Origin of the sequence: Bacillus sp. BK450, from assembly GCF_004364885.1 — a bacterium.
GTDB classification, from domain to species: domain Bacteria; phylum Bacillota; class Bacilli; order Bacillales; family Bacillaceae; genus Bacillus; species Bacillus safensis.
In genome coordinates, this window is sequence record NZ_SOBQ01000006.1 from 1 (window position 1) to 57,671 (window position 57,671).

A 57,671-nucleotide genomic window follows, 5' to 3' on the forward strand; every position below is an offset into this window, starting at 1 on the left:
CCTTGTGTCCATGGCACTGGTTAGTGCTTTTGCATCAAGTATCTTGCCCAGAAGAAGTCACTCCCTCCATTATTGATCATAAAGTCTATTTTACCGTGACCATTAAAACGGAAAAATAGGCTAAATGACATAAAAAATGGAATAGACTCTCTATTCAACGATCAAATAAAATAAGCTAGACAATGCACTTTGTTTTGTCCAGCCATACATTCATTTTATTTATAATCATTGATCGGTCCTTTATCCATCAAAACATCAATTTCATTAGATGACTTCATTTTTAATTTAGGTCTGCGCTCGGAATTTGGTTTGCTGTAAAGCTCTAGCGGACGGATGATCACACCATCATTTGTATTTTGAAGCATACCCGGCACACAAGAATAAATCCGATCATTATCATTCGCATGTTTGGAATGAATCGTCACAGAAGTTCCTTGATGATTGTCGATGCTCATAGATACTCTATATCTATAAAAAGAACCTGTCCCGTTTGATTGAGCAGAATAAACAACTGGAACGACAGCAAGGATATCGTCATTTAACCGTAATTTAATGACTTCTGTTTTCATAGATTCACAGTCTCTACCGACATCTCCCATATGCTCTACAGCTCCGTTTCCGAAACTTTTAAGAGCAGGAACACCTTTTGCACCAAACATGGCCACATCTATTTGTTTTCCTGACTTCGTATAGACCAATGCATAAATATCATAATCGGTTCCAGACTCCCAGGATACTGTAGCTGTTATCTCAGGCGTTTTTTCAATGATGATCGGTTTATGACCTTTGTCTAGACTAATTTTACCTTGAACTTTCTCTAAGCTGATAGGTGCAGCCACTTTCTCTTTAGCGGCTGTCTTTATTGGAGCAGGCTCATCAATTTGTTTTTCAGAAGCCATTTGAGGAGGTGAAGAAACATCTTGTTCATCAGGTTCAACCTCCACCCCATAAAGCTTGCATAGCCCTTCCAATCCAGAATTGAAGCCACGCCAGATGGATCGTGCTTTCGTTTCACTATTTCTGATATATAGCTCTACTACGACAATCCCTTTTTCATTTGTAAAGTTTACTGGTGTTAGGTATAGCACCTCATCACCTGTTCGAATTTCTGCTTGCAGATTCTTCACTTGAGAAAAACCAATTCCTTGATCCTCTGTTAGTGTAATCGCCACCTTTGTGATTCCTGCAGGCACTTTGCTCATATCAAAATTCAATTGATGCCTTTTCAACTGACCTGATATCTCTGCTGGTAAAAGTGTCGCGACACCCGTGGCACTCTCCGGCTGATTGTAAAAAATAATGCCATTATCTCCTTGAACTAGATCTGAATCTGTTAAGAGAAACGCTGTTAAAGAAATATCAATTGCATATGATACTTCATAACTGATGGATACTTGTCCCTTTGGAGAGTTTAGTACGGTATTGGCACCCATTTGCAGAGTTTGATTCATTTCAACACTCCTATTCTTCATCTACCATTTATCGCTTTTATAGATCAATTATACCAAATTATATAATAGAACCTATGAATATCTTTATCTCATTTCAATCTCTGCAATGATATGAGACAATGCCAATTAAAAACAAACTACTCTCGAAAGGAGAATTATTATGTATAAAAAAATCATTCCTGCTGTTATGGTGATATTCGGCTTTTGGATTCTTCTTCAAATATCCTTGAACATTAAGATATTCCACAATCCAATGAACTATTTTGTCGCTATTACTCTCTTTTTTCTTTGTATTCAGGCATTAATAAAACTTAAACAATGAAAAACCCGAACGCTCGTCCGGGCTTCTATTTTCCTTTATTACACTTCTTCACCATTCGTTGCGATGACGTTTTGATACCAAGTAAACGAATCTTTTTTAAGGCGCTTCATTGAGCCGTTTCCTTCGTTGTCGCGGTCAACGTAGATCATGCCGTAGCGTTTTTTCATTTCGCCTGTTGTGAATGACACGATATCAATGATACCCCAAGGTGTGTAGCCAATAAGGTCGACACCGTCGTATTCAATTGCTTTTTTTAGTGCTTCGATATGAGAAGCGAGATATTGAATTCTTTCTGGATCGTGAATAGAACCGTCTTCTTCCACTTGATCTATTGCACCAAATCCATTCTCTACGATGAATAACGGGATTTGATAGCGATCGTAAAAACGATTCAATGTATATCTTAAGCCTGTCGGGTCAATGGACCAGCCCCAGTCACTTGATTTGATATAAGGGTTATCTACACCATGCGGCAGGGCTCCGTTGACAATGTCTCCGTTGTGATCAGACACCGTATCACTTTTAACCGTTGTCGACATGTAGTAGCTAAAGCCTAGATAATCCACTTTCCCTTTTCTTAAGCTTTCTTCATCGCCTTTTTCAAATGGAATGTGATAGCCTTCGCGTTCGAATTCTTTTAATGCATAGCTCGGATAGTAGCCGCGCACCTGTACATCTGGGAAGAAATAGCGCTGTCTCATATATTCCTCTGCGAGCATGACATCCTCTGGATTTGAGGAATACGGATAGATTGGCACGTGAGAAACCATCGCTCCAATTTGGAAAGCAGGATTGATCTCTTTTCCTTTGGCTACTGCCCATGCACTTGCAAGTAATTCATGGTGTCCTGCTTGATACATGACTTCTTTGGCATTTTCGCCTTCTTTGACTGATACCCCTGAATTTGTCCAAAGGAATAGTGGGTTGTTGACATCCATTTTGTTATTGATTTCATTAAACGTCATCCAGTATGTGACCTTGTCTTTGTATCGATTGAAGCATACTTCTGCGAATTTCGCGAAATACTCAGCGACTTTTCGGCTGCGGAACCCGCCGTACTCTCTTGCTAAATGGAGCGGCATCTCAAAGTGAGACAGCGTAATTACAGGCTCGATGCCATGCTTGAGCAGTTCATCAAAAACATCATCATAGAACTGTAAACCTGCTTCATTCGGTTCCGCTTCATCTCCCTTAGGGAAAATCCGGCTCCAGCCGATCGATGTACGTAAGCATTTTAAACCCATTTCGGCAAACATCGCGATATCTTCCTTATAACGATGATAGAAATCGATCGCTTCATGATTCGGATAAAATTTATCTTCTTCTATCGTTTCAGTTATTTGTCTCGGTACTCCATGAGCACCTGCTGTCATCACATCTACAACACTTGGACCTTTTCCTGCTTCATTCCATCCACCTTCAAATTGATGCGCAGCTAATGCGCCGCCCCATAGAAAATCTTTTGGTAAAGTCATTATTTTTTTCCTCCTATTTTACAATAGTGATCATGACATCCGTTGGCTGACATGTCGATTGTTCTTCTACAATCACATCTTCGTACGCTTGTGTATTGGTGATGATGACGGGTGTGATTGTTTTTAATCCTTTGCTTTCAATGGCTTCTTGATCAAATGTCATCAACAAGTCACCCTTCTTCACCTTGCTGCCTTCTTCGATATGCAGAGTAAATGCTGAGCCATCTAGGGAAACCGTATCAATTCCTACATGAACTAGTAACTCCACCCCGAATTCTGAACGCAGTCCAATCGCATGCTTTGTCGGCGCAAGCATGACGACACTGCCGTCAAACGGTGCATACAGCTTGTTGTCTGTCGGTTCAATCGCAAACCCTTTACCCATCGCCCCCGAGCTAAATACAGCATCCGGCACATCAGATAACGAGATCACTTTCCCTGCAAGCGGTGCAGGAATAATTTCTTCATTGTTCATCGAAGCATTCATTTTTTCTCCAACTTGATCTTTATCAGACGTTCCACCGACTGTCTGTTCCACTGTATCTTCCCCATAACCAAACATTTGAATGAGCACAACTGGTAAGATCAGCGCAATTGCGACACCAATCAATATGCCGATGATCGATGTTGGATAATCTGAACTAATTCCGTTTACAATCGTCAGTGGACCAGGCAAACCTGCATACGCAAAGTAATAAGGCGTAAAGAAGCTGGCAGCAATGGCCCCGATCGCTCCAGATATACATCCGAAAATAAATGGTTTTTTGAAACGCAGGGTAACCCCATAAATCGCAGGCTCAGTAATTCCAAAGAGACCCGTGATTCCCGCTGAAACCCCGACTTTTCGTGTTTCGCGGTTTCTTGCTTTTAAAATAACCCCTAACACTGCGCCGACTTGAGCGATAACAGCGATGGTTTGATATGCCTGGAAGGAGTCACGTCCATATTGTTCAAAGTTGGCGAGCACCATTGGTGTGATGCCCCAGTGAACACCGAAAATGACAAGCACTTGCCAGAAACCTCCGATAATGGCGCCTGCTAAAGCTGGGACATGTTCTGCTAAGAAATTGTATCCGTTTGCAATCCCATTTGCACCGGCTGTCGAAAGTGGACCAATTAATAGAATCGTTAACGGAACCATGACAACCATACAGATAAATGGGACAAATAACGGTTTGACTACCTCGTGAATGCGTTTGTTTAAAAATCTCTCAACATATGAAAGAATCCATACCAAGAATAGCGGCGGCAAAACAGAGGACGTATAAACCGTTTCAGATAACGCTATGCCTAAAAAAGTAACGCCTTCCCCTGATGCCACCCGTCCAGCAATCTCCGTCCAAGTTGGACTGACAAGCGCTGCTGTACACGCTACGGCGATATACATATTCGTTTTAAAATGCTTGGCTGCTGTGATGGCGATAAAGATAGGCAAGAACGTAAACGGCGCCCATGAAATAAAGCTAAAGACTTCATACGTTCCCGTTTTCGAGAAGCTTGGAAATAATAAATTAATGAGGATAAGTGCACCTTGTAAAATACCTGCTGCTGCCAAAATATACACAAATGGCGCAAACACGGCAGACATGGTCGCGATGACACGGTTCAGCACCGTTCCCTTGTTTTCATTTGGCTGATCGTCATCAGACGGCTGCAGCTGAACAAGGCTGGAAAAATGCTCATATACCTCACCAACATGCTGACCGATGACGACCTGAAATTGACCGCCGTTTTCCACCACGGTAATGACGCCAGGCATTGCATTAACTGCTTCCTTTGCCTTTGGATTCGAACGTTTCAGAACCAAACGCAGCCGCGTGGCGCATCTTGCAGCACTCACCACATTTTCTTCTCCGCCAACTGCCTCTAAGATGTCTTCTGCAAGCTTTTGATAATCCCTCACTTTTGACATATAAACCCCCCCTTTATCACTGCTAGTATATGTACATTATAATTATACCGGTACAATTTATCAATACATATATAATTTCAATTTGCATATCAAAGGAAATTTGGTATGTGCTATAATACAAGAACAATAAATCGTGAAAACAAAGAGGAATGGCCATGTTAAAGTATCAACAAATTGCGAGCGATATTGAAAAATATATTGTCACCCATGAGCTTCAGCAAGGGGATAAGCTCCCTGTACTCGAAACACTCATGAGCCAATTTGCTGTGAGCAAAAGTACCATTATCAAATCGTTAGAATTACTCGAAAAAAAAGGAATTATCTATCAAGTGAGGGGCAGCGGCATCTTTGTTCGAAGACACCGCCGTAAGGGCTACATCAGCCTTTTATCCAACCAAGGGTTTAAAAAAGATTTAGAGGAATTTCAACTGACATCAGAGGTTTTAATGCTAGACACCATCAAGCCGTCCGAAGAAGCTGCACTTAATTTGAACATTGAACAAGATGAAGATGTTTTTTATCTAAAACGAATTCGTTACATCAATGGACAAACCTTATGTTTAGAAGAATCCTATTACCGAAAAACGATCATTCCTTATCTCAACACAGAAATTGCTGCCGACTCTGTTTTTAAATTCGTCAGTGAAGGTTTGGGGCTCAAAGTCGGTTTTTCCGATATGTACTTACAAGTAGGCAAATTGAATGAAACCGAAGCGACGCACCTCGGCCTCAAACAAGACGATCCCGCCCTCCGCGTCGAGACGGTCTTTCATCTCACAAACGGCCAGCCCTTCGACTTTTCGAAAATCACATATAACTACATGCAATCCCAATTTTTTATTCAAGCGAATAATTATTATGGGTGATGGATGGAAAAAGCCCCTCATAAGCTGAGGGGCTTTTGAAAATATCCTATCACTTGTAATAGTTATAATCATTGAACGTTGCGATCATATCTTCTTGTGTGCCGTTCTTCCCGCGATTTGTATTAAAATATAACGTTCCGTCATCGAAATCAACAGCTTCTATTTCAAAAAGAGTAAATGCACTGCTCGTAATTCGGAATGAAAGGTCTTTTCTAGTAAACAACTCTTTTGAAAAATCTTTTGCAGGTGTGTCCTTTTGCTCTTTCAGCATTTGATTGATATTTAACGGGTATGTGAGAATGACACTCACATTAGAAGCTCCGCCATTGGAGTCTGGCTTAGATAATGGTACATATAATGTTCCTTGGTAGAAAGAAATACCTTGAAGAATGTACTTAGAAACATCCACCACTGATTGATTTACAATCGCTTTCGTATAATTTAATGTAAACGTTGCCTCATATTCAAATTGTCCTTTTTGGTCATTAAAATTCCCAATAAAAAAGCGATTGCCAGACCTTACAATAAACTTGTCCGCTCCAACAGAATATGTGATACCGCTAATTGATAAATTCGCCCCTTGGTATGGAAGGACATAGGATTTAGCCACTTTGCACGTATTTTTCTTCGTGTTCACACTTAACTTCACTATCTTTTTTACATACTTTACACCATCGGTCATAGGAGCTACATATAAGCTAACTTGATCATCACCTTTTTGAGCTTTCACAGCTAAGTCATTGGCATGTCCTAAGTCATTGCTAGTACTGTTGGTGTCAGAGTTTTTAAGGAGCTTCACAGTTCTATTGCTTGACGAGCCGTTCATTTTAATGGCGTACAATTGCGTCAAGTGATTTGACGTATTTATTTTTGCAGCATAAATCATATTATTATTACGATCTACAGCCATCCCTTGCATAGAAGTATAGAACCCAGAACCTGACATTGTAGAATACGTTGTATACGTGTTGAAATATCCGGATTGTGCCTGAACAGTCGCGGACCACATACTGCTGCAAAGGATGACAGCCATTAGGATAAAACACTGTACTTTTTTCAATATAAACACTCTCCAATCATTGAAATTTAAATCGTTTGGCTATTAAAAATAAAATCGTCATCCTAGAAATGAATGACGATTTTCCTTAAAATTGTAAGATTGAACTCTACTTTTCAGCTTTAAACGCCTTTACCGTTTTACTGCTTTCCGACATGCCTTTCCCAGTGACGGTGAAGTATAGTTTTCCTCCCTTAGCGCCTAGTTGTTTGAAAGTGACTTTTACAACTTTGCCTTTAGTAGCTGTTGACTTCCCAATGAGCTTTCCTGAAGAATGATAGATTTTAACAACATCTTGATTTGTTAGTTTACTGACCGTGACCACGTCTTTTTTCTTTTTATTGTTCACGATGTTGATTTGGTTGCTTTTTAACGAAGCAGACGGCTCACCTTTAAAAGAAATAGCTTGCTTTCCGCTTTCCAGCATCTTATCGCTATTGCGTGTGACATACACTTTACCGCTCTTAGTTCCAACTTGTTTAACGTACAATTTGATGGACGAGCTGGTAGCAGGTTTTGATGTGGTTAGTAATTTCCCGCCTGCTGAGTAGACTTTAATCACATCTTTTTTCTTCAATTTACTCACTGTAATGATGTCATTTTTATTTTTAAGATTATTGATTTTGACTTGGCTGGCTTTTAAAACGTCTGACTTTTCACCCTGATAACGAATTGGTACTCGATTTCCTTCTTTTAAACCAGGCTCTTTCATACTGATATAAAGCGTTCCACTTGTTTGGCCCAATTGTTTGATGGAAATTGCCATGTTCGAACTTGAAGCAGTCTGCTGGGCAATCGCTTTACCGCCAGAGGCTTGTTTAAATATTTTGATGACTGATTGCTTTTTGATTCCTTTTATCGTCACTGTATCATTTTTCCCTTTGTTGTTCGTCACCTTCACTTGGGATGCTGCAAGTGGAGATGTGACGACTTTTTTGACGGTGAAAGCTGGGAGGGAAACCTTTCTCTTTCCACTTTGCAACGTGATTGTTACTTTAGACCCTTGTTGTAATTTCCCCGTTTTCAATTTAAAATCTTTGCCCGGCGTAATGTTAAATGGTCCAAATTTCTTTTTCGTTGTGCTCGTGCTGAGTTTCGACATTGCTTTTATTGTGTTATTCGCTGAATCTGATTGCACCTCTACAATAGCTTGATCGCCAAACGTACTCATGCCATTAATGGTATCACTTGAATCATCGATTTCTTCCACAAAAACTTTCTGTACATCTTCCTGAGATTGATCCGTTTCACTCGGATTATCAGCCATGAACGACTTGACTGTTACTAAGTCACCACCGATTAACTTTGAAACAGGAACATTATAGACGCCATTAGAGTCTGTCTGACCTTCCCCAATGACTCTTCCCTCTCCATCTAAAATATTGATCATACTTTTAGGAGTTGCAGTTCCGCCCACTGAAGTTGAAAGCTGAGTAAATGGATCAATAGTTGGAGCGGTTGATCTCAGTTGGAAAGTGGTCTCATACAAAGCATTATCATAAGAAGGTTCCAACACTTGAAATTTACTTTGATTTAATGATTTTATTGTGTCTTTGTCTAAACTCAATTCAAAGTTGCCATCACCATCTGCAGTCATCGATTGAATGATGTCACTTGATTTTTGATTTTTAAAGACGATCTTTGCATAAGGAATTCCTGTTTGGCCTTTCACTGATTTAGACCATTTTGTCGTAGGAATAAGTGAGATTTTCTTAGGATTCACAATTTTTTTGTAAACGTCGATATTGCTGCCAGTCGTCATTTTCACTGTTAGAAATGTACCTGCATTTAGGGGAGGCAGCTTTAAATGAATGGCATCATTGAATGTGCCTGAGGCAATTACTTTGCCATCTTTCATGATCTCTACTTTTGTGTTCTTCACAGTTTTCCCAGTTAACTCCTGAGAAGTATCATATATCGGATCTAATGAGCTAAAAGATTCCTTGAAAACATACACTTTGTTTGAAGAAAGCATTGTTCCATTTTGGTCATATGTATCTAACTCAAACGTTTGGCCTGAACTAAAGTTCCAAGAAAACAACTTAAAGTTTCCGTCACTATCTGCTTTTGCGTAGTGCATATATTTAGATTTCCAGTTACTCGGAACACCCCAATCTGCGAATGCAACGATTGCGTTTGGCGCTGTTTTACCTGTCAGATAATTATCACCATATTGATAACGATCAACCGTTGTTTTCGTTCCACCCTCTGTGGCACTCACACTTTCTTGTATATGAAAACTCAACATCATCACACATAGAATAGAAGCTACTAATTTCAGGACCATTTTCATAAATATATCCTCACTTTTCCTATTAATGTTTTTATATACAAATATTATACATTTCATCTAGTATAGATACAAGAGTTAATAACATGACTAAAGACTTATCAAAATACCAATTTAATAGGTACAGTGAACCCTCCTTTCTTACGTGAACACTTCCGATTTAAACTATCAAAAAGATTCATTTTACGAATGCATCAAACAAACTTATGATTAACGTAACAAGAGTGTATAGGAGGGTTCGTCAGATGAGAGATATTAGAGTGTATCATGTCGATGCGTTTACAACTGAGAAATTTGGAGGAAATGCCGCTGGGGTGGTGTTGGATGGTGAATTTTTAACAGAAGATGACATGCAGAGCATCGCCAAGGAGTTGAATTTACCGGAATCGGTCTTCTTGCTGCCTGCCCATGATCAGGAAGCCGATTATCGTGTCAAATACTTCACCCCGACGGAAGAGGTCAATTTCTGCGGGCATGCGACTGTTGGATTGACTTGGCTTCTGGCTACGGAGCTAGGACTGGCTAAAGAGAGATCAGGGGTTGTATTAGAAACAAAGATCGGCAATGTTCCTGTTGTATGGAATGAAGAAAACGGCAAAGTCGTTAATGTGGAAATGACGCAGGTGACACCGAAGACGCGGGATTTTGTCATCGATTTAGAAGAGCTTAGTGACATGCTTGGTGTGAGCAGTGACCGCCTTGATCCTTCCTATCCTATCAAATTAGCAAACACCGGTAACTGGCATCTTCTTGTTCCGATGAAGGACCAACAGGACATTGATCAAGCGGCACCAAACTTAGCGGCTTTAGCTAGAATGAATAAAGATCATGGCATCTCGACAACCCACCTTTATACGTTTCACCCCTCAAAAGAATGCGATCTTTATACGAGGGATTTTGCACCTGGGATTGGTATACCCGAAGATCCTGTGACAGGGGCAGCAAACGGAGCATTGGCTGGATATCTTTATTTGGAGGGTATCATTTCTCAGCAAGAAATCACTCACCTGAACATTGCCCAAGGGGATGCCATCGGCAGACCTGGCTTGCTTCGTATCACAGTCATTCCAAATAAATCAGAGCCGGTGATCAAAGTGGCAGGCGCAGCTGTCATCACGATCCGCGGCGTGTTGACTTTATAAAACATCAGCTTGAATGGGGACTTCCTGTTCAAGCTGATTCTATTTAAAATGATTTTTGACCGTTTCGATCCACCTCTTGGCCGATGGGGAAGCTGTTTTGAATGATTTGAGCGCCAAGTTGACCTCACGAAAGACGCTCGTCTCCAGTGGAATGACTTTCGTATGAGGTATGTGCGGCGGCAACACTAATTTGGGAATGATCGTGACCCCAAGCCCTTCTTGCACCATAGAAATGAGCGTATTGTTGTCTTCAATTTCAAACAGAACATGAGGCTTCACGCCGCCTCTTTCTTTTAACAGCTTCTTAACGAGTATGTCACAGCCCGCTTTCGGCATGATAAAGGCTTCATCATGTAACGAGTCAACTTCAATTACTTTCTTTGTATGAAAGCGATGATTCTCTTGTATGAGCACCACCAACTCATCCTGAAAAAGTGGAATGGTCTCGAATTCCCTCGATGACTGCGTTAAAAATCCAACATCAACCGTGCCTGAAGCAATCCATTCCTCAATCTCCTCATAACCACCTTCATATAACTCCAGCTTAATATGCGGATAGCTTTGCGTAAAACGATGAATGAGGCGCGGAAGGACATTTGAAGAAAAACTAGGGAATGTCCCAATCTTGATACTCCCTACTTCCATCCCTTGAATCAGCGCCGCCTCCTGCTCAAGCAATGCCTCATGATGCATGATTTGCCGAATATGCGGCATCATCCGCTCACCTGCGTCCGTTAACGACAAACCGTTTCGATTCCGCCGAAGCAGCACAACCCCTAATTCCGACTCAAGCTTCGCAATATTATGACTCACCCCAGACTGCGTCAGCCCAAGCTTCTCCCCGGCTTTTGTAAAACTGCCGCATTCGACAACTGTTAGAAATACTTTGTATTGGAATGTGATCAGTGTGCTCACCTCGCAAGCTCATATTAGATCCTGGCAAAATTTACTTTTAGATATTTCTTTGATTTTTCGATTTAAATGTTGTTCTATCATTTGAAAACATGCCTGCTGAACCCATAAACGTTTAAATGTATAGAGCTGTTCTTTTTCATCACCATGCAAATCTTCATCTTTCTCCAACTGAAAATCCGTTAAGTCCATTTTTTCATGAACGTGCATATTAGTAAAAACATGAGCATTGTGAAAATCGTGCATATGCTCTACTAAAGATGAGATTGTGGTGATAAAATCATCAAATGTATCTTCTTCAAGCGTTTTTTTGAGATCCAGATTACTATGGACATCAATTGAAATATAATTATCTCTTTCATCTAATTCTTCTCGGGTAGCTAGCGGGTTATCATGGGTCGTTGCTTTTCTATTTAAATCTGTAATGGAGAAATAAATAATGATTTCTTTTTTATCGAGAAATTCATACTCCCATAATTCTGCATCTCTTAATCTTATGATGCGAGTGAGGTTGTCCAATTTTTAAACCTCCAATTAATTCGTCGTCGCCGACGACGAAGACCTAGACGCTGCTTCATCAGCTTTCACACAATCAATCGCAACAACGAGCGCAATCATCACAGGCTCCATTTCTTCTTTCAAAATATCAACCTTATAGCTGTCACCCCAAGTAAACCATTCCTTCTTCACCTGACCAATCACTTCGCCGTTCTGGAGCACCTGGAAATTCATATCCCACCAGTTACCTTGCACTTCGATCCCAGCAGCATCAATTGAATATTTTGCTTTAAAGAACGTAAACTCTTTTTTAATCGTCAATACCTCTTGACCATCAACTTCTACTAAAAACTTCGGTAAAAAGGTAAACATTTTCTTCGTAATCACAGCGATTTCATCTCGTTCTGTATTCAAAATGGTAAACGTCTTCGGCATCTTCATAAAGCTGCCTTCGACCACATATACATCATTCTCCCGCTGATCCTTTACCGTAAACCTGCCGCTCAGACTAAATACTTTCTGCTTCATGTAAAGCTGTTTCATATGTACCTCCGATTCAGTTCAAAAATTTATCCGTTCTTACATTACCTCTGATTATACCAAAAAATAGAATGTACAAAAAACCACCTGCTATCAGGTGGTTTTCGATTACTGATCCATTTTCAGAGATTCTTTTTCATATGTTTGAAAAGCATTTTCCATTCCCATGATGACTTCTTTAATTTTGACATAACCACTTGTGTAAGGAATAGAATCTCTAATCTCTTCCCACATAAAATGATAGAACTTCAGGTCTTCCGTTTCACACATCACAAAATCTGTGTAATCTTTACCTGGAAGAGCTTCAGCATCAAAAAAGCGCACCGTCACATGTTCCTCATATTTCTGCATCAACTCTTGCAGCGAAGCCGCATGGGTTCTTCGCTCCTCTCGTGGCAAAGCAAGCCAAGATGGATAGAACTCTAATAAAACAACCATCATATACTTCATCATCATACCCCCGACTCTTCTATGATGTGATGATTGTACGTCAGATCTAGAGAATGTGCATTAACATAAGTTAATGTTCAGCAGTATGGAGCAGCCTGCTCAGCGAAACCGGAGAAATACCGATATATGAGGCAATATGATATTGAGCGATACGTTGATGTAACCCGGGATATTTCAATAAAAACGCCTGATATCGCTCAATTGCGGGCAAATATAGCAGTTCCCTCTCACGCTCTTCCTTTCTTGTATACAGCCTTTCTACACTAACCCGAACAAACCGCTCCCACATATGACTTCTGTCCATCAACATTTGAAGCAGATCATACGGAATTTCAATCACAATAGAATCCTCCATCGCTTCAATCGAATAAGGAGAAGGCTGCCCGTTGATCATACTTGCATAAGAAGTAGCAAAATCATCTTCCAACGTAAAAGCCACGTTGTACTCCCTTCCATCCGGTAACAAATAGAAGAGACGGAAAAGCCCCGTTATGCAAAAATAAGCATGCTTCACTGGATCGCCAGCCTTGATCATGCATGTACCCGCTTTTAATTGTTTAATCGTTGTTCCATCTTTGAAGGCTTGCCAATGATTTTGTTCGATTGGATATTTGGATATTTTGGTTTTGAAAGTGTCGTATGGATCAGTTATTTTGTCCATCTGTTTTTTTACCTCCTAATAAGGAAAACTCAAGCCTACTTGGGGAGTGTTTTTATGATCAATGCTAAAAATAAGTCTGTCACAATACGTAGTGTTTATTTAATACCCATTTACAAAGTAAGCAATGGTTTCTAATTCCTCTTCTTTCAGTTCTCTGTTCACGTAATGTTGATATTCTTTCGTGATTTTCTGCTTATCTCCACCACATTGATCAGTGAATTTCGCTATCATCCGAAGTTTGTCTGTTTCCTGACGAAACTCCTTTTTTGTCCACGGTCTTTGGTGTGAAGGAATATACGTATCAGCATCAAAAGCTTCTAACTCATCTAAAAGACGCAATATTTCTTTCACTGTATAATGTACTCTCTCAGCATACATTTTCGGATAAATGCAATCACCAAGAAACAGGATTTTCTCTTCTTTCACATACACGATCACTGAATCAGCCGCATGATCGCCTCCAACATGCTGCACAATGCAAGTGACCCCGCCAAGATCAATTTCCACCCGACGGTCAAATGTGACATCCGGTAAAACCACCTGAATATCTCGATGACTCTGATATTCTTCCTTAATGGCCTTCGCGCAGAACTCAATCTCCGTTCCTTCCCTCACCCGCTCATCAATCACCTCATCTGACCACGAAAACGGAACAAGCTTCTCCATTTCCTTTCTTGTCTTTGCAGAAGCAATTGAAACCGTATCAGACAACGCTGGCAGACCAAAAATATGATCCCAATGCCAATGCGTGAGGACAACCATATCCGGCGAGGCGTTCTCGTGTTCTAAGGTTTTTTGGATGAAATAGTTCGCATGATCTTCTGAATTACCGGCATCGATCATTAATGTTTTGTTATTGCCTACGACCATGCCTAGGATGGGGCGGTCGGTGAGTGCTACTGGTGTGATGTACCAAAAACTCTGACCTATTTTTTTAATTGAGTGCAAAGGTGCTTCCTACTTTCTGTCATTATTTTTTAAATTGAATCACGTTTTTTCCCATCGTTCTACTGTTTAAGTATATCGAATTTCATTACTCGAAGTAGCACGCGAAGCCAATATTGTGACAATGATCGCGATTGCAACGCCTAAAGCACCTGCCCAAGTAACAGAAGATAGAGAAACCCTCTCTACAAAGATACCTCCAATAGCTGCACCTGCAGCCATCGCCAATTGCATCATTGACTGATTGAGACCTAATAGTATACCTGATGACTCTGGCTCCATTGTAGCTAAGTGATATTGTTGAGTCGGGCCAGAAGACCATGCAGCAAATGACCATAATATTAAAATGAGCAATACTCCAACATAAGAATGCGTAACTAGTGAGAGCAATATGAGCATGATGACATGTAATGTCATTCCACTAATCAGAGTAAAATTCACACCCCATCGATCGGTACTAAATCCACCAAACTTTGACCCAACTAGACTAGCAATCCCGAATACGAGGAGAACTCCACTCAGCAATTTGCTGCTTACACCTGATATATTTAAAAGGTAAGGGGATAAATAGGTATAGGCAATTGAATAACCACCAAGCCAGAAAAAGGTGATGGCTAATCCCAACACTACTTTTGGTTTTTTAAAAAGAGCGAGTTGTTGAATTAATGGTACAGGTCTATCCCCTTGGATTTTTGGAATCGTAAGAGAAATTATCACCATAGCTAATAATCCGAGTAAGGCTATTCCTCCAAATACAGCCTTCCAACCAAAGAAATCACTAGTCATTCTGCCAAGTGGGACTCCAATGATCAATGATGCTGTAAAGCCCATTACTACTGTAGCAATAGCGGTACCTTGCTTACCTTTTGGTGCAATTTTTTCAGCAATTGTTAATGCAGTAACTACGACCATCCCCGCTCCAAGAGCCATAATAATTCTTGACACAATAAATAATTGATACCCAGGGAGGACGAATGCAAGAATATTACCTAGAATAAAAACGCTAAGTGAAAATAACATTAACTTGCGTTTATTCATTCCCGATGTTAAAGCCATTAATACTGGGGTGAAGATGGCATACACAAGAGAAAAAATCGTAATTAACTGGCCGGCTGCAGCTATCGTAATCCCTAATGATTCAGAAATATTATCCAAAATACCAGAGATGATATACTCTGATGTACCAACTAAAAAACTGACAATAGCTAAAATGTAAATCTTTACAGTGTTTGACAATGTAGATCACTCCTTATATATAACGAATTCACATATCTAGAATTGTTAATATGTATGGACAAAAAAACATATTACGATAAGTCGATTTGTATTTAATAAATGAAACTGAATTCTGATGTATGAATTCAGTTCATTTATTAAATATTTTTTTCTAGAATCTCAGCAATTTGTTTTATGGCATTTTCATCTCTTTTATAATACGTGTATTTACCTATACGCTCTGTCGTAATTAATCCAGCTCGTAGTAAAATTGAAAGATATTGAGATGCTGTTGATTGCGTCATTTTCAATTTATCTGTTATTTGACTAACACATACCCCTGTAGTATTCATATCAATCCCTTCATGGGGTGTAAAATGACGATCAGGTTCCTTTAGCCATTGTAAAATTTGCAATCTGGATTCATTGGATAAGGCTTTGAAAACTTCTATTGGCTCCATACAAATCATTATATCGATAAATAACGATATGTCAACATGTGTTGTTGGAGATCCTTAAAACTTTCTATTTTACTAGGTCATTCCCGCCGCTTTAGGCTTAATCGCGTTTTTTATGCGGGGTGGTTATATCTTCTATCCTGGTGCAATGGAAATGTTTGGTGTAAAAGGATTAGAGTACTTTTTTGCTGCTTGTACAGCTAAATTTAGCCTTCTCACCCCCTCATTAACTTATGATAAGGTTCAACGTGATGCCTTTAAATGAGGTTATTAAAAAACCTTGGTGGAGACCAACCTCTATCAACGTTCTTAAAATATTATTTTATGTTGGAAGATCTCTAGAACTACATTTAAATTAGAAATTGCTCATTGCTCATCAAACACTCAAGTTATAATGGCAATATAAGTGATAATGACTCAAAAATACTAATAAAAGGCGAGAAATAGGCCGTCACTTTTATAAAATTTATATTAAGCGCGCATGTTATTAACGAATATTAACAAAACTTACTTTATTCATTAATAATTCTTTAAAAAATATTTTAATATCCTGATCACTATTTTCATGTTGCCATGCACAATTTAAAGGAGATTGAACTTTTCTCAATTTATCTGCATTAAAGAATAAAGTTTGTGGTAATCCTTCAGCATACTCTCTATATAAATAATCTTTATATCTTAAATGGATTTTTTTCCTTTTATCTAGATTTATTCTGTTAATAACATGATATTTAAAGAACCAATGCTCTTCTAACCATGAAGTTGAGTTTTCAAGTTTAGATTCTAACATTTTAAACAAATCATCATTTATATTATTTTCATCTTGTACTATAATTTCAAAAGCTAAAGTGGAACTTAAATCATCCATATATAATATGGTTTCTAATAATAGTTCTATTGGACATACAGTCAATATATCTAAGTAATAAAAAATACTAAACAGTGAATATAGCTCTTGATTATAACCTAAATCTATATATCTTCTTATATTTTTTTGAATTTCTTTTTTTAGACCATTTATACCAACACTCACTTCTCCAAATTTGTTTAGGACATCTAAAAACTCCAAATAATAAACAGTTAAGTGAGGTTGCATTAAGACTAGGTTAAACAGCTTATTTAGCATAGGAACTGTAAAAGATGTGCTATTCAATTTATCTTTGCTGATACTATTTTTTAACGCTTGGAACATCAATTTAAGAGAACCCTTATACCCATTTCTTTCTTTAAAAATACACTCTTCAATAAAATTATAAATCCTTTTCTGTTGAGTCTTAATTCCATCAACATTATAAAAATAATCGAAAAAAAAGGCCGAATTGTTACCATGCTCTTGAAAAGGAAAAGTTTCTGTTTGATTTTTTTCAACTTTTAATTTCAAGTTCAGCTCAGTTAGTTCCTTATTAAGATCTTTATAGAAAGAATCCTTCTCACTATCCTCATTAAATGGAAACTCAAAATCATCAACATATCTAACATAATCATATTCACTTAATTTTTCGTCGAGTTTACACATGTAGATCTCCGCAATCAGTCTTGTAGCAAAACTTCCTGTCGGGAGACCATGAGTCTCACCTATCTGACACCTTTGAATTAAAGTATCAAGTGCATTGTAATATAAATTTTTATTTCGCTTCTGCTTCTTTGCTTCTGTTTTGCCCACTAAAATCCAGGGAATTGAATGAGTATACAGACTAGGATAAAAATTTTGAACATCTGTTTTAAATAATTTACGCTTTCCTATTCGGTTATAGTCACGTCTAATCTTATTTTTTAGAAATGAGGTGCTATAAAATTCACTAGATAATGACTTGATGCTTCCACCTAAAATATCCATATATTTATCTCGGTTATAATTAAGATGCTCACAAAGACAAATATAAGAATAAATATTGGGTAATTTTAAAATTCTTCTCTCATGTTCATTTTTATAGATTGATATTTCAACAGGTACTGTTTCTTTACGCGAATTGAAATTTACTTTCTCCTTCAGAGATACGTATTTCTCTTCGATATCGTTAGTATTAAATACCTTCTTAAAAACCATATTTGACAGGATATAATCCTCACTGTATAGGTTTGGGTTATATTTAAAATCAAAATATCCATACTTTAACAGATATTCCATAGAAAAATACATCCCATAATTAAGTAAATTCAATGAAATTAGCTTAATCAATTTTCTACTCCTTTATTGATATAATTATTTATTTTTTATATCCTCAAACCCAAATTTCATTTTTTTCTTTGGAGCTTTAAAAGATGTTCACTTATGATCAGGCCCTCCGTAACATTGAATAGGGTAAACTAATAGGGTTGAGTAACGTTTTGTCGCTCAACCCTTTTTAATAATATTGTTTTAAAGAAAAGCTAACGAGTTTGTGTTTGAACGTTTACTATTGAACGTAATCGGTCTCTGATTTCATTATATATAGGAATATCTAAACTTTCAGCTACCTCTATTGTTACCACTATTGCATAAGGAATTTCTATATCACCTAATCCACCTGCATCTTCTCTACAATTTACCTTTATTTTTAGAGTATCTTCCTCCAAGAATGGTGCAGCTGTATCACCCTCTAATATTTCATGTTGAACAGTTCCTCTTTGTACTGCTTGCCAATCGGCTTCAAGTCTATTCACTTGAAGCTCATCACCAGGAGGATTGAACCAAAGTTGTGCCTGTCGGTACTTTTGATTGTTAGCGTTAATTGGTGTAAACCATGACATCGTAATGGTAAGTCTTCTCTTGATTTTCTTACTACTTAAGCTTGGAGGTAATGGAACTTCGAAAATTTGACCATATTCTTGTTTTATTTTACTAAACCCTAACAATGTTATTCGTTGATCAGTACAGTTTAAAACCCTAGATCTATCAACAAAGCCATAACCTAAATACCTTGGAACCTGTTTGTCCTTAAAAGTTCTATTATTTGGTTTTCTTAATGTTTCTTCAAATAATGAGTAAGCTTGTTGCCAACTTGCTCCATGAACTAATAATGATTTAATCATTATAGTAGTATATTCATCTGAAAGAATTTGTGCATTATCAACATTACTTCTTAAATTTACTAACATTTCATAGATTTGAGCTGAAAAGCGTGTTGCTAAAGCGGTAGCGTTGCTTGTTCCTCTTGTAAAAATTGTTTCAGTTAGTTTTCCTTGCTTGCCGGGGTAAGCTACTCTATGACCTGGAGGTATTGGTGAGTTTATGATATCCAACATAGCTTTCCCATTATCCCCCATTATATTTTCCAAATAAAGTTGTCTACCTCCTGAAAATAATAAATCCGGTTTAATTGAGTTTCTATAACCTAATCCAACTCTACTTATTGGACTAACTAATAATGAATGTTTTATTAAATCATATCTACTACCTAAATTTTCTATTTTAGAAAGGTCTTCATGACTAGCTCCTATACATAAAGAATTCATAGATTCTGAAGGTGATAGTATTCGACGATCTAGGATGTTATTTGAAATATTCTCCAGAACTTTTCTTTCAATCAATGGATCATCCTTCATAGTTAGAAGGTCGTCCCTAGGGATATCTAGTGAGATACTATTTGTATAATTTCCTGTACTTATTAAAAATAGGACATTATATTTTTGAGACAAAAAATCTAATAACCTGGCCCAAGGACTCATTTGCAAGTCAAAAGGGCGTGAGAGATCTCCAATTGAAATATTTATGACCTTTACACTTGGAGCGACCGGAGGATCTGTACCATCTCCTTCGAAGATTCTCTTCACAGCTCTATGTATTAAATCTACTAGCAAAACATCTTCTGGTATACATTCTGACTTATTCATCCAGTCTCGTGGATTAGGCCTCATGATGGGTCTGACATATATTACACGAGGTAGTGTTAATTCATTTGCATCCAACTCACCATGGACTATCAAAGAGGCCATTGAAGTTCCATGAACTCTTTCATTTGCCTGATAAAAAGATTCATAGTTATCCGGATCATCAATAATTAACCTTTCTCGTAATAATTCATGATTTTGTAATGGTAATCCGTCAAATAAAGCAACAACTGGTTCTTTATTTAATGGAATTTGTTCATATTTCTCTGATTTTTCTGATTCAAATATATCTTCAGTTTCCTCAGGAACTACAACTAAAGATTGTCCAACTGGTCGGAAATACATTATCGAATCAGCTTTAATTAACATCACATCTGAATTATTGTTTAAATCATTAAAAATTCCAATTGGGGTTTCAATTAACATTGCATGGTATGCAATTTCTTCTATTACACTTTCATTTAATACGTGTCCATCTGCCTCAGTTATTAGCTTTTTAATTATTGTTGAAGCTTCTTGTCGTTTCTCCTGATCATTTCTAAACCAAAGTTCAATTTCAAATTTGATATTTTCTTGACCTTCTTTCTTCCTCTCTTCCCAGTCTTCTAATAGTCCAGTGTTATAAAAACGATCACTTACATCCCAGAGTCTTAAGTCTTTTAATTTTGAAAAAAGATCCCTAAATTTAGCATAACCCCTCGGAAAATCCTCACTGTTTTGATATCTATTCCAAAGTGATTTTAATTCATTTATAGCCTTCTGATCTGACATCATAAGGAATACTCGGCCATTTAACTGCTTCTCCTCTACTCTCTCTCCATCTTTTTCTTCAAAAAAATCTTCGTCAGGAATTATGTATTCCTCTAATTCTACCAACCATTCTAATCCTTCAATTTTTTTAACAGCCTTTATAAAGTTCTCAATTGTACCAACAGTTTCAAAAACTAAAGCATGTTCTGGAGTGATTCCTGATATATTATCTTTTACAGAAGCCCTTTGTCGATTAATAGCATTATCAAGACGCTGGAACTTAGGTGCTATTCGATTAACCTGTTTATTACGCGTTGGATAATGGACATTGCCTCCGCCCCCATGTCTACGGGCTCTATCAACTGTAGTCGGAGTCGAAAGCATCAATAATGGTTTTTCCGTCGTCATTATTTTCACCTCTCAGATCTGAATGTACGTATTGTTTTCTTACTTTGTTAAGAGTATCCTTTACTATTTTTTTCATATTGTTACTTGGTAGAGAAAGTACGTATTTCCTTCTTATATCTAATCCAAAATCATTTAGATTTGAAAAACTCATTCCAGAGAGGTTACTTAATAAAGTTTTTCTTGTGTATTCCAAAGGGGTTCCAAATTCTAATTCAAATTTGTCTAACCAATCATTTATCTGTTTCCTTGTTGGATAATTTAGCTCCAATTTAATTTGAAACCTTCTCCAAACAGCTCTATCTAGTAATTCTGGATGATTAGTTGCTGCTATTACAATAACATGGCTTGGAAGTCGATCAATTTGTAATAATAATGAGCTTACCACACGTTTTATCTCTCCAGTTTCCTGGGAATCTCCCCGTTCTTTTCCAATTGTATCAAATTCATCAAAGAACAGTACGCACCTTCTAGTCCTAACATACTCAAATAAATCATTTAACTTATTCGATGTTTCACCTAGATAACTATCTATTATCCCTTCATACCGAACAGAAATAAGAGGTAACATAAGTTCACTAGCAATCCCCTCTGCTAGTGATGTTTTTCCATTTCCAGGAGGGCCAGCTAAAAGAACTCTGTGTCTTGGTTCTAAATTGTAGGATCTTAAAAGGTCACTTCTAAAGTGCTCTTCTACTAATTCATTACATGATTCAGAAAGATTTGGTGTTAAGATTAGATCATTCAATCTAATTTCTGGATTTGTCTCATAAAAGAGTTTGCCCTGATTTATATTTACGGTACTTTTTAAATCATTTCTTAAATTATTTGGTTTATTTCTTAATGTTTCAGCAAGCCTATTGGCTAACACGTTATGATTTTTGCTTCTTTCCTCAGCAATTATAGCTTCTACAGTTTTGTTAAAAAGCTTCATATTTCCCAACGAGCCTGCTTCTACCAATTTTAAAATAAGATCCGCTCGTGCCATGTGTTGCACCTCCTCTTCAAATCACTGATAGTTCCTTAATCAAATAATATCCGATTAAGTTCATCTTTAACCGCTCTACACCGTGGCAGAATTATAGTTACTCTCTAGTAAAAATTTTTAACTTTTTAGTCAAATCCTGCGTTTTTTATTAATTAATTTCCATAGAATTTGACTTATTCTTTTTTCCTTTATTAGTTAAATCTAAAATAAAGAAATTACCTACTGTTATTTATGATTTTTAGAGACTCATCAATTATTACTCGTCATACGTTATTTTCTATGATTTCGTCAAATACATCCTTATTTTCTTTTATCCCCTTTAGGAACTACTAAAGTAAAATCATCAAATTTTAGGAATAACTTCACTTCCTCAATATATACTACACCTTGCATTATTGATTATATTTTGCGATCTTAATGACCTGATTCTTCCATTGTATTAGCTATGTTTGAATATGATCGTATAAGCAGTACTGTAGATTTAAATAACGCTACTCATTTTCCTTTAGTTCATTCTTATTTTCAATGATAATTGTACAGGAATAATGAATATAATCAATTGTATCTTTAGAGGTGGCTACTGGGCCACATAAATACTTAAATTGCTTCTAATGCTATCTAACGTTATTTTCCAAAACGGGCACCTAGAAAACTTCGACGTCGCCTTATTCATAGTCGTCAAATACTTCAGTTATATAATCATCAACTGATTTTTCAAGGCTTTGAAATAGATCTTTATAACCTATAACACACCTTACCCTTTACTTCGTATAACGATTTATCTAAAGAAAAGAGTATCTTCAAGAAAGGAAGACAAAATACACAAATGAATCTAATGATTGTCTTTACTAATGAAGCATTACAAGACAGTACTAGTGTCCACTGAATAGGCTGGATCAAATCAACTGCATTACCATTTGACCACTCCATACTTTTTAAATATCTAAGGAAGATATGTATAGGAAGGAACTTGCTTTTCCATTAACATTTTATCCTTATTTATGATAAGGCTCCCCCCGCACAATCCGAAACGCCCGATAAATCTGCTCCACCAACACCAATCTCATCAACTGATGCGGAAACGTCATTTTCGAAAACGACAGTTTCTCATTCGCACGCTGCATGACAGCATCACTTAGTCCGAGAGATCCGCCTATGACGAAACACACCTTACTTTTTCCGTATGTTCCCAGCTTATCTATTGTATCGGCTAATTCTTCGGAAGTTTTCATTTTTCCTTCGATGGCGAGAGCGATGACGTGGGCGTCGGGGTTGATTTTGCTTAGGATGCGTTCGCCTTCTTTGTCTTTGATGATTTTCATGTCTTGATCGCTGAGATTCTCGGGTGCTTTTTCGTCCGCGAGCTCAATAATCTCGATTTTTGCGTAAGCCTGTAATCGTTTTGTATATTCGGCTATGCCTTGCTTTAAATATTTCTCTTTTAATTTTCCTACTGTGATAATTGATATATTCACAGGTCATCCCCACCTTAAGAACAAGTTATTCATATAAGTTATCAACAATTGTGGATAAAATTTGTGTATTTTGTGTCCGATCATTCGTTCCCCACTATATATATTGCAGGTTCATCGCACAATTCACAGGTTGTGGATAAACTGTGTGTATGTTCGATTTTTCTGAATTCCGGCGGCGTTTCATGATCATCTATGTACATGTCTAATACGGTTTCTATGTGTTCTGCACACGCATAAAATGTTTTGTTCATAAGTTTCTGATTCCTCCAATAGGTTCTCTGGTTATTCACAAGTGTTTCGCTCATTGTCCAATATAACCGATTTATTCACATGTTAATAGTCTTTTACCATTTCCCACACCTTTTATCCACAAACCAAACAAAAAAAGCCTCCACTCCTGTGAAGGCTTCTTTCTATAAAAATGGATTATAAAATCTCGTTCCTCTAACAAATGTAATCACAAGCGACACAATCAGCACCACACCAACAAACAATAATGCCACATAATCTGCTTTTTGAAAGTCTTTTGCCGTAAACCATGTGCGCTTTTTATGTTTCCCAAACCCCCGCAGCTCCATCGCATTGCTGATCGTTTCAATCCTCTCCAAGCTGGAGAAAATCAACGGCATCACAATCGATAACGCATTTTTAATCCGTTTCCCCAGCTTTTCATTCTTCGATAAATCAATGCCTCTTGCTTGCTGAGAAATCGCGATCGTGCGAAAATCCCGCTGAATATCTGGAATATAACGAAGAGCAATCGCTACAGCATACGAAATCCGGTAGCTGACCCCAATTCGGCTGAGAGATGAGGCGAATTCACTTGGATTTGTTGTCACAATAAACAAAAGCGCTGCTGGCATCACGGTCACATATTTCAGCGTAATGTTCAACTGATAGAAAAGCTGTTCAAGTGTGACATTATACCAGCCTGCAATATGAAACAGCTCGTGCTTCGCTCCGTATATGGCGACACCTTGCTGGGGCGCAAAGATGTAAATGGCGATGTTATTGATCAATAGGAAAATCGCCAGGACGATCACCACGAAGGAAATATCACGAAATCGTACGTTCGATAGCTGAAAGAACACGATACTGGCGGCTAGCATAAACACTAAAACGCCTGTATCATACGTGAGCATCGCTGCGGATGACCAGAGGATAAAGCAAATGAGTTTGGTTGCACCTGTCAGCCGGTGAATCGGTGACGGGCGATCGATATAGGACAGCATGTCTACAGCCATGTCATTCGTTCCTTTCTGTCAACCTCAATGAAGCGATCTACGAGTTCATTTGGATTCGGCCAATCTGCTTTCAGCGCAAGTTCATACAGCGACGTTTCCTTTAAGCTCGCCTTTTGGACAAGCAGCTGATCTGTCAGCACTTTGGCTGGTGTATCATCTGCGATTTTTTCTCCATCTGAAATGACAATGGTTCTTGTTGTGTATTCAAGCATCAAGTGCATATCATGGGTGATCATGAAAATCGTGACACCCTGCTGGTTTAATTGCTCTAAAAACGTCATCATCTCTGTGTAATGTTTAAAGTCCTGTCCTGCGGTTGGTTCATCTAAGATGAGGATTTCTGGTTCTAATACAAGAATTGACGCGATGGTGACGCGTTTTTTCTGTCCAAAGCTAAGGGCTGAGATCGGCCACTTCCGAAATGGGTACAGCCCGCACACCTTCAGAACCTGCTCCACACGCTCCTTGATCTCGTCTTCCTTTACGCCTCTTAAAACGAGACCGAGTGCCACCTCATCAAAAATCATTTGTTTTGAAATCATTTGATTGGGGTTTTGCATAACAACACCGATTCGTTCGGAGCGCTGCTTGATCGTATCTCCTGTGATGTCCTCACCATTTAAAAGAATTGAGCCTTTCGTTGGCTTTTCAAATGCACAAAGCACCTTAGATAATGTCGTCTTGCCTGCACCATTGGCTCCTGCGATGCTGATCATTTCTCCTTTTTTGACGGTAAAAGAGATGTTGCTCAGCGTGTTTGGTCTTGTTGGATAATCAAAGCTCAGCTCGCGCACTTCTAGTAAATCCTGTGCTGCAATCTGCTCTACTGATGGTTCAGACGCTTCCATCCATTGCTCGATTTTCTCTTTTGCCTCATCGTCTAAGGTGAGACGCTGTAAATCAGCGATTTGATCTCCTGGCGCAACCGGAATGCCTGCATATTTCATCGCCTTTACATATAAAGGCTCACGTAAATACGCCGCTTCTAGAACATTTGAGGCGAGCAATTCATCTGGTGTCATATCCGCTACAATCGTTCCTTCATTGACAACGATGATGCGGTCCACATGACGGAAGAGGACGTCCTCTAATCGGTGCTCAACCATCACAATGGTTTTTTTCGTTTGTTTTTGCAGCCGGTCAATGAGGTCGATGACTTCTTTACCTGTTGCGGGGTCTAGGCTTGCAAGTGGTTCATCAAACAGCAGAATGTCGACATCATTGACAAGTACGCCCGCAATGGCGACACGTTGTTTTTGCCCGCCTGACAGCTCATGCACGGACGATGCCAGCTTGCCGTCTACCTCTGTTAATCTAGCTGCTTCCTCGACACGTGTGTTCATTTCTTCGCGTGTGACTTGATCATTTTCAAGCGTGAACGCGATATCTTCTCCAACGGTCAGCCCGATGAATTGTCCATCAGGGTCCTGAAGCACCGTTCCGACAAGCTGTGAGAGGGAGAAAATGTTCTCTTTCTCTGCATTTTTCCCGCCGATGTGAAGACTTCCTTCCATAGAACCTTTATAAGACGCAGGAACTAGCCCATTGATACAATGGGCTAGTGTGCTTTTTCCCGATCCAGACGGGCCTGCGATGAGAACTTTTTCTCCTTCATAGATCGTCAGGTTGATATCCTTTAATGTTGGTTCTGCCTGACTGCGATACTTGAATCCGAAATGTTCGAATTGAATCATCGGTTTCTTCATTTATGTGTTCCACCTTGCTTCATGATGTTTCTTTCGATAGGCTGCCGCTTTTGCTTCTCGTTTTTGCATAGGCTGCAATGATGATGGTTCCTAGTACACCAACTGTGATGATGTTTGAAATCCCTGCCACGATGCCTTGAACAAATACTTTGTTCGCAGGTTCTGCATAGATCACAATGTCAAGTACAGGAGCAATGATAAACCAGCCTAATGCCTGTGCGCCTGCTTGTACGGCATTAAAGAGCGTGATTTTCTTCCAACCGAAGTCGCCCTCTTCTACTTTTAAACGGTTAGAAATAAAGCCGATCAATAAACCAACGACACCCGATACAATAATCCAGCTCCACCAAGGGCCAAATGTGGTCGCATCTTTAATGAGATGGCCAATAAAACCAATCAGTGCGCCTGCAACAGGACCAAATAGCACGGCCATTAATGCTAGGAATGCGTATGAGGTTTCAATTTGTGTATTCGGAATACCAGTTGGAATGGAGACGAATCGTCCTAGAATCACAAAGACGGCTGCGCCAATTCCAATGGCAACGACAGTTTTCGTTGAAAGTTGTTTTCCTGCCATGATGTATCCTCCTCTTATTCGTATATAATGCGCGGAGCTTTGCGAATCGAAAGGCGCCAGCCTGTGCCTGTACCGATGTTATAAGCCTTTGCAAATGACCCTTGATTGATCGCCACGCCTAAATGGTCGAGTGAATTGACATATACGAGTGGTTCGCCTACCTTTAAGTCGGCAAAAGATCGTCCATAGGTCATGATATTTTTATACACATTTTTCGGCCCGTTGGCAATGGTAACTTCTATTGCATCCCCATAATTAATTGAAAGCTGTTCAAATAGCGTGTGATGAATGTTTGTCCATAGGTTTCCGAATCTCACATCTAAAATATCAATCGTCCCTGTGATCACATCTTCTTCCGCATAAGCCTGTACGACTGGAAGATGGATAATATCATCAATATTCGCCTTTGGCCCAACCTCTTCAAAAGAAATCACACCTGATGCAATTCTCGCCCCTGTATAAGCGTAAATATCTCTCCCATGGAATGTATGTGATTTTCCCGACTTTGGTAGCCGGTTAATGGTTTCATCTAAATAACGGGCTTCCACAATGCCAATATCCTGGGCAACGTGCGTGAGTGTCCCGTTGTCTGGAGTAATGATATAGTGTGAGCTTGTCGTTTTGACGACAAGACTTTTTCTCTCTGATCCAACGCCCGGGTCAACGACGGAAACGAATACCGTCTCTTCCGGCCAGTATGTGACGGTTTGAAGCAGGCGATAAGATGCCTCCCAGATGTCATACTGCGGAATATTGTGTGTTAAATCAAAAATGCGGATGCTGCTGCTGACCGTATTTGCCACTCCGTACATTGCACTGACAGCTCCATCATCAATGCCGAAATCTGATTGTAAAACCAATGCATGTTCACTCATGTCAATCTCCCTTTCATTTGAAAAAATGGATGTGGTGTTTCACGTGGAACATTTGAACAATTGTATGAAAAAAAGTGGACAATAAAAAATACCCCATCCTTATCTTTGAATCATAAGGACGAGGTATTTGTCTCGTGGTACCACCTTTATTTACTGTTTGCTCGCGCTAAACAGCCTCTACAAGTACAAAGCTCCAATCTGGCTCATATACTGTGGTTTTGATAACGAGTACCAACTCTCGTCGTCACCTACTAATATCATAGATATGTTCAGCACGAGGCTCAGAGACCATTTTTCGAATCATTATTTTTGCTTCTTTTCAGCTGCCGAAGCTCTCTGTGGAAAAATTGATGATTGTACTTTCTCTCGTCATTGCCTGTATAACTATCTTGAATTAAAGCTATCATACATGATGTTTTTTGATAAATCAAGATATTTTTCTGAACATTTTTAAAAATGAGTCAACTGGTGCTGGAAGAGTCTTCTTTTTATGAAATTTAAACAAATGTTAAAGAGCGAGATATGGTGTCTTTCTTTTCTAGGGGTATAATAAAGGTGAAGGGAGGTACAGCGTGTGTGGACCATCTGTATGAATGAGTTTAAGCAGCTCTTCAAAAGCACAAAATCTATTTTAACAATTGTTATTATTTTCATTTTATCTACTTTTGTTTCAAGTCTTCCGTTTATCGCTGCTCATCAGGAAAAATGGGAACTGGCAAAGGATCCTTATTCTATTGGGAATGAACTGGTGATGTCTTTATTTGGTTTCTTCCTTATTTTTTTGTTGTCTCATGATATTTTAAGCCGCGAAATTCATTTGAAAACCATTCGTTTTCTCGTCAGTAAAACAACCCGTTTGAACATTATCATCGGGAAATATCTAGGACTGATGCTGTTTTGGCTTAGCTGTATTATGACGACATATGTGCTGAATATGGTGATTTCACACCGTTTTCTGTTCTCAGATGCCTTAAAAATCTTAACCTTTATCAGTGTCGGTATCTCATGTGCTTTATTTTTGTCCATGCTCTTTCCAACACCGCAGAAATCAATGTTTGTCGGTATGTTATTTTCCTTTCTTTTCCCAATCGTCAGTATGATTTCTGTTCTTTCTTCAGAACGAATGATTCATTGGTTCCAATATATGACGCCTTATTATTATGCGCGCTGGAGTGAACCGCTGACCTACGTCCTAATGAACACGGCATTGACCGTTATCTTACTCATTGGAACTGCACTGCTGTTTCAAAGGAGGGATGTGTAGATGCTTCATACAAAAGGGCTCACAAAAAAATATCGTACAAAAGTCGCAATAGATCATATTAATCTTGATGTCAATCAGGGCGATATCTTCGGCCTCATTGGACCAAAGGGATCTGGTAAGACGACGTTTTTCAATATCATTACCGGGATCTCCCGCCCTACCTCTGGTACGTTTACAGTGATGAATATGCCTTCGCTAAAAAAAGTGAGACAGCATATCGGTGTTCTGCCAGAATATACGGATTTATATGAAGGTCTTACGGCTCTTGAGCATATTGCCTATTTATCAAAAATCACCGGAACACGCCAGAGAACGAGTGATTATGAAGAACTACTCGAATTTGTCGGTTTACATCATGATCATCAGGAGAAGGTCGGTGCCTTCACACCTGGTATGAAGAAACGGCTCGGAATGGCGCAGGCCATCGCCCATCAGCCGGAATTTATTTTACTTGACGAACCTTTTGCCGATATTGATGCAGATTCGATCTTGCACATTCAGCGGGTCATTGAAACATTAAAGGATGAAGGGAAAACCGTCTTTTTAACAGCTGACCGCCCAAGGTTCACCAATAGTATTTGTACCAAAACGGCATTCATTTCTGAAGGAAAATTAGTGTCCCCACATACTCATCCTCAAGAGAAAACCATCACATCCTCAAACATACGTGCAACCTTCAAGCATGCATGGATTGATGATGAGGTGAAACCTGTTCTCACGCAGTACCTACAAACTGTCGGAACAGATCTTGTGATCAGTGATGACGAGACCTCATTGTTAATTCGTTCAGAAGCTCAAGTTCCAGCGATCATTCGCGCTTTCGTGAAGTGTAAAGTCGATTTATACAGAGTCACGGCTCAGGATGCCATGATGTCCTCATAAAAAAGTACCGTACGCTTTCTGCACGGTACTTCTTCTTTTTTATAAAGGTTTACTCATATAAATACCGGTTTCTGCAAATCCCGTTTTCTCGTACAGCGAACGGGCGATTTGATTGTGAGCAAAGACATGGAGCGAGAGTTTTTGCACACCTAATGACTTTGCCTGCTCCTCTAATGCAGCAATGGCCTGCTTTGCAAAGCCTTTTCCTCGATAAGCTTCAAACAAAATAAAGTTATAAATAAATCCTTCGTGCTGCGGGTGATTCGGGTCATAGCAAAGCCAAACCCAGCCAATCGCTTCATCTCCGTTTAAGAAATTCCACAGCTCATGATGCTCTGTCTGAAGTCCTTCTGGAAGAAGCCTGTCAAATTGTTCTTCTGCGTTCGCAAGTGATTCTTCCTTCTTCCATGTTCCTGCGAGTACCTTTTCTTCCGCGTACCGCTGAATGGCCTTCTCTATCAATACATCGTAATCGGTTTGTGACATCCGTTGTAGTGTAACCAACCTTACAACCCCCTTTCCTTCATCATATGTCAGTCATGCCAAAAAAACCAGTCCCTTACTGGAACTGGTTAGCCGCCATATCGGTCGGTTTGAGAAAGTTTGATCTCTGCTGATTTTTTCTTCCCGCTTCGGTAAAATTGCACCTTTACCTTGTCGCCGACCTTCCTTTGATATAAGTACTTACGGAGATCCACGATATTCTGTACACTCTTGCCATCAAAGGAGGTCACGACATCCAGCTCTTTTAGTCCCGCTTTTCCTGCTGGAGATAACGGCTCAACACTCATGACAACAACCCCGGATGTAACCTTAGATGGCAGTTTCAACGTTTCCTGCCAGTGGTAGCTCGCAATATCCGCTAATGATTTCATGCCGACGCCAAGATACGGACGCTTTACCTCTCCGTAGCGCTCTAAATCCTCTATGACAGGGATGACCAGATTCGCTGGAATAGACAGCCCGATTCCTTCTACCTCTGATTCAGCAATCTTCATTGAGTTGATGCCGATCACCTTTCCGTCCATATTGATCAAGGCACCACCGCTGTTTCCAGGATTGATGGCGGCATCTGTTTGCAGTACCTCTGCATTCCAATCCGTCTGTCCGTCTCCATTTGAGTCAACAGGGATCGCACGCTCTGTGCCTGATATGACTCCTTGTGTGACAGAGCCTGCGAATTCAAGCCCTAATGGATTTCCAATGGCGATGACTGGCTCACCCGGTTTCACATGATCTGAGTTACCGAAGGCTGCCGTTTTCTTGATTTTATTACTTTTGACAGTGAGAACTGCTAAATCCATGAGCTGATCGCTCCCGACAAGATTGGCACTAATTCTTGTCCCGTCATGGAGGCTCACTTCAAGCTGGTTGGCGCCTTTGATGACGTGATGGTTTGTGACAATATAAAACGTGTCACCCTTTTTTTTATAAATCACACCTGACCCGCTGCCTGCTTCTCCACCTTCCTCCCAAAAGCTCGATTTTTGGATATTAATGACGCCGACCACCGTATCTGACATATTAGACACCACTTTCGTGACAGCATCATTGACGTTTACATTCACCGTCTTTAAAGGACCCTGTGATGCTTGCCCATCACCGTTCTGCTGCCATCCAAAGGGACTGCCGCTCTGTCCAGATACATAGGGGAAAAAGAATCCCATTAAAAAAGCTCCTACCAATACACCGATCAAACCAGAAAGAAAATATCCTTTTCTGCTTCGTCTCGGCTTCCACTCTACATCGCGATAATCCACTATGTTTCCTTCCTTTCAGTGAATAGATGATGTATATAGTGTTGGTAAGAAGCTCTTATCTTAATCATACGATTATAAAAATCATACGGCGCAAAGCGGGGTTGCTTTTTTCGGGTCCGTATCAAATAAATCAAAGCCATCCCCCACAACAAAGCCCTTCATTTCAAGCGTCTGCTGGACCGCCATACGGGCTAAATCCTTCATGTTGTTGTCTTGACTCAAGTGAGCCAAATAAATGCGTGAGGTGGCATCTCCAATGACATCTGTCATTGCAAGAGCAGCATCTTCATTTGATACATGTCCGACATCGCTTAGAATTCTGCGCTTAATGCTCCATGGGTATCGGCCCATTTGCAGCATCCCGACATCATGATTGCTCTCAAACACAAACGTATTGGCTGACTTAATAATGCCTTTCATGCGGTCACTCACATAGCCTGTATCCGTCATAAGGGCAAGTTTGCGCCCTCCATAATGGAACACGTAAAACATAGGCTCTGCCGCATCGTGTGAGACGCCAAATGACTCGACATCAAGGCCGCCAAAGGATTGAACGGTCTCCATATCAAAATGGAATTTCTGCTCTGTATCAATTTTTCCGATATGAGATTCCATCGCCTTCCATGTTTTCGCATTTGCATAGACAGGAAGCTTGTACTTTCTTGCCATGACACCAAGCCCTTTAATATGATCGGAGTGCTCATGTGTCACAAAAATGCCGTCCAAGTCCTCAGGCTTGCGGTCTATTTGGCCAAGCAGCTCGACCATCTGTTTGCCGCTTAAACCAGCATCCACCAAAAAGGCATGCTCGTCTGTTTCTAAATAAAAAGCGTTCCCCGTACTTCCGCTCGCTAGTACACTGAACTGCAAGCTCATGTTCTCTCACTCCATTGAAGATTTGTCATCTTTCTCTATATGATCAAGTGTTGAGCCATCGATGGCATTGATCAAATATTCTTCCTCTGTCTTTTTCTTTGAACCTGCTGATACGCCTTCAAGCTCCACCCGCCATACAGGAACCATGACTTGCGTGCTTGCCCCTGGGTATTGCGTATAGTAGCCAAGCTCTACCTTTTTCACGGTCGTGTTTTGACTCAGCATATTTTGCGTATATAAGTCCTTCACGGTTTCAAGTGCTGGGACAAGGGTTTCTTTTCTCACTTCATTAATCGATGTCACCATTGATTGCTGATATGAGACGACTTCGTTTTGATCGTTGAGATTTAAGGTAATTTGCCCGATGGTTTCGGTGTCATCAAGGCCTTCTTGGAAGATGTATTTCCCTTTATACGTTTGGAAAAAGACGATTTTCCCTGTCTCCTCATCTATATTCCACAGCTTATAATTCTTCCCATCCAGCAAACGCTGGTTCACAAGGTTCGTCGCCGCTGTCTTAATATCCTTTTTCGGCAAGGCAACTGGCTTGTTGAAGGTCATTTCAAGCAGCGTGACAGGATCATCTTTTTCTGTTTTCGGGAATGTGCTTTTCGCCTTTTGATCAGCTAATCCGTCGACATCCTTTTTCGTATATTGCTTCTTTTCAGCTGTAATGCGGTATCCAATCTTCGCTTCATCTGATAGATTGCCATATTTGATCCCGTCTGCCTTCATTTCCTCCAGCGTATCCGTTTTTTCGATAATCGCAAAATGATCGGTTGACCGTTTTTCAAAGTATTGAAAACCTAGAAAGATATCGAGAACGAGAAAGGCTAGGATAAAGATCGTTTTGGTCTTATTCCACTCCATGATTCTCGCTCCCCTCTGTCAAAAGATCATTCGATAGAATCACGGTTTTGCCGTTATACTTCATGCACCATACAGGCTCCAGCCAGACAAACATTGCTTGATCTTGATCTGATGGAGTTGAAGCAGCTTGATATGCAGGGAAAATCTGTTCAATTTTCTCCAGGTCATCATATTTCGTCTGCTTGATGATCAAGTCCTTCAGCTCTGTCCCGTTCATCAGCTTGACCTGTTCACTTTGACTCGCTTTATTGCCAAGAATATAGTTTGGACGCTTGTAATTCAAAATGTCATCATTCGCCCATTGGACTTCAAGGGAGGTCATCCCAAATGGATGCTTTGTACTGTTCACAATCGGCAGACCGTCCATAAACATATTAAAGGACAGCTGCTGGTTGCTGTTGATACCAAAATATTGATAGTCATCAGTAAAGCTTCCCGTATCATTGAAATATTTCACGCTTCGCTTAATCAAATCCCCCGTTTGGAAAACAGTGCTGGAATTGATATTGCGGTGCTGATATTGAATGCGGTGGTCTTTTTGATTGGCTTCAAGGCGGCTTGTGCCATCTGTGTATACCGTCCGGTTTAAATTAGATTCCTCACCGACAAGGCTCGGGTCCGTAAACAAAGCGTCTTTGAACTTGTTTGTCTTAATCGTTTCGATAAAGAACATCTTCGCTTCAAGCTGCTTTTGCTTTCTCGGAAGAAGGAAATCTCGTTTAGAATTCGTCGAGAATGTATAAAGATCATAGCGCGGCATCTCGTTTTGAGCGGCTGCGATACTGTTCATTAGATTACGGTAATTGGCGGACTCAATTGTCAGCTCAAGCACCGTCTCCTTGCTGTATGAGACCAAATATACTTTTTTATTCGCCTTATCCTGCTGGGCGAATGGCACGATCATCCGATCAAACGAGTTGTATTCAATGGACTTGTTCGGCCATTTAAAGAGCGCTTGGAAAATATCAATCGGAATCGGATCATTGAACACAAGATCCAATGTTTTCCCTTGTCCTTCGCGTCCATAGAAGAAATTCTTAAATTTCTGCTCGGAATATTGATCTGACACATCATTAATCTCTTTGACATCCCAAAGGCTCACATCATTCCAAAAGTTTTGAAAGAGTTCCTTTTGATCCACTTTAAAATGCTCTCCATTTGAATGGATGAACATCTCTCGCGGCTTCACGACATCAATGAGACTTCTAGGCTCGTCGCTTGAAATCTTCTTCGTTTCCACGACCTTTGTGCCGGTATCTGCCTGATCCTGCATGACGGGCTGGAACATCCAGATATTCCACGTAAATACAAGACTGATCGCAATTAGGATTGTCAATATTATGGTTTTAAAGGTCTCACGCTTCATCCCAATCATCCTCTTGTTCTTCATTGTACGGAAGGGTAAAGGTCACCGTTGTCCCTTTTCCTTCAATGCTGTCAGCCCAAATATCTCCGCCATGAGCTTGAACCATTTCTTTTGCAATCGCAAGACCGAGGCCGGTTCCGCCAAGCTTTCTTGTTCTTGCTTTATCTACCCGATAAAAACGTTCAAAGATTTTATCCATATCCTTCTTCGGAATACCGATTCCTTCATCTTTGACGCTAAATAACACAAGGCCTTTCTCTTCATCCAGATCAACGGTAAACGTGATGTGTCCACCCTCTGGTGAGTATTTCATGGCATTGGAAATGATATTATCGAGCACCTGTGTAATTTTATCTTGGTCGATTTCCACATATACTTCACGCTGCGGCAGGTTGCGGATAAAATCGACATGCTGCTCCTTCGTCATTTCAAAACGATCAATGACGAGCGAGATAAACCTGATAAAGTTCGTCCACTCACGGTTGAATTGATAATCCTTGCTGTCGAACTTAGACAGCTGCAGCAGGTCATTGACAAGCCGGATCATGCGCTCCGTTTCATTTTGCGTGACACTGAGAAATCTTGGCGCAAGCTCTTTATCACCAATCGCACCTTCAGCCAGTGCCTCAAGATAGCTTCGCATCGTCGTCAGCGGTGTGCGCAGCTCATGCGATACGTTCGCTACGAATTCACGGCGTTCAGCATCAATTTTCTCCTGCTCTGTGACGTCATAAATGACCGCAATTAAGCCATCAATTTTCCCATGCTCTTTCTGAATGACGGAGAAATTAACACGCAATACAGACAGCTGATCTTCGCGCTCAATTTCTATCAGCATGGAATCTTGATTTTCGACTAAATCTTCAAATGTATGAGTTTCCTCTAAGCCAAGCAAAGACGTGATCGGCATCTCTAAAGCTGTTTCACGTGAAACATTTAACAGCTCTAATGCAGGGCTGTTTAATAGAATAATTGCACCGTTTTGATTCGTTGCGATGACACCGTCCGTCATATAGGCAATAACAGAAGAAAGCTTTTTCCGCTCCCCTTCCGTCATCAGCTGAGCTTCCTCCAGCTCTCTCGTCAGATGGTTAAAGGTTGTTGCAAGCTGGCCAATCTCGTCATGCCCATACTTCCGGACCTTTCTGGAGAAATTCCCTTTGGCAAGCTCGATCGCCTGCTTTCTCATATCTGAAATAGGATGAGTGATCGTTCTAAAGATGAAGATACCAAGTAGAGCAGTCGTCCCAAGTGCAATTAGTGTCCCAGTCGCTAAAATGGTGTTAATGGTTCGCATTTGGTTAAACACACTTTCCATTGAAGACACAACATAAATCACACCAACGGTCTCTTGGTTCTCATTTTTTACGGCTGTCGCAGAAATACGCACCCTTTTATTTGACTCAGGGTCATAGAATTTTTTCTCATAGTCTTTGCCAACCGCGAAAATACGGCTAATGATTTGATCAGTAATTTTCTTACCGGCAATCTCTTGACTGCCGTTATTGACAGAGGCAATGACCTCTCTGCTTTCGTCAATATAGCTGACTTCAGAGATTTCATTAGACTCATCTTTGTTGTTAAAATCGTTTAATATCTTTTGAGCATCCTCTTTTAATTCTGCCTTACTTTTCGATGAATCTTGTTCTAGGTAATACGATAACGAGTAGATTCGCTGATTCAAGGAATTATCATATGAATTAATTAAGGACTGCTCTAGCTGCTTCACAAAGTACACGCCAATGATCTGCATGGCAACGATGATCAGCAGCACGTAAATCAAGGTCAATTTAAAGTGAATCGAGCGAAAAAAACCTACTTTACTCATAAGAATCTTAGTCCTGTTCTGGGTTTCTTAAATAGTAGCCGACGCCTCGTCTTGTCACGATCCAGCTCGGGTGGCTTGGGTTGTCTTCAATCTTCTCACGAAGACGGCGGACTGTGACGTCTACTGTACGGACATCCCCGAAGTAATCGTAGCCCCATACCGTTTGCAGCAAGTGCTCACGTGTCATGACTTGTCCGATATGTTTCGCTAAGTAATGAAGCAGTTCGAACTCACGGTGCGTTAATTCTATCGTTTCCTCGCGCTTAGATACCACATACGCATCTGGATAAATAACAAGTGATCCAACCTCAATATCATTTGATTCAGATTCTTCCTCCGTCTGAGGAGCAGCGGTTTGTCTTCTCAAATTCGCTTTCACACGGGCAAGCAGCTCACGTGTGCTGAAAGGCTTCGTCACATAATCATCTGCGCCAAGCTCAAGGCCGATGACTTTATCAATTTCAGAGTCTTTTGCTGTCAGCATGATAATCGGCATGTCATATTTCTTTCTCACTTCACGGCATACTTCAACACCATCTTTATTCGGCAGCATAATGTCGAGCAGAATAATGTCCGGCTTGATTTCTTCTACCATTTCAAGGGCTTCGTTTCCATCATATGCACAATGAACCTCATAGCCCTCTTTCCTTAAATTAAATTCCAATATATCAGCAATCGGTTTTTCATCATCTACGACAAGAATCTTTTTTTCCATTGTGATTTCCTCCTGCATTTTTAGCATCTATGTCATTCCATTTTGCATGTATCATTACGCCTTTTCCATTTATGAAAAAAAGGCTCACTGTCTATTATAACGTTTTACGAGGCAAAGATAAAAATAATAACGGCTTTCTTTTCTAGTAAACGTTGGATAGGAAGGCGCCGCCCGAAAAAAATTGATGACTTTTTCCTTTTTTATTGAAACTTTTCCAATCACCAGCCGTCTATATAGATGTAACGTCTTCTTCTTATGGAGCCGGGCCCTACCTAGGTCCGGCTTCTCCCTTTTTATGCCTTCTTTTCATAATAAAAACGCACCTGCGATTGCAGATGCGTTTGGAAGTGGCTCGGGACGGAATCGAACCGCCGACACACGGATTTTCAGTCCGTTGCTCTACCAACTGAGCTACCGAGCCATCATCAAAAAGATGAATATGTATAAATGGCGGTCCGGACGGGACTCGAACCCGCGACCTCCTGCGTGACAGGCAGGCATTCTAACCAACTGAACTACCGGACCTCAGTAACTTGCCCGAAAAAGCAATCGTGGTGCTCCTTCAAGCAAGTGAGGAAAAAATTAGCTTAACGCTAAAGTAAATCAATGACCCGTACGGGATTCGAACCCGTGTTACCGCCGTGAAAGGGCGGTGTCTTAACCGCTTGACCAACGGGCCAATACATGGTGAGCCATGAAGGACTCGAACCTTCGACCCTCTGATTAAAAGTCAGATGCTCTACCAACTGAGCTAATGGCTCTCGGTTTGTGAAAAGTGAATCTGAAGAAGCTGTATTGCGCCAAACCAATCGCTTTAAAAAAGCTGGAACATCGCATCCTAACAAGTTTCAGAGACCTTTGCAACAACGAGATTTATAATATCATAGAGTAATTACATATGGCAATACGTTTTTCGACATTTTTTTAAAAAAAGTGTCGGATTTAAATTTCTCCTATCAAAGCTCCCACTTCTGCAACCGCCTTCATTAGATACGCCTTTTCGGATGTCTTCTGCCTACTCAAACACATAGACACGTTTCAGGCCGCTCAAAAATGGCTATACATGAAACAAGTGACATTGTCATTGAAAAAGGAGGAAGCAGTATGAGTTCATTCAAATTAGGAGATAAAATGCCCAACTTTTCACTTCCAACAATACAGGGCGATCACATTGATTTCGACAAACATTTAGAGGAGCATCAAAGCTGGCATCTGATCGTTTTCTTTAGAGGCTCTTGGTGTCCGGTATGTGTAGAAGAATTAAAAGAGCTCGAACAGCAGCAATCATATTTTCAGGACAAGGATATTCACTTGATGGCGATTTCAACGGATAACCCTGAGGACTTGAAGGCATTTGCGGATAAAGAGGGACTGTCCTTCCCGATCATGTATGACCATGACCTCACGTCATTAAAAGCATATGAAGTCCACTATCACGGGGAAGATGCCCCATATGAAGACCACGGGGTGCACGGTGAGCCCGCTTATTTCTTATTAAATGAAAAAGGTCAAGTGCTCTATCAGCAAAGACAAACAAGTCCGTTTGGCAGACCGCACGCCAACGAACTACGCAAAATCATCCAGTACATCCGTAAAAATTTAAAAGGCCAATATAAAAGCCTGAAGTAAGGAAAAAGCCCTCATGATGAGGGCTTTTTTTATGAACGCTTTTTATTATATAGCCAATCTGCGGTGAAAAAAACAAAGAGACCCGCCATGAGAATGACAAAAGTGACGGGTGGTTTATTCCCCTGGAAATACATGTACAGCGCATGCCCTCCTAATGCGAGAAGATAAAAGACAAATGCTGTTACAGCTGCTTTATATGTATTCGCTTGTTCTCTTTTCGTCATTTTTTTAAAAAACATTGTGTCTATCCCCTTTATGCTGCTTTTTTATCGTCACCCGGCGAAGTGCCCGTGAACGGATATATTCCATTGGCCCGATTCCCCAGACGTTTAAGCAGCATGCTGAAATCGCGATTTGCAGAAGTGAAATCAACAGCCATGCCAATACAATAAGGGGCGCATTGATTTGACCGCCAAGACCCAATCCCCAGCTATAAAAAAGAATGGAGCAGATGACATTTTGCAGGATGTAGCAGCTAAGCGCCATTTTCCCTACATATTCAAACCAAGTCCACATGAACCATGACTCCGTGCGTGCTAGGAGCTTCGCAATGACAGCTATATAGAAAATAGAGAGGAATGGTGAAAAGGCGTAGCGCACCACAAATTCCACTAGATCGTTCGGTACGAAAACTAGTGCATTCAGCGGCAGACCAATCCACAGTCCGATTCGGAACAATATTTTCCGGAGAGATTGTCCGCGTTCATTTGCATAAAATACACCAGCTCTCATCATCCGCACCCCTAATAAAAACAGAAATGTGTTCATTGGAATGATAAAAATCGCTTCTACTCGGTACATGAAGAAGTATTGTAACCGTTCTTGAACCTGCGAGATCCATGTCTCTGGCAGCTGCTCTTCCAGCGCCGGTTCACCGCTTTGATCATCGGTCGCTGACTCCATTTCAGAGAGGGAGTACAGCATCAGACATGACATCATGAGCAGATGAATCACACCTGAGAACACCATGCCCTTTTTGATGCGCCTGCTTCCTCCCCGTACAATGTAAGCCACAAGCAGTCCCGTAACGGCATAGCTCATGAGCACATCATATTCCATCACAAGTGTAAAATGGACAAAGCCTTCGAAAAATAAAAATAAAAGAATCCATAAATAAGTACCCGGCCAAGGCGTGTCCTTCCTTTTTGCCTGCTGGTATTTCAGCTCCAATCCAACACCAAACATGATCGTGAGCAGCGAGAGCATTTTTCCATAAACAAACATGGAGACAAGACTTTCTAGAAAACTGCCATTTTCATATTCATCCGCAATCTGATCTGTCGCAAAGGTATCCCCTGCATACGCAAAAAACCAGACGTTCGTTCCCAAGGTGCCTAGTATGGCAATACCTCGTAAAATATCTAATAATCGTATTCTTTCTTTCACTAGAACGCTCCTTCCTCCTATACAGTTATCATATTTTGGTAATGACCGGAAGTCCGTTCTACTGAAATTAAGGAATATTTAAACAAAAAAACACCAGTAAAATGCGAGATTTTACTAGTGCTTCATCAATCTATTCTTATGGACGGTACACGCTGCGGACAACGTTCGTTTGTGAACGATCTGGTCCGACTGAGAAAATGGAAAGTGGAATACCTGTTAATTGTGAAATGCGCTCTAAATAATGGCGGGCATTTGCAGGCAGTTCACTTAAGTTCTTTACGCCTGTAATATCCTCTGTCCATCCTGGCATTTCTTCGTAGACAGGCTCACATTTCGCTAATTCATTTAGGCTTGCTGGGAATTCCTCAGTGATTTCTCCATTCAATTTATAAGCGACACAGATTTTCAATTTTTCAATCCCTGTCAGTACATCAATTGAGTTAAGAGATAAATCTGTAATTCCGCTCACACGGCGTGCATGACGGACAACAACGCTATCAAACCAGCCGACACGGCGCGGGCGTCCAGTTGTCGTACCGTATTCACGGCCAACCTCACGAATTTGATCGCCAATTTCATCATGGAGTTCTGTTGGGAATGGGCCATCTCCAACACGTGTTGTGTACGCTTTTGACACGCCGACTACATGTTGGATTTTTGTTGGTCCTACACCAGAACCAATCGTCACGCCTCCAGCTACCGGGTTAGATGATGTCACAAATGGGTATGTCCCTTGATCGATATCAAGCATGACCCCTTGTGCTCCTTCAAATAACACGCGGCGGCCTTCATCTAGTGCATCATTCAAAACAACAGATGTGTCTACGACATATTTTTTCACTTGCTGGCCATATTCATAATACTCGTCTAAAATATCTTCAATCTTGAAGCCTTCTGTGTCGTACATTTTCTCTAAAAGACGATTTTTCTCTTCTAGATTGCGTGCAAGCTTCTCTTCAAATACTTCACGATCTAATAGATCTGCGACGCGGATACCGACGCGGGCAGCTTTATCCATATAAGCTGGTCCGATTCCTTTTTTCGTCGTACCGATCTTGTTAGCCCCTTTCCGCTCCTCTTCTACCTCGTCCAATTTTAAATGGTAAGGCAGAATAACATGGGCTCTATTGCTGATTCTGAGGTTATCTGTACTCACATTCCGTTCGTGAAGATACGCAAGCTCAGTGACCAACGCTTTAGGATCAACCACCATTCCATTACCGATGACACAAGTTTTCTCTTTATAAAAAATACCGGATGGAATGAGGTGTAGCTTGTATGTCACTCCATCAAATTTGATCGTGTGACCTGCATTGTTTCCCCCTTGATAACGGGCAATCACCTCTGCATTTTCTGAAAGGAAATCGGTAATTTTCCCTTTCCCTTCGTCACCCCACTGCGTACCTACTACGACTACTGAAGACATATCGTGCACCTCCGTTAACCTTTCAAAACGTTATCTCTTTCAAACACATTTATTTTATCAATGCACAACGAAAAAGTCAACGCGAAATCCGAACATTAATATATCGAAATTGAATTTTGTTCGTTTTAAATATGAGAAAAAGCGCTTTAATCGTCTCTTCAGTGCTTAAAAAGGGAGATTTTGAGTAAAAACAACGATTTTGATTTTTCCCTATTTTGATGGATTTTGAATCAGCTGAATCATTGAACTTGCCATAAAATCAGGTGAGTACGGTCTTCCTGTCCTCAGCCACCATTCAGCCGTGCCAGCATAAGCGGACATGACGAATTGCTTCTGCATGTCGAGAGGAACAAGATGCCGAGCAGCCTTTTTATCTGCGACCTCCTCTGCCCCTAAAGAAAAGCTATCTTCAAAAAAAGCACAAACCGTTTGACGAATATTGAGCTCTCGGCCTCTTTTCAAGAGAATTTGATACTCCTCTTCATGTTCCTGCAAATGCTGATAAAAGCGAAAAATATACACATATGCTGTATGCTCTTCTTGCCAATCTTCTTCCGATACAGGAGCAAAAATAGCATTTTTCATCACATCAAACATCTCAGCCATCACCTGCTGGGCAAGATCAAATTTATCCTCATAATGCTGATAAAAAGTCGTCCGGTGGATGCCTGCCCTCTTCGTCAAATCCTGTACAGAAATTTTGCCCCACTCTTTTTCTCTTAATAACTGAAATAACGCTTTTCTTAAATGCTGTTTTGATTCCGTTGCGCGCTTATCCCCTCTGTAGCAGTCCGCCACAAGCCGCTCTCCCCTTCCTCTTTTCTTCAACAGATTTCGTTTTTCTGTTGGTTGAATCCTCCAGGCTGATGAATTAACTTTAATCTAACACAATGAAAAAAAGGAATCATCTGACAACCCATAAGGAGTGATAATCGTGGAAACAACAACACCAAATGCCGTGCAAAAAGCGTTATTAAGAGGGAAACATAAGCAGGATCCGTATCACCCGTTCGATTGGTATGCCAACATGCGTCAGACATCACCTGTTCATTTTGATGAAGCCAGCCAAACGTGGAGTGTATTCACCTACGAGGAAGCAAAGCGTGTGACAATCGATAAAGATACCTTTTCGAGTCAGCCGCCTAAAGACCGGCGGAAGCATTCCTTGATGAAAACAATGGTGATGATGGACCCGCCCAATCACACTCGCATCCGCTCCATTGTCAGCAAAGCCTTTACACCTCGAGTCATGAAATCGTGGGAGCCGCGTATTCAAGAATTGATGGAAGAACTCATGGCAGAATTAGAAGGAAAACAAGAGATTGACCTTGTTCAAAACATTTCGTATCCACTCCCAGTCATCGTGATCGCAGAGCTTTTAGGTGTGCCGTCAGAGCATAAACAATCCTTTAAAGAATGGTCAGATATTCTCGTCAGTATGCCTAAAAGTGAAGATACGGAGGATGTCGCTGAATGGCAGAAAATTCGGGACCAAGGAGAAGCTGACATGATGGCGTTTTTTGCAGACACTATTGAAAGAAAACGTCACAACCTCGGTGATGATTTGATTTCCCTCCTCATCCAAGCGGAGGAGAATGGAGACAAGCTGTCAGCGGATGAATTAATTCCATTCTGTAATCTTCTTCTTTTAGCTGGCAATGAAACAACCACTAATTTGATCTCCAATATGGTCTTTAGCTTGTTAGAACAGCCAGGTACGTATAAAGCACTCGCTCAATCTCCTGAACTTATTCCTCGAGCGGTAGAGGAAGCAGTCCGTTTTCGTGCACCAGCTCCTACGATCGTCCGCTATGTCACAGAAGACACAGTGCTCGGAGGAAAAATGTTGAAAAAGGGGGACAATGTCATCGTGTTTCTTGCGTCTGCCAACCGGGATGAGCGTCATTTTTCAAACGCACATGAATTTGATATACACCGCCATCCTAACCCTCATATTGGTTTCGGGCACGGCATCCATTTCTGTCTAGGCGCACCGCTTGCCCGTCTTGAAGCATGCACTGCTATGAAGGTCTTAATGGAACGATATGAGGCGCTGGAGCTTCTCTCTTACGTTCCAATGACAAGCAGCAGTATGTATGGATTGAAAGAGCTGAAACTGCGTGTGACATCTCGTTCATAACAGAAAAGACTCCCAGACGTGGGAGTCTTTTTTTAAACGGGGGTGATTCCATCTGTGTTCATGAGGACAACTCGGTACCCATCTGGATCTTCAATGGTTGCTCCTCCTCGTTCCCAGTATGGATTCGTTGAGGTGACTTGCCGTCCGCCAAATGAGAGCAATCTCTTTTTCATTTGCTGAAATTCCTCTGCATCTGGAATATAAAAAACAAGCAGCTGTTCTGGATGCGGGACGGGCAGGCTGTCTTCTTCTTCATGTTTGGTGATTTCTAAATGAACATGCTGGTGAGGCAGCCCGAGCATCACACCATCGTACCCTTCATGCTGATCAAATGAGCCTATTCGTTTGAGCCCTAAGCCTTCTTCATAAAAGGAAACAACCTCTTTCATGTTGACGGTTGGGCGTGCGATACGTAATTGAGCGGCTTCAAACTGTTGAAATTTCATCAGTCTTCACTCCTTTTCTCCTTTTAGTATACGCTCTCTCTTTTTCTCTCTCCTCCTCATTTTGATTGTTTTTTCAATCATTCTTTCGATGTAGATCAATCAAAAAAGCCCAGCTTCTTGAGCTGGGCTTTAAGCACCGGGCGGAACTCCCGCATCATCAAATCTTCTTTCCAGATTGACGAATTTGTTATATTCTTTGACGAACGCCAGTGATACTGTACCAACTGGACCGTTACGCTGTTTGGCAATAATGATTTCGATAATGTTCTTATTCTCTGATTCTTTGTCATAGTAATCATCACGATAAAGGAATGCCACGATATCGGCATCCTGCTCGATACTTCCTGATTCACGAATATCAGACATCATCGGACGTTTGTCCTGACGCTGCTCTACCCCACGGGAAAGCTGAGACAAGGCAATAACCGGAACTTCAAGCTCCCTTGCCAGCGATTTTAATGCCCTAGAGATTTCAGAAACCTCCTGCTGACGGTTATCGCTTGATCGCCCGCTTCCTTGAATGAGCTGCAAGTAGTCAATCAGGATCATGCCAAGACCATTTTCTTGCTTCAATCGGCGGCATTTCGAACGAATTTCACTTACTCTGATTCCAGGTGTATCGTCAATGAAAATTCCGCTGTTTGACAGCGAGCCCATCGCCATTGTCAGCTTGCCCCAGTCTTCTTCTGTCAGATTACCGGTTCTTAGGTTTTGTGCATTGATATTCCCCTCTGCACAAAGCATACGCATAACGAGCTGCTCCGCACCCATCTCTAAACTAAAGATAGCAACACTTTCGTCCGTTTTGGTCGCGACATTTTGGGCAATGTTCAATGCGAAGGCCGTTTTCCCTACTGATGGACGAGCCGCTACAATGATTAAATCATTTCGCTGGAATCCAGCTGTCATCCGGTCAAGCTCAGAGAAACCTGTTGGAATCCCTGTGATATCGCCTTTACGGTTATGAAGCTGTTCAATATTATCGTATGTTTGAACAAGAACGTCCTTAATGTTTTGAAAGGCTCCTGAGTTTTTACGCTGCGCCACTTCCATAATGGTCTTTTCAGCATCGCTCAACAGGTCCTCTACTTCATCCTCACGCGTGTATCCATCTTGTGCAATGGTTGTCGCGGTACGGATCAGACGTCTTAAAATGGATTTTTCTTCTACAATTTTTGCATAGTATTCAATGTTTGCGGCAGTTGGGACAGAATTCGCAATGTCGGTTAAATACGAAATCCCGCCTACCTCTTCTAGTAAATCTGTATTGGCAAGCTCAGATGTCACCGTGACAAGATCGACCGGTTCTCCTCTATCGCCAAGTATAAGCATCGCATTGTAAATCTTTTGATGCGACATTCTATAGAAATCCTCTGGAATTAATACCTCAGAAGCGAGCGTTAGCGCAGATGGTTCTAAAAAAACAGCACCTAATACGGCCTGCTCGGCTTCTATATTTTGCGGCGGCAGCCGGTCATCGAGAAGTTCCGTCATGCCAAGCACCGTCCTTTCATAAAAAAATACGCTACTCATCATTTTAACATTTTCATCAATAAAAAAGTGAAAAACATCGACTATAGTCAAAATTACCATGTTGATATTTTGTACAAACCAGCGCATTTCAATAGAAAAGACTCTGTAACATCAATTGTTATAGAGTCCTTCGTTATCGCTAATGGAATTTCGATTTGTTGCCGTTCACACATGTAATCGACGCTCCAACATGGCATGTTCGGATGCGTTTTTTCTAGTCTATCGTTTTCTTAACCCCATAATTCACTTTTTGCCCAATGTCTTGTAAAGAACCGTTTTGATAACCAATAGATAAAACCAAATCGGGAATAGAATCAAACCCGTTTTTCGCTAGGTCAAATAACTGTGAACCGTAATGTGAAGCAGCGATACGCGCATTTTCTGCTGTATATGGATTTTTAAGGAGTTCTTCTTTGTATAGATCAAAAATATTCGTTCCGTTATCCGTTACAAATTGACCATTTACAATGCTTAAATCCTTTAAATTGTAGCCTGTCACCGTTTTGATTTGATTGACAAGATGGAACTTTGCCAGAGAATCCGGTGTGAATTGAGTAGAATCATCATTTCTGCTTTTCATAATATGGAAAAATAATTCTCTTGTATTGTTGGTTGTATTTAATAAGTCTTCTATTTGTTTCATCAGCGATTCGTCTTTTGAACCACTTACCACTAATTTAAAATTGTTCGGGTCAATGGTAAAAGTTAGATTTGTATTTTTAGGAATGGATATCCCGTTTTTAGAGAATAAATCTTGTAATTGTTCGTTGACCTTTTGACGATTGAGTATTTTTTTCTCTACGCTTTCTTGGGTTGAATCGTACCGTTTTTCATTACGGAAGATGGCATCATTAAAGTCATATTGTCCACCTTTATTATTCCTTGCCCAACTCATTTCCATAATGTAAGCAGCTTCTCTTTCCGGTTTTGTTAGATCACTTCTGAAATAAGAAGAGTAAGGGTTTCTATACTTATTATATATATGGTCTTGAGGATCATTGAAACGTTTATTTTGTTCATTTATTTTTTCGTATTTTTCATCTAATATTTTCATCCGTCTATCAGATTCGGTCATCACCTCATTTGTACTTTTAATCGTTGATTGGTCTTTAGAGTCTATTCGGTTCTGATTGTTTGAAGCTGCCGTGTATGACGTATTAATATTCATTTTGATTCTCCTTTTTTAAAAAATTAGTGATTATTAAATATATCGGCAATTAAGTTAAAATTTGTTAGTTTTGATCCGATATAGTAATTATTACAAGGAGGGTTAAAATATGACAAATGCTATTTTCAAACGTTTTTTATTGCCTGCATTATTGTTAGTGCTTATTACTAGTTTTTTTGCACCTCATTCAGCAGAAGCAGCGATTACGGGGAATAACAGTCCTAACACAGCAAGCTCAATGGGATATTGGAAATATAGTCGTCCAGATACGACAATCTTACCTGAAGGTGAAAATGAAGCGTATTATCAATTCACGATCAATAAAGGTGAAAGGGTTTATGTAAGAAGTTCGTATAATAAGCAATATACAGGGATGAAAATCGAAGTGTATAATTCGAAAAACTCTAGGACAGGGTCCGAAGTTATTAATCCTGATTCAATAACGCCATTTATTTTTGCCAACACTGGTGAAGTTACTTCAACTTCAGAAACTTATTTTGTGAAAGTGACCCGTGGGACATATACGGGAAATATGTATTTTACTGTCTCCATCCAAGATCGTATCAAATCTGGGAATGGGACATTCAATTTTACGGGGACTGCTACTAACTTGGGGAATTCTTCTTTAAATTTTTTAGGAGTTGATTCTTCAGTCATTACAATGGATTTAACTAATAATTCCACAGTTCCTAAACGTGCTGTCGTTAAATCGATTTCAACGACTAGTACCCAATCGCCTAACCAAGGAAATGTCACACACAAACTGATGGCTAGTGAAAGTAATATTTGGTACACATCACTTGTTTCATCTGCAACAAGTGGATCCTATCGTATTTCACTGGAAGATGAATTAAAAGTGGCTCAAAAATGGAGCTTTAAGTACAACGCAAAGGCTACTGCGAGATCTACTATGAGCAATGTCAAAGCCGATATTCGTTACGAATATGATGTCACAGATGGATTCTAATTGAATGGTGTTTACAGACATGTACACCGATTGATCAAAAAGTAAGGGGACATCCCTTACTTTTTTCATTGCCGCATTTTTGATGCTATATGATATTTGGCCAACTTTAAAACAGCACCGTGCTTCCATAAGAAATACGCTGCTCATAAAAAGTGAAAATGTTAATGGTGGTTTTGCTTGAGGGCGTGTTGAAAGAGGAGGATGGTGATCATATCGGTGGCTCGCTGGTATAAATCCCATTGTTCATAGGCCGCAAATGTCATCCGTATTTCATGTAATGATTGCTTCATTTCTTGATATTCTTCCACTGTAAACGTATTTTTCAGTTTGAGCTGATGTTCAAGCAGTTTTAGCCTTAGCTTTCCTAATGGAGTTTTCATTCTGCCTACATTCCCTTCGATCTTGTCTTCCTTAGAAAATTGTATATGAATTTACGCATGAGATTGAATAAGTTGTGAGATATGCTCACCAGCTTTTCGAAAAATTCTCCTCTTTTTTCCTAAAAATACAAGAAGGTCTATAGACTTATTTTTCCTCAAAATGATTTCAAGAAGAAAAACCTATATATATTCCTGAATCAAACAGAAGAAAATGGTAAATATCCCGTGACGGTCAAGGTCTTTTGGTATTTCTCCTCTTTTTAAATGACTCAGTCCGGCATTCCTTATTTCCATTCATTTGGTAGTTATTTAGTCCTTTATTTTACGAAAATTTAGATCAAATGATCAATTACACCACTTAATGAACATTTGACTTCATAATTGATAACCATTATCATTTGATTTGCTTGCGTGATAATTGAGAATCATTTTCATTTGAAGGGACCATTCTTCAATCTCTACACTCATCCTATATCCGCAAGCCTGCTTTTATCAGCATATGAGAGTCAATTTGAGGAAGGGGATATTTTACACATGTCCAAACGCCCTAAAGGAATGGGTACTGAGGATTCTCTTTTCAGAGAAAGCCGTCCTTTTTTTATACCTGGGACGGAGCAACTGGATATCACAGCACACCCTTACAGACTTTTTATATTTAAACCGAATACAAATCCTCCAGCGGCTGGTTTTCCAGTCATGTACGTGCTTGATGGAAATTCACTTTTTGGCACAATGGTCGAAGCACTTCGTTTACAGTCAAGAAGGCCTGAAAAAACAGGTGTCGTACCTGCCATCATTGTTGGAATTGGCTATCAGACAGAAGCTCCCTATCATCCGCTCAGGCATTATGATCTCACTCTTACCGGCCCTGACGCTTCCATTGGTGGCAAAAGAAAGGACTTCTCCAACCATACATATGGCGGGGCCTCTGCGTTCTTTTCTTTTTTAGAAAAGCTTGTAAAGCCTTATATCGAGCAGCGCTTTCCGATCAACCAGAGTCGTCAAACACTGTTTGGACACTCTCTTGGCGGTCTTTTTGTATTACACACACTATTTGAGCACCCTGATGCTTATCAGACATATATTGCGGGCAGTCCTTCTATCCATTGGAACAAAGAATTATTTCTAGAAAAAGAACACCAATTCACCAGCCATATACGTCAGATGTCTATGAATGTCAGGCTGCTTGTAGGTGTAGGTGAGTTAGAAAAACATCATCCATGTCAAATGAATGATCATGCACATGGACTAGCAAATCGTATGCTGCCTTTAACCGCATATGGTTTGCATACGTCCTATCACGAATTCCCTGAAGAAGGACATACGTCCGTTTTACCGGTGCTGATGAATTACGCTTTTCGTTTTGCATTCTATCATGATGATCCTTTCACAACCACAGACATGAAGGAAAGGCAGTGAACACATGAAATACAATGGTCTATCTCAAAAAATTGCCTTGATCACAGGCGCAGGACAAGGTATTGGACAAGCAGTCGCAAAAAGACTAGCCGAAGAAGGTGCGATTATTGCAGCAGTTGACGCAAATGAAGAGCAGCTGCAAAGCACCGTCCAGCAAATGAAGGATGAAGGCATACGTGCCTTTGCCTATCCAGGTGACATCACCGATCAAGCTTCTGTTCAGCATATTGTCGATCAAATTGAAAAGCAGCTTGGCTCTATTTATTTACTGGTCAATGTAGCAGGCATTCTTCGAATCAGTTCTATTGACCAGCTTAGTGCAGATGACTGGCAACAAACTTTCGCAGTCAACACACATGGTGTCTTTTACGTATCTCAAGCTGTCTCCAAATACATGATGAAAAGATCAGAAGGGGTCATTGTGACTGTCAGCTCTAACGCTGGTGCCATTCCTAGAATGAATATGGCTGCCTATGCCGCTTCAAAAGCAGCAGCTACTTCCTTTACAAAAACACTTGGTTTAGAGCTGGCTGCCTATGGCATTAGATGCAACGTCGTCTCTCCCGGCTCTACCGCAACACCCATGCAATGGGCTTTATGGTCTGATGAACAAGGAGAAAATCAGGTAATTAAAGGCTCATTAGAGACGTATAAAACCGGTATTCCTTTACAAAAAATCGCTGATCCTCAAAACATTGCTGATGCAGTCATTTTCTTTGCATCTGAGCAATCCAGTCATATTACGATGCAGAACCTCACGATTGATGGCGGCGCAACACTCGGAATCTAGCATTTCATTTAAAAGGAGGCCTTTTCATGAAACATTCATTATTGTCGTCAGAAGAAAAAATACAGTTGCTGCAAGACTATCAGCCAGGCGCTTTTTTTCTTGCTTCACCTAAACGCACGATACTTGCCGAAGGGATTTTCCAGCATATTGAAACCAATCAGCTAAATGAACTATCCACAAGGGTAGCGCATGTATTTGACGATGCCAAACAAGCTGGTATCCAAACACCGATTGTGGCTGGTGCTGTCCCATTTGATCCGGCGCAGCCCGTTCGTTTAAATGTACCAGTCCATGTACAGTTTAGTGATCCACTCGAATTTCAACAAGGTGATGAGGAGTCAGAAGCGGCATCGCCATCCTATGAGGTGACACCTGTCCCCGCTCCAGAGGTCTACATGAATGGTGTGAACGAAGGATTAGCTAAAATTGAGAACGGAGAGCTTAGCAAAATCGTACTCTCTCGATCTCTCCATCTCAAAGCAAATCGAGATATTCATACGAAAACAATACTCGAACGACTGGCTCGTCATAATACAACTGGCTATACGTTTGCTGCAAATGTAGCTGACCCGGCATCTTCCCAAAAGCGCACACTTCTTGGGGCAAGCCCTGAACTGCTTCTTTCAAAAACTGGTTCATCTGTGATTTCCAATCCACTCGCTGGTTCTCGGCCGCGCAGTTCAGATCCAGTAGAAGACCAGCGCCGCCGAGATGAACTCCTCACCTCAGCGAAGGATTTACACGAGCACGCAGTGGTTGTTGAAGCTGTCACTAAAGCGCTTACTCCATACTGTCATACACTAGATGTGCCTGCATCACCATCCGTCATTCAAACAGAAACGATGTGGCATTTATCTACTGTGGTCAAAGGTGACTTAATAGATTCCAGTGTGTCCTCAATTGATTTGGCACTTAGCCTTCATCCAACACCCGCAGTATGCGGCACACCTACAGCAGATGCACGTGAAGCCATTCAAGCGATTGAACCCTTCGATCGAGGATTTTTCACAGGAATGATCGGTTGGGCAGATACAAATGGTGATGGGGATTGGATTGTCACCATTCGTTGTGCAGAAGCTGAGGGTCACTCTCTCCGTCTCTTTGCTGGTGCAGGAGTGGTCAAAGGATCAAAAGCAGAAGAAGAGCTAGCTGAAACATCTGCAAAATTCAACACGATGCTTCACGCGATGGGCATCCATCAGTGATAAAAATAAATAGGAGATGACAAAAACATGTTTGTTCAACCACCTACATGGCCAGAAGAATTTGCAAAACGCTACCGTGAAAACGGCTGTTGGCGTGGGGAAACCTTTGGCGGTATGCTTCGTGAACGCGCCGCATCGTTAGGAAATAAAACAGCCATTACATACGCTGATACGCACATAAGCTACCAAGAACTTGACGAAAGCGTCAGCAGTCTTGCTGCCGGTTTTCATCAGCTTGGAATTCAGAAAGGAAGTCGAGTTGTCGTGCAGCTTCCTAACATTCCTGCTTTTTTTGAAGTCATTTTCGCTTTATTTCGAATCGGTGCTTTACCCGTCTTCTCTCTGCCATCTCATAGAAGCAGCGAAATCACTTATTTTATTGAGTTTGCCGAAGCAGATGCATATGTCATACCAGATATTGATGGCGGTTTTGATTATCGATCACTCGCACGTCAAGTGAAAGAAAAGCTTCCCTCATTACCTCATGTCATTGTTGCAGGGGAAGCTGAGGAATTCCTTGGCTTAGATGAACTTCGCAAGGACCCAGCACTTGATCCTCAAATTCATGTAGAGGCAAGCGATATTGCATTTCTTCAGTTATCTGGAGGCAGCACAGGCCTTTCAAAGCTCATTCCTCGTACACATGATGACTATATTTATAGTCTTTGGAAAAGCAATGAGGTGTGCGAGCTCACACAAGAAAGTGTGTATCTAGCCACACTTCCAGTCGCGCACAACTACCCATTAAGCTCGCCTGGAGTCCTTGGAACGTTATACGCAGGCGGAAGAGTCGTTCTTGCACCTGGATCAAGCCCTGATGTCGTCTTTCCACTCATTGAAAAAGAACGGGCGACCATTACCGCTGTCGTTCCACCAATCGCATTGATTTGGCTAGAGGCCGCTCCTCATCGATCAGATGACTTATCGAGTCTTGAAGTCTTACAAGTCGGTGGTGCTAAATTCAGTGCTGAGGCAGCAAAACGAGTGATGCCTGCCCTTGGATGTAAGTTACAGCAAGTTTTTGGCATGGCAGAAGGTCTGGTCAACTATACCAGATTAGATGATCCTGAACATATCATAATTCATACACAAGGACGCCCGATGTCTGAATATGATGAGGTACTAGTGGTTGATGATGAGGACAAGCCCGTCCCGCATGAAGTGGCTGGACATCTTTTAACAAGAGGACCTTATACGATTCGCGGCTACTATAAAGCCGATGAACAAAATAAAAAAGCATTTACACCCGATGGCTTTTACAGAACTGGTGACATCGTGCGATTAACCAAAGAAGGAAATGTTGTTGTAGAAGGAAGAGACAAGGATCAAATCAATCGTGGCGGTGAAAAGGTTGCCGCTGAAGAAGTTGAAAATCATTTACTTGCGCATGCTGACATTCATGATGCCGCCATGGTATCCATGCCGGATCCATTTCTTGGCGAACGCTCATGTGCCTTTGTTATCGCGAAAGGAAACAACAAACCAGCACCGCACGTCTTAAAATCATTTCTAAGAGAACGCGGGCTCGCAGCCTATAAAATTCCTGACCGCATTGAATGGATCGATGCGTTCCCACAAACAGGTGTAGGCAAAGTCAGTAAAAAAGCATTAAGAGAATTAGCTGCAACCCATACTGCCAACGTATAAAAAATGAGGAGTGAAAACCATGGCAATCCCTACTATTCCTGCATATCCAATGCCAAGCACACAAGATTTACCCGAAAATAAAGTGAACTGGATACCTGATCCGAAACGTGCTGTTCTGCTGATACATGACATGCAGCAATATTTTTTAAATGCATTTCAACAAGATACATCACCGATCACAGAGTTAGTTCAGCATATTGAACAATTACGTAATACATGCAATGAACTTGGCATTCCAGTCGTCTACACAGCTCAGCCTGGTGACCAAGACCCGAAGGATCGTGCCTTATTAACAGATTTTTGGGGACCTGGACTTGGTGATGATGAAGCATTGACAAAAATCATTGATCAGCTTGCTCCATCTGAAGCAGATACAATGCTGACAAAATGGCGTTATAGCGCATTCAAGAAATCTAATTTTTTGGATATTCTTCAAGAAGGCGGGCGTGATCAACTGATCATTACTGGCGTATATGCACATATTGGCTGTATGCTGACAGCCGCAGAAGCATTCATGCTCGATATTGAAACCTTTTTTGTCGCCGATGCCGTCGCTGACTTTTCATTGAAACATCACAAAATGGCGATGACCTATGCAGCTGAACGCTGTGCAGTCTCCACAACGACAAACCAAATCATCAGTCATTTAACAGGACAAGAAGCAAACAGTGATGATTTATCCTTTGAGGCCATCGTTCACCAAGTAGCTGAGTATCTCCAAATCGAGCCAAATGAAATACCACTTGATGAGAATCTCGTCTACCTTGGGCTTGATTCTATTAGAATGATGAGCCTAGCGGAAAAGTGGAGGCAGCAAGGAGAGACAGTCAATTTCGTTGAGCTTGCAGCAAATCCAACGCTCGCTCATTGGCGGACTCTTCTTTTCCCAGAAAAGCAGCCATCTATCCCAAATATCGATTACTTGTAAAGGAGGTATACCCTTGTCGATCCAGTCAGTCGATTCATTCCCACTAACCGGTGCCCAATCAGGTATTTGGTACGCGCAGCAGCTTGATCCAGCTAATCCTATTTTCAATACAGCAGAGTATATAGATATTAAAGGTCCTATTGATCCCATACATTTTGAAGCCGCCATTAGAAAGACTGTCTTAGAAGCAGATTCCTTGTATATGCGCTTCGTTGAGGATACTGACGGTCCAAAGCAATGGTTCTCTTCTAAGAAAGAAATTCCATTCCAATTGATTCATTTACAAAATGAAAAACAGCCGCTTGATGCGGCTAAAGCATGGATGAAGGCAGATCTTTCAACACCAGTCTCTTTAGAGAAAGATGTATTATTCCGTGAAGTACTTTTTCAGCTTGCTGACGACCGATTTATCTGGTATCAGCGCATTCATCACATTGCCATTGATGGATTCGCCTTTTCGCTCATTGCACGTCGTGTTGCTGAGGTCTATTCAGCCTTATCGCAAGGGACACCTGTGCCTCCTCAAGCATTTGGATCCTTACATGACGTAGTCCAAGAGGAGCTCACCTATCAACAGTCCAATCGATATGAAGCTGATCAAGCGTTTTGGAAAAATCGCTTCACTGATCAACCGGAAATTGTCAGCCTTGCTGAGCTTGCCCCAAGAACGTCGGATCATTTTATTAGAAAAACGGCTGGCTTCGATGCCGAAAAGGTAAGCAAAATGAAAAGAAATGCTCAAGCCTTCGGTGGTACGTGGCATGAAATGATCCTTGCAGCATCCGCATTATATATGCATCGTATGACTGGTGCACATGATATTGTTTTAGGACTTCCTGTGATGATGCGCCTTGGATCGTGCGCCTTACAAACACCCGGAATGGTCATGAACCTGGTACCATTTCGTTTAACATGCAAACCAGAAATGACACTCTCAGCTCTTGTTCGCCAAGTATCTGAGGAACTAAAAGCCATTCGCCCTCATCAAAGATATCGTCACGAGGACATGCGGAGAGACTTTAAACTCATCGGAAGAAATCAGCGATTATTTGGCCCACAGATCAATATCATGCCATTTGATTATGATTTCATGTTCGATCAGAGCATTGGTCAAGCACATAACCTTTCAGCAGGACCCGTGGATGATATATCGATTAACATATACGACCGCGCGGATGGGAACGGATTTCAAATCGACTTTGATGCAAACCCTGCCGTTTACAAAGAGCAAGCAGTTGACGCTCATCAGCAGCGTTTTCTGCAATTGCTGGAGGAAATAACCGGACTAGAGCAAGATCAGACAATCAGTCAATTCAACCTTCTTTTGTCTGAAGAAAAAGAGAACATCCTCAAGCACTGGAATGATACAAAACGAGAATTACCACAGCAATCTTTACGGGAACTATTTGAAAAACAAGTGAGCAAAACACCACAAGCAAAAGCATTACAGTTTGAAGGAATTACTTTGACCTATGAAGAGTTGAATCAGCGGGCTAATCAATTAGCTCATTATTTGAAAAAACATGGCATTGGACCAGAACAATTTGTCGCCATTGCCCTGCCTCGATCCATCGATATGGTCGTAAGTCTATTAGCCGTCGTCAAAACGGGAGCTGCATATCTGCCATTAGACCCTGATTACCCTAACGATCGAGTCGCCTATATGCTAGAAGATGCCAAACCGGCGTGCTTGCTCACAGTCAAAGAGACAGCAGACGGTTTGGACCATCCGCACATCGTTCAACTGGATGATTCAACTGTTCATCAGGAGATAGCAGAAAGTCCGCATCTCAATCCGACTTGGAGCGATGGCTCTCCACATCACCCCGCCTACATCCTGTACACATCAGGATCGACAGGCAAACCAAAGGGTGTTGTTGTAACAAAACGAAATGTAATCAACTTTATATTGTCCATGCAAGATTCATTTTTATTAGATCAAGAAGACCAGCTTTTAGCGGTAACGACCATTGCCTTTGATATTTCCGGGCTGGAAATGTTCCTCCCGCTTTTACATGGGGCTGCTATTTTATTGGCAAAAAAAGAAACCATACAAGAACCAGCAAAACTTTCAGACATGATTCGTTCTCATCATGTCACCATCATGCAGGCAACGCCAACGTTGTGGCATGCGTTGGCAGATGAGTACCCTGACGTGATAACAGGTATGCGTGTTCTTGTTGGAGGAGAAGCACTCCCTGCTTCCCTTTTGCACACATTGCAATCTCTTCAATGCGACATTACTAATTTGTACGGACCTACAGAAACGACGATCTGGTCTACGATGGAAAATGTCACAGCACACCGGGAGAATAGCGGGCCGGCAATCGGTAAACCCATTTGGAATACGAGCATTTACATTTTAGATGAAGGACTAAACCCAGTCCCAGCAGGATCAATTGGTGAACTTTATATTTCAGGTGAAGGAGTATCCAGAGGATATCTTGGACGATATGATTTAACGGCTGAACGTTTTGTCGCTGATCCATTCAGCACAAAAGGCACGAGAATGTATCGTACCGGTGATTTAGCCAGATGGCGTGAAGATGGTTCGATTGATTATATCAGCCGTGCCGATCATCAAATTAAAATACGCGGCTTCCGTATTGAACTAGGTGAAATCGAAACCGTAATGATGCAGCATCAAGCCATAAAGCATACATCTGTTATCGTTCGTGAGGATCAACCTGGGCAGCAGCTTCTTTGTGCGTATGTTGTGCTGACAGATGGCTCTTCTCTGCACCCTTCAGAGCTCAGGCAGTTTGCGGCTTCATTACTTCCTGATTACATGGTGCCCTCTGCTGTTGTCGTGTTGCCAGAACTTCCACTTACACCAAACGGCAAAATCGATCGCAAAGCATTACCAGCACCAAATATGTCTTTAGTCAGTTCTGAGCGGACACCTAGAACACCACAAGAAGACATGTTATGTAGTTTATTTGCAGAAACCCTTGGCCTATCTCAAATTGGCATAGATGATAGTTTCTTTGACTTAGGAGGACATTCCTTACTCGCCGCTCGC

Annotated in this window: 50 protein-coding genes, 4 tRNA genes and 1 other annotated feature (1 of these 55 running past the window's edge); of the genes, 13 read left to right on the forward strand and 41 right to left on the reverse strand. The window is 40.7% G+C overall.

Annotation, left to right across the window (positions count from 1 at the left end; all coding sequences use genetic code 11):
* Positions 1 to 215 precede the first annotated feature (215 nt).
* The 3 genes from EV579_RS16995 to EV579_RS17005 form a co-directional block, all read right to left on the reverse strand.
* Positions 216 to 1,451 (reverse strand): TerD family protein, encoded by a 1,236-nt coding sequence (locus EV579_RS16995; protein ID WP_024423994.1) that lies wholly within the window; start codon positions 1,449 to 1,451, stop codon positions 216 to 218.
* A 360-nt stretch (positions 1,452 to 1,811) separates the two neighbouring features.
* Complete coding sequence (gene bglA, locus EV579_RS17000) at positions 1,812 to 3,251, reverse strand: 6-phospho-beta-glucosidase BglA (RefSeq protein WP_133744906.1); 1,440 nt, start codon at positions 3,249 to 3,251, stop codon at positions 1,812 to 1,814.
* 10 nt (positions 3,252 to 3,261) lie between these two features.
* Positions 3,262 to 5,160, reverse strand: coding sequence for a beta-glucoside-specific PTS transporter subunit IIABC (locus tag EV579_RS17005; RefSeq protein WP_133744907.1), 1,899 nt, complete (start codon positions 5,158 to 5,160; stop codon positions 3,262 to 3,264).
* A gap of 155 nt (positions 5,161 to 5,315) precedes the next feature.
* Here EV579_RS17005 and EV579_RS17010 point away from each other — a divergent pair, with 155 nt between their 5' ends.
* On the forward strand, positions 5,316 to 6,026 hold the full coding sequence (locus tag EV579_RS17010) for a GntR family transcriptional regulator (RefSeq protein ID WP_095409992.1): 711 nt from the start codon (positions 5,316 to 5,318) through the stop codon (positions 6,024 to 6,026).
* Between the two features lie 49 nt (positions 6,027 to 6,075).
* On the opposite strand, the gene EV579_RS17015 is transcribed toward EV579_RS17010, so the two are convergent.
* The gene (locus EV579_RS17015) at positions 6,076 to 7,059 is read right to left on the reverse strand and encodes a hypothetical protein (protein ID WP_374756290.1); all 984 of its coding nucleotides are present in this window, start codon (positions 7,057 to 7,059) and stop codon (positions 6,076 to 6,078) included.
* A 133-nt stretch (positions 7,060 to 7,192) separates the two neighbouring features.
* A complete protein-coding gene (locus tag EV579_RS17020) occupies positions 7,193 to 9,376 on the reverse strand; it encodes an Ig-like domain-containing protein (RefSeq protein ID WP_133744908.1) in 2,184 nt (727 codons plus the stop codon).
* Positions 9,377 to 9,618: 242 nt separating this feature from the next.
* On the opposite strand from EV579_RS17020, the gene EV579_RS17025 reads away from it, so the two are divergent.
* The gene (locus tag EV579_RS17025) at positions 9,619 to 10,515 is read left to right on the forward strand and encodes a PhzF family phenazine biosynthesis protein (protein WP_133744909.1); all 897 of its coding nucleotides are present in this window, start codon (positions 9,619 to 9,621) and stop codon (positions 10,513 to 10,515) included.
* A 39-nt stretch (positions 10,516 to 10,554) separates the two neighbouring features.
* Here the strand turns inward: EV579_RS17025 and EV579_RS17030 are convergent, their stop codons facing one another.
* The 17 genes from EV579_RS17030 to EV579_RS17110 form a co-directional block, all read right to left on the reverse strand.
* Positions 10,555 to 11,430 (reverse strand): LysR family transcriptional regulator, encoded by an 876-nt coding sequence (locus EV579_RS17030; protein ID WP_243837441.1) that lies wholly within the window; start codon positions 11,428 to 11,430, stop codon positions 10,555 to 10,557.
* Between the two features lie 9 nt (positions 11,431 to 11,439).
* Positions 11,440 to 11,946, reverse strand: coding sequence for a hypothetical protein (locus EV579_RS17035; RefSeq protein ID WP_044335725.1), 507 nt, complete (start codon positions 11,944 to 11,946; stop codon positions 11,440 to 11,442).
* Between the two features lie 15 nt (positions 11,947 to 11,961).
* Complete coding sequence (locus EV579_RS17040; protein ID WP_133744910.1) at positions 11,962 to 12,468, reverse strand: LURP-one-related/scramblase family protein; 507 nt, start codon at positions 12,466 to 12,468, stop codon at positions 11,962 to 11,964.
* Positions 12,469 to 12,573: 105 nt separating this feature from the next.
* Complete coding sequence (locus EV579_RS17045) at positions 12,574 to 12,915, reverse strand: darcynin family protein (protein WP_039183409.1); 342 nt, start codon at positions 12,913 to 12,915, stop codon at positions 12,574 to 12,576.
* Positions 12,916 to 12,985: 70 nt separating this feature from the next.
* Positions 12,986 to 13,576, reverse strand: a complete 591-nt coding sequence (locus tag EV579_RS17050; protein ID WP_133744911.1) for a Crp/Fnr family transcriptional regulator — start codon at positions 13,574 to 13,576, stop codon at positions 12,986 to 12,988.
* Positions 13,577 to 13,675: 99 nt separating this feature from the next.
* Positions 13,676 to 14,524, reverse strand: a complete 849-nt coding sequence (locus EV579_RS17055) for an MBL fold metallo-hydrolase (RefSeq protein ID WP_133744912.1) — start codon at positions 14,522 to 14,524, stop codon at positions 13,676 to 13,678.
* Between the two features lie 66 nt (positions 14,525 to 14,590).
* Positions 14,591 to 15,757 (reverse strand): MFS transporter, encoded by a 1,167-nt coding sequence (locus EV579_RS17060; RefSeq protein ID WP_133744913.1) that lies wholly within the window; start codon positions 15,755 to 15,757, stop codon positions 14,591 to 14,593.
* 137 nt (positions 15,758 to 15,894) lie between these two features.
* Entirely contained in the window at positions 15,895 to 16,197 is a 303-nt protein-coding gene (locus EV579_RS17065; protein WP_039182804.1) for an ArsR/SmtB family transcription factor, read from the reverse strand.
* 484 nt (positions 16,198 to 16,681) lie between these two features.
* Positions 16,682 to 18,373 (reverse strand): RNA-directed DNA polymerase, encoded by a 1,692-nt coding sequence (locus EV579_RS17070; RefSeq protein ID WP_133744914.1) that lies wholly within the window; start codon positions 18,371 to 18,373, stop codon positions 16,682 to 16,684.
* A gap of 191 nt (positions 18,374 to 18,564) precedes the next feature.
* Positions 18,565 to 21,162 (reverse strand): S8 family peptidase, encoded by a 2,598-nt coding sequence (locus tag EV579_RS17075; RefSeq protein WP_133744915.1) that lies wholly within the window; start codon positions 21,160 to 21,162, stop codon positions 18,565 to 18,567.
* On the reverse strand, positions 21,113 to 22,147 hold the full coding sequence (locus tag EV579_RS17080; RefSeq protein ID WP_133744916.1) for an AAA family ATPase: 1,035 nt from the start codon (positions 22,145 to 22,147) through the stop codon (positions 21,113 to 21,115). Before EV579_RS17080 ends, EV579_RS17075 begins: the two co-directional genes overlap by 50 nt.
* 995 nt (positions 22,148 to 23,142) lie before the next feature.
* The gene (gene rlmH / locus EV579_RS17085) at positions 23,143 to 23,622 is read right to left on the reverse strand and encodes a 23S rRNA (pseudouridine(1915)-N(3))-methyltransferase RlmH (protein ID WP_133744917.1); all 480 of its coding nucleotides are present in this window, start codon (positions 23,620 to 23,622) and stop codon (positions 23,143 to 23,145) included.
* An 80-nt stretch (positions 23,623 to 23,702) separates the two neighbouring features.
* Positions 23,703 to 23,873 (reverse strand): CxxH/CxxC protein, encoded by a 171-nt coding sequence (locus EV579_RS17090; protein WP_065215011.1) that lies wholly within the window; start codon positions 23,871 to 23,873, stop codon positions 23,703 to 23,705.
* A 162-nt stretch (positions 23,874 to 24,035) separates the two neighbouring features.
* Positions 24,036 to 24,866 (reverse strand): energy-coupling factor transporter transmembrane component T family protein, encoded by an 831-nt coding sequence (locus EV579_RS17095; protein ID WP_133744918.1) that lies wholly within the window; start codon positions 24,864 to 24,866, stop codon positions 24,036 to 24,038.
* Entirely contained in the window at positions 24,857 to 26,572 is a 1,716-nt protein-coding gene (locus tag EV579_RS17100; protein ID WP_133744919.1) for an ABC transporter ATP-binding protein, read from the reverse strand. Before EV579_RS17100 ends, EV579_RS17095 begins: the two co-directional genes overlap by 10 nt.
* Positions 26,573 to 26,591: 19 nt before the next feature.
* Complete coding sequence (locus tag EV579_RS17105; protein WP_024424020.1) at positions 26,592 to 27,149, reverse strand: ECF-type riboflavin transporter substrate-binding protein; 558 nt, start codon at positions 27,147 to 27,149, stop codon at positions 26,592 to 26,594.
* 14 nt (positions 27,150 to 27,163) lie between these two features.
* On the reverse strand, positions 27,164 to 28,024 hold the full coding sequence (locus EV579_RS17110; RefSeq protein ID WP_024427616.1) for an SAM hydrolase/SAM-dependent halogenase family protein: 861 nt from the start codon (positions 28,022 to 28,024) through the stop codon (positions 27,164 to 27,166).
* Positions 28,025 to 28,135: 111 nt separating this feature from the next.
* Positions 28,136 to 28,406, reverse strand: a binding site (T-box leader).
* A 192-nt stretch (positions 28,407 to 28,598) separates the two neighbouring features.
* Here EV579_RS17110 and EV579_RS17115 point away from each other — a divergent pair.
* On the forward strand, positions 28,599 to 29,288 hold the full coding sequence (locus tag EV579_RS17115; protein ID WP_025093692.1) for an ABC transporter permease subunit: 690 nt from the start codon (positions 28,599 to 28,601) through the stop codon (positions 29,286 to 29,288).
* Positions 29,289 to 30,170 (forward strand): ABC transporter ATP-binding protein, encoded by an 882-nt coding sequence (locus EV579_RS17120; protein WP_024427618.1) that lies wholly within the window; start codon positions 29,289 to 29,291, stop codon positions 30,168 to 30,170.
* Between the two features lie 39 nt (positions 30,171 to 30,209).
* Here EV579_RS17120 and EV579_RS17125 read toward each other — a convergent pair whose 3' ends face one another.
* The 11 genes from EV579_RS17125 to EV579_RS17175 form a co-directional block, all read right to left on the reverse strand.
* Positions 30,210 to 30,674: a GNAT family N-acetyltransferase gene (locus EV579_RS17125; protein WP_041106743.1), complete on the reverse strand. Its 465-nt coding sequence runs from the start codon at positions 30,672 to 30,674 to the stop codon at positions 30,210 to 30,212.
* 68 nt (positions 30,675 to 30,742) lie between these two features.
* Positions 30,743 to 31,933 (reverse strand): S1C family serine protease, encoded by a 1,191-nt coding sequence (locus EV579_RS17130; RefSeq protein ID WP_392387674.1) that lies wholly within the window; start codon positions 31,931 to 31,933, stop codon positions 30,743 to 30,745.
* Between the two features lie 78 nt (positions 31,934 to 32,011).
* Positions 32,012 to 32,806, reverse strand: a complete 795-nt coding sequence (locus EV579_RS17135; RefSeq protein WP_024424026.1) for an MBL fold metallo-hydrolase — start codon at positions 32,804 to 32,806, stop codon at positions 32,012 to 32,014.
* A gap of 6 nt (positions 32,807 to 32,812) precedes the next feature.
* Positions 32,813 to 33,676: a two-component system regulatory protein YycI gene (locus EV579_RS17140; RefSeq protein ID WP_024427621.1), complete on the reverse strand. Its 864-nt coding sequence runs from the start codon at positions 33,674 to 33,676 to the stop codon at positions 32,813 to 32,815.
* Positions 33,663 to 35,042 (reverse strand): two-component system activity regulator YycH, encoded by a 1,380-nt coding sequence (yycH, locus tag EV579_RS17145; protein ID WP_024424028.1) that lies wholly within the window; start codon positions 35,040 to 35,042, stop codon positions 33,663 to 33,665. Before yycH ends, EV579_RS17140 begins: the two co-directional genes overlap by 14 nt.
* A complete protein-coding gene (gene walK, locus EV579_RS17150; protein WP_024424029.1) occupies positions 35,032 to 36,870 on the reverse strand; it encodes a cell wall metabolism sensor histidine kinase WalK in 1,839 nt (612 codons plus the stop codon). The genes yycH and walK overlap by 11 nt, the downstream gene beginning before the upstream one ends.
* Positions 36,871 to 36,877: 7 nt before the next feature.
* Entirely contained in the window at positions 36,878 to 37,585 is a 708-nt protein-coding gene (yycF, locus tag EV579_RS17155) for a response regulator YycF (RefSeq protein WP_024424030.1), read from the reverse strand.
* Between the two features lie 348 nt (positions 37,586 to 37,933).
* Positions 37,934 to 38,006: transfer RNA gene (locus tag EV579_RS17160), tRNA-Phe, on the reverse strand.
* A 27-nt stretch (positions 38,007 to 38,033) separates the two neighbouring features.
* A tRNA-Asp gene (locus EV579_RS17165) sits at positions 38,034 to 38,110 on the reverse strand.
* A gap of 82 nt (positions 38,111 to 38,192) precedes the next feature.
* A tRNA-Glu gene (locus EV579_RS17170) sits at positions 38,193 to 38,264 on the reverse strand.
* 6 nt (positions 38,265 to 38,270) lie between these two features.
* A tRNA-Lys gene (locus EV579_RS17175) sits at positions 38,271 to 38,346 on the reverse strand.
* A gap of 343 nt (positions 38,347 to 38,689) precedes the next feature.
* Between EV579_RS17175 and EV579_RS17180 the strand changes: the two genes are divergently transcribed.
* Positions 38,690 to 39,214, forward strand: a complete 525-nt coding sequence (locus tag EV579_RS17180) for a peroxiredoxin family protein (RefSeq protein ID WP_133744920.1) — start codon at positions 38,690 to 38,692, stop codon at positions 39,212 to 39,214.
* 29 nt (positions 39,215 to 39,243) lie between these two features.
* Here EV579_RS17180 and EV579_RS17185 read toward each other — a convergent pair whose 3' ends face one another.
* From EV579_RS17185 to EV579_RS17200, 4 genes are all read right to left on the reverse strand, one after another.
* Positions 39,244 to 39,453: a hypothetical protein gene (locus EV579_RS17185; RefSeq protein ID WP_133744921.1), complete on the reverse strand. Its 210-nt coding sequence runs from the start codon at positions 39,451 to 39,453 to the stop codon at positions 39,244 to 39,246.
* On the reverse strand, positions 39,443 to 40,600 hold the full coding sequence (locus EV579_RS17190; protein WP_133744922.1) for a DUF418 domain-containing protein: 1,158 nt from the start codon (positions 40,598 to 40,600) through the stop codon (positions 39,443 to 39,445). Before EV579_RS17190 ends, EV579_RS17185 begins: the two co-directional genes overlap by 11 nt.
* A gap of 136 nt (positions 40,601 to 40,736) precedes the next feature.
* Positions 40,737 to 42,026: an adenylosuccinate synthase gene (locus tag EV579_RS17195; protein WP_024424032.1), complete on the reverse strand. Its 1,290-nt coding sequence runs from the start codon at positions 42,024 to 42,026 to the stop codon at positions 40,737 to 40,739.
* 210 nt (positions 42,027 to 42,236) lie between these two features.
* Entirely contained in the window at positions 42,237 to 42,824 is a 588-nt protein-coding gene (locus EV579_RS17200) for a TetR/AcrR family transcriptional regulator (protein ID WP_133744923.1), read from the reverse strand.
* Positions 42,825 to 42,960: 136 nt separating this feature from the next.
* Between EV579_RS17200 and EV579_RS17205 the strand changes: the two genes are divergently transcribed.
* Entirely contained in the window at positions 42,961 to 44,166 is a 1,206-nt protein-coding gene (locus EV579_RS17205; RefSeq protein ID WP_133744924.1) for a cytochrome P450, read from the forward strand.
* A gap of 32 nt (positions 44,167 to 44,198) precedes the next feature.
* Here EV579_RS17205 and EV579_RS17210 read toward each other — a convergent pair whose 3' ends face one another.
* The 3 genes from EV579_RS17210 to EV579_RS17220 all read right to left on the reverse strand — a co-directional run bounded on the left by EV579_RS17210 (position 44,199) and on the right by EV579_RS17220 (position 47,313).
* Positions 44,199 to 44,612 carry a VOC family protein gene (locus tag EV579_RS17210; protein ID WP_024424033.1) on the reverse strand — a complete coding sequence of 138 codons (414 nt, stop codon included), beginning with the start codon at positions 44,610 to 44,612 and terminating at the stop codon, positions 44,199 to 44,201.
* Between the two features lie 129 nt (positions 44,613 to 44,741).
* Positions 44,742 to 46,106, reverse strand: a complete 1,365-nt coding sequence (gene dnaB / locus EV579_RS17215; protein ID WP_024424034.1) for a replicative DNA helicase — start codon at positions 46,104 to 46,106, stop codon at positions 44,742 to 44,744.
* A 253-nt stretch (positions 46,107 to 46,359) separates the two neighbouring features.
* A complete protein-coding gene (locus EV579_RS17220) occupies positions 46,360 to 47,313 on the reverse strand; it encodes a DUF4885 family protein (protein WP_133744925.1) in 954 nt (317 codons plus the stop codon).
* A gap of 109 nt (positions 47,314 to 47,422) precedes the next feature.
* Between EV579_RS17220 and EV579_RS17225 the strand changes: the two genes are divergently transcribed.
* Positions 47,423 to 48,280 (forward strand): hypothetical protein, encoded by an 858-nt coding sequence (locus EV579_RS17225; protein ID WP_133744926.1) that lies wholly within the window; start codon positions 47,423 to 47,425, stop codon positions 48,278 to 48,280.
* Between the two features lie 161 nt (positions 48,281 to 48,441).
* Here EV579_RS17225 and EV579_RS17230 read toward each other — a convergent pair whose 3' ends face one another.
* Positions 48,442 to 48,660, reverse strand: coding sequence for a hypothetical protein (locus EV579_RS17230; RefSeq protein WP_024424038.1), 219 nt, complete (start codon positions 48,658 to 48,660; stop codon positions 48,442 to 48,444).
* Positions 48,661 to 49,194: 534 nt separating this feature from the next.
* Between EV579_RS17230 and EV579_RS17235 the strand changes: the two genes are divergently transcribed.
* The 6 genes in view from EV579_RS17235 to EV579_RS17260 are tightly spaced (at most 27 nt apart) and all read left to right on the forward strand, a layout consistent with a single transcriptional unit that may run on beyond the window.
* A complete protein-coding gene (locus EV579_RS17235) occupies positions 49,195 to 50,079 on the forward strand; it encodes an alpha/beta hydrolase (RefSeq protein WP_133744927.1) in 885 nt (294 codons plus the stop codon).
* Between the two features lie 4 nt (positions 50,080 to 50,083).
* The gene (locus EV579_RS17240) at positions 50,084 to 50,869 is read left to right on the forward strand and encodes a 2,3-dihydro-2,3-dihydroxybenzoate dehydrogenase (protein WP_133744928.1); all 786 of its coding nucleotides are present in this window, start codon (positions 50,084 to 50,086) and stop codon (positions 50,867 to 50,869) included.
* Between the two features lie 26 nt (positions 50,870 to 50,895).
* On the forward strand, positions 50,896 to 52,074 hold the full coding sequence (gene dhbC / locus EV579_RS17245; protein WP_044333109.1) for an isochorismate synthase DhbC: 1,179 nt from the start codon (positions 50,896 to 50,898) through the stop codon (positions 52,072 to 52,074).
* A gap of 27 nt (positions 52,075 to 52,101) precedes the next feature.
* Positions 52,102 to 53,721, forward strand: coding sequence for a (2,3-dihydroxybenzoyl)adenylate synthase (locus EV579_RS17250; protein ID WP_133744929.1), 1,620 nt, complete (start codon positions 52,102 to 52,104; stop codon positions 53,719 to 53,721).
* A 19-nt stretch (positions 53,722 to 53,740) separates the two neighbouring features.
* On the forward strand, positions 53,741 to 54,649 hold the full coding sequence (locus EV579_RS17255; RefSeq protein ID WP_133744930.1) for an isochorismatase family protein: 909 nt from the start codon (positions 53,741 to 53,743) through the stop codon (positions 54,647 to 54,649).
* 13 nt (positions 54,650 to 54,662) lie between these two features.
* Positions 54,663 to 57,671 carry the 5' portion of an amino acid adenylation domain-containing protein gene (locus EV579_RS17260; protein WP_133744931.1) on the forward strand. It continues 4,140 nt past the right edge of the window, so 3,009 of the gene's 7,149 nt are visible here — the first part of the coding sequence; it begins with the start codon at positions 54,663 to 54,665; its stop codon lies beyond the right edge, outside the window.

Bases quoted from the DNA above. Each gene is read 5' to 3' on its own strand.
- EV579_RS17080 (WP_133744916.1), bottom strand. From the start codon at position 22,147: ATGGCACGAGCGGATCTTATTTTAAAATTGGTAGAAGCAGGCTCGTTG.
- dnaB (WP_024424034.1), bottom strand. From the start codon at position 46,106: ATGACGGAACTTCTCGATGACCGGCTGCCGCCGCAAAATATAGAAGCC.
- EV579_RS17135 (WP_024424026.1), bottom strand. From the start codon at position 32,806: ATGAGCTTGCAGTTCAGTGTACTAGCGAGCGGAAGTACGGGGAACGCT.
- EV579_RS17025 (WP_133744909.1), top strand. From the start codon at position 9,619: ATGAGAGATATTAGAGTGTATCATGTCGATGCGTTTACAACTGAGAAA.
- EV579_RS17250 (WP_133744929.1), top strand. From the start codon at position 52,102: ATGTTTGTTCAACCACCTACATGGCCAGAAGAATTTGCAAAACGCTAC.
- dhbC (WP_044333109.1), top strand. From the start codon at position 50,896: ATGAAACATTCATTATTGTCGTCAGAAGAAAAAATACAGTTGCTGCAA.
- EV579_RS17095 (WP_133744918.1), bottom strand. From the start codon at position 24,866: ATGGCTGTAGACATGCTGTCCTATATCGATCGCCCGTCACCGATTCAC.
- EV579_RS17220 (WP_133744925.1), bottom strand. From the start codon at position 47,313: ATGAATATTAATACGTCATACACGGCAGCTTCAAACAATCAGAACCGA.
- walK (WP_024424029.1), bottom strand. From the start codon at position 36,870: ATGAGTAAAGTAGGTTTTTTTCGCTCGATTCACTTTAAATTGACCTTG.
- EV579_RS17015 (WP_374756290.1), bottom strand. From the start codon at position 7,059: ATGGCTGTCATCCTTTGCAGCAGTATGTGGTCCGCGACTGTTCAGGCA.
- EV579_RS16995 (WP_024423994.1), bottom strand. From the start codon at position 1,451: ATGAATCAAACTCTGCAAATGGGTGCCAATACCGTACTAAACTCTCCA.
- EV579_RS17195 (WP_024424032.1), bottom strand. From the start codon at position 42,026: ATGTCTTCAGTAGTCGTAGTAGGTACGCAGTGGGGTGACGAAGGGAAA.
- EV579_RS17225 (WP_133744926.1), top strand. From the start codon at position 47,423: ATGACAAATGCTATTTTCAAACGTTTTTTATTGCCTGCATTATTGTTA.
- EV579_RS17105 (WP_024424020.1), bottom strand. From the start codon at position 27,149: ATGGCAGGAAAACAACTTTCAACGAAAACTGTCGTTGCCATTGGAATT.
- EV579_RS17045 (WP_039183409.1), bottom strand. From the start codon at position 12,915: ATGAAGTATATGATGGTTGTTTTATTAGAGTTCTATCCATCTTGGCTT.
- EV579_RS17065 (WP_039182804.1), bottom strand. From the start codon at position 16,197: ATGGAGCCAATAGAAGTTTTCAAAGCCTTATCCAATGAATCCAGATTG.
- EV579_RS17040 (WP_133744910.1), bottom strand. From the start codon at position 12,468: ATGAAACAGCTTTACATGAAGCAGAAAGTATTTAGTCTGAGCGGCAGG.
- EV579_RS17255 (WP_133744930.1), top strand. From the start codon at position 53,741: ATGGCAATCCCTACTATTCCTGCATATCCAATGCCAAGCACACAAGAT.
- EV579_RS17235 (WP_133744927.1), top strand. From the start codon at position 49,195: ATGTCCAAACGCCCTAAAGGAATGGGTACTGAGGATTCTCTTTTCAGA.
- EV579_RS17240 (WP_133744928.1), top strand. From the start codon at position 50,084: ATGAAATACAATGGTCTATCTCAAAAAATTGCCTTGATCACAGGCGCA.
- yycF (WP_024424030.1), bottom strand. From the start codon at position 37,585: ATGGAAAAAAAGATTCTTGTCGTAGATGATGAAAAACCGATTGCTGAT.
- EV579_RS17110 (WP_024427616.1), bottom strand. From the start codon at position 28,024: ATGAGTGAACATGCATTGGTTTTACAATCAGATTTCGGCATTGATGAT.
- EV579_RS17185 (WP_133744921.1), bottom strand. From the start codon at position 39,453: ATGTTTTTTAAAAAAATGACGAAAAGAGAACAAGCGAATACATATAAA.
- EV579_RS17020 (WP_133744908.1), bottom strand. From the start codon at position 9,376: ATGAAAATGGTCCTGAAATTAGTAGCTTCTATTCTATGTGTGATGATG.
- EV579_RS17050 (WP_133744911.1), bottom strand. From the start codon at position 13,576: ATGGACAAAATAACTGATCCATACGACACTTTCAAAACCAAAATATCC.
- EV579_RS17010 (WP_095409992.1), top strand. From the start codon at position 5,316: ATGTTAAAGTATCAACAAATTGCGAGCGATATTGAAAAATATATTGTC.
- EV579_RS17140 (WP_024427621.1), bottom strand. From the start codon at position 33,676: ATGGAGTGGAATAAGACCAAAACGATCTTTATCCTAGCCTTTCTCGTT.
- EV579_RS17180 (WP_133744920.1), top strand. From the start codon at position 38,690: ATGAGTTCATTCAAATTAGGAGATAAAATGCCCAACTTTTCACTTCCA.
- EV579_RS17230 (WP_024424038.1), bottom strand. From the start codon at position 48,660: ATGAAAACTCCATTAGGAAAGCTAAGGCTAAAACTGCTTGAACATCAG.
- EV579_RS17210 (WP_024424033.1), bottom strand. From the start codon at position 44,612: ATGAAATTTCAACAGTTTGAAGCCGCTCAATTACGTATCGCACGCCCA.
- yycH (WP_024424028.1), bottom strand. From the start codon at position 35,042: ATGAAGCGTGAGACCTTTAAAACCATAATATTGACAATCCTAATTGCG.
- EV579_RS17005 (WP_133744907.1), bottom strand. From the start codon at position 5,160: ATGTCAAAAGTGAGGGATTATCAAAAGCTTGCAGAAGACATCTTAGAG.
- EV579_RS17120 (WP_024427618.1), top strand. From the start codon at position 29,289: ATGCTTCATACAAAAGGGCTCACAAAAAAATATCGTACAAAAGTCGCA.
- EV579_RS17100 (WP_133744919.1), bottom strand. From the start codon at position 26,572: ATGAAGAAACCGATGATTCAATTCGAACATTTCGGATTCAAGTATCGC.
- EV579_RS17090 (WP_065215011.1), bottom strand. From the start codon at position 23,873: ATGAACAAAACATTTTATGCGTGTGCAGAACACATAGAAACCGTATTA.
- EV579_RS17075 (WP_133744915.1), bottom strand. From the start codon at position 21,162: ATGACGACGGAAAAACCATTATTGATGCTTTCGACTCCGACTACAGTT.